This is a genomic window from Bartonella bovis 91-4, from assembly GCF_000384965.1.
Taxonomy (GTDB): Bacteria; Pseudomonadota; Alphaproteobacteria; order Rhizobiales; family Rhizobiaceae; genus Bartonella; species Bartonella bovis.
On sequence record NZ_CM001844.1, the window covers coordinates 1,195,042 to 1,243,865 of the forward strand.

Here is a 48,824-nt window from a genome sequence, read left to right on the forward strand (position 1 = left end):
TATTCTTTGTGCCACAGCAACATCCATTGAACAAATGATATTCTATCGAGTACTCCAAGGCTTTATTGGTGGAGGTATTATTCCCAGTGTTTTTGTCGCTTCTTATACAATTTTTCCTCCTTCTAAACGCCCAATTATTTCACCTATTGTTGGGCTAGTAGCAACACTAGCACCAACCATTGGCCCAACAGTGGGAGGTTATCTCAGTCATACCTTATCGTGGCATTGGCTTTTTCTTATTAATGTGCCTTTTGGAATTATCATCTCAATTATAGCTTGGAAATTAATTGATTTTGACAAAGCTGATCTATCTTTACTTTCTAAATTTGACTGGTGGGGCCTTATTTCTATGGCAGTCTTCTTAGGATCTTTAGAATATGTTTTAGAAGAAGGTGCACGTCATGATTGGTTTAATAATAATTTGATCTTTAATTTTTTTATTATTATGCTCTTATCTGCTGGCATATTTTTTTGGCGTGCCTTTACTGTAAAAGAACCAATTGTTGATCTCACTGCTTTTTCTAATCGCAATTTTTCGATCGCATCGATGTTTTCTTTTATGCTTGGAATAGGTCTTTATGGTCTTACCTATCTTTATCCCGTCTATTTAAGCCAAATCCGTCACTATGATGCCCTTATGATTGGAAAAGCAGTTTTTGTTTCGGGGCTAGTTATGTTTTTTACTGCTCCTCTTGCAGGATTCCTTTCTGCACGAATGGACGCACGTCTTATGATAGCTATAGGATTTGCAAGTTTTGCTTGGGGAACTTGGTTGACTACCTCCATTACAGACGATTGGGATTTTTGGGAACTCTTTTGGCCACAAATTTTTCGCGGCATTTCAGTTATGTTGTGCATGGTTCCTATTAATAATATTGCCTTTGGATCATTACCACCAGAACGGATGAAAAATGCCTCTGGCCTTTTTAATTTAACACGAAATCTTGGTGGTGCAGTGGGGCTTGCTATTATCAGCACTCTTATGACACAACGTACTAACCTTCATTACGGGCGAACAGCTGAAACTATCCAACATGGAAATATTCAAGCAACAGAAATGCTTTCAAATCTCACCATGCAATTTAGCTCTGCTACTTTTGATCCCCACAGTCTTTCTTTACTCCAACTTTTTAATATGGTTTTCACACAAGCACAAATCATGGCTTTTAGTGATATCTTTTTTATAATGACTATTCTTTTTAGTATCTTAACCTTTTTTACCATCTTCCTCAAAAAAACACCGCTATCTACTAATATCTCTCCAAACCACTAATTTACCTTGTAAAGATGAAAAGCACTTTGTGTTCTGATTATTAAGTAGCGTGGTCTTTATTCCTTTGTCATTTCAATCGTGTGCTTTATAAAAATACTATATTTATAAAAAGCTTAGATTATATAGGAGCGTAAAGGCTCAAAACCATTAAATGCAACAGATGCATAAGTCGCTGTATAAGCACCAGTTCCGTGAATTAACAATTCATCTCCAATGGTTAGAGATAAAGGAAGAAGATACGGTGTTTTTTCATACATGACATCTGCTGAATCGCACGTTGGACCCGCTAAAATACAAGGTTCCATTGCTTTGTCATCATGAATTGTTTCAATAGGATAGCGAATAGCCTCACCCATAGTTTCGGCAAGACCATTAAATTTTCCTACATCAAGATAAACCCAGCGAATATTATCACCATCTGCCTTTTTGGATATTAACACAACCTCTGTACGAATAACACCAGCATTGCCAACTATCGCACGCCCTGGTTCAATAATCGTCTCAGGAATACGATTACCAAAATATTTTTTTAATGAATCAAAAATCGCTATACCATAAACCTGAGCTGTAGGAACCTCTTTCAAATAACGTGTTGGAAAACCTCCCCCCATATTAACTAATTTCAACTGAATACCTTCTTTCTCCAAACGCTCAAAAACTAAAGCTACATCCGATAAAGCATGATCCCAAGCGTTTAAATGTGTCTGCTGAGATCCCACATGAAAAGACACACCATATGCCTGCAAACCTAATTGGTGTGCCCGGCGCAGCACATCAACCGCCATATCAGGAACACAACCAAACTTGCGCGATAATGGCCATTCTGCCCCTTCACCATTGGTAAGAATTCGGCAAAAAATGCGAGCTCCTGGTGCAGCACGAGCAATTTTTTCTACTTCTTCAACGCAATCAACCGCATAAAGCGAAATGCCAAGAGTATGTGCATAAGCAATATCACACTCTTTTTTAATAGTATTTCCAAAAGAAATACGCTCAGCTGTTGCTCCTGCCTCTAAAGCCATTTCAATTTCTGCTATAGAAGCAGCATCAAAAGATGATCCCAAAGAAGCAAGCAAGCTTAAAATTTCAGGTGCTGGATTTGCTTTAATCGCATAAAAAATACGCGATTGAGGAAGAGCTTTTTCAAAATTTAAATAATTCTCACGGACAACATCAAGGTCAACAATCAAGCATGGACCTTTTGGGCGATGTGTTGAAAGAAAATCGCGAATACGTTGCGTTGTCATTTGCAATTCTCCTTAAGGAAGACAAAAGCCTCCCTATTTTAAACCAAAGGACAAAATACACACAAACCACCATTTCTATCCCGATTATTCAAATAATCAGGATAAATCAGCATTGTATGCAATGAAGAAACAGCGCGAAAACCGCATTGTTCCACTTTGTCTGCCTTTTTGATTGGAGTTGCACAAAAACTTCCGCACTGAAGGCAATGAGGTGTGCCTCTATAGTTATCCCAGCATTTTTAAATAGCCGGAAGACACCAGAAAGGCCCGCACCGTCGTTGCTTCAAGATGTCCTCATTCTTTCGATTGGCCGTAAGAATGACTGGAGCGGTTAGTTCCAGGTACCGTACCGGTTAATCTCACCATTTGAGAACCAGTGGACACCCACAGGCACGTGCGACTTTGGGCAATGTCGCGTATAAGACTAATTTTTATTTATTTCAATCATTTTTTTAATCTTCAGGTAAAAAAATGAGTGATAAAAATGCACTTTATTCAAAAACGTAAACCAGCTTATATACCACTTTATTAAACGCACAAAAATAGGCTAACCAATGCCTATATTAAAAGTGCCCTTTCCTTTAAAATAAAAGAAAAAACAAAAATCTTAAATATTAAAACAGCAATCACTATTACTCTTGATGAGAATACATTGCACGTGATTTTGATAACTGGAACTGTCTATGACGTTCTCGAAAACGCTGCCTATCAGCTTCGCTGCGTGTATTATAGCAAGTATCACACGACACACCTTCTTCATAATGAGGTGACAACTTGCTTTCAGCATTAAGAGGATAGCGACAAGCACGGCACAATTCGCGTCCACACTCTTCAAGGCCGTGACTCACAGAAACTCGTTCATCAAAAACAAAGCATTCACCCCACCACAAACTTTTTTCTTTTGGTATTGTTTCTAAATAGCGTAAAATACCGCCTTTTAAGTGGTAAACTTGGTCATAACCAAGTCCACGTACATAAGCTGTTGACTTTTCACACCGTATACCACCTGTGCAAAACATGGCGATTTTCTTTTTCTTTTTTAAATCACCTTCATGCTTAGTTATCCATTCAGGAAATTCACGAAACGTTTTAATACGAGGATCAATTGCTCCTTGAAAACTACCCAATGCATATTCATAATCATTGCGTGTATCAATTAAAATCGTCTCTTTATCTTGTATCAGGCCATTCCAATCTTCAGGCTCTACATAAGTGCCGACAATTTCTAATGGATTAACACCCTCTACCCCCATTGTAACAATTTCTTTTTTCAATCGTACTTTCATACGATGAAAAGGCATTTTTGAGGCCCATGAATATTTAAGTTCTGGCTCTTTCAAAGCAGGCTGCTCAGTAATAAAACGGACCAGTGTCTCAATTGCAATACAAGAACCAGCAACTGTCCCATTAATACCCTCTTTTGCTAAAAGCAAGGTACCCTTTATGCCATTTGCCTGGCATAAATCCAGTAAAGGTTTCTGTAATTGATGATAATGTTTTAAATCTGCAAAACAATAAAGAGCAGCAACTTTAAAATTCTTTTCCATATTCTTGCAATAACCCGCGTTTCATTCAATTTCAAGACCTATTCATATTACTTTTACATATTTTACTCTTTATATATTGTGCTTAAATTAAACTATACTCATTATATTATTTTATTGGAGAAAAATTACCTTGTATCCAAAATAGAATGCTTTTCGCCTTTTATCCTTAAATAGGCTCATATTGTTGCCTATATAATTTGCAAAATTCTGTGTTCATAACACGTAGTAATATAATTGTTTTTCTACCCTACAAAAGCACGTTCCACAACATAAGTGGCCGGCGCATTATTTGCCCCCTCAATAAGCCCGAAAGATTCACACATTGCTGCACAATCCTTCAGCATTGCCATTGAACCACAAATCATTACACGATCTTCATCAGAATTAATTTTAGGTAAACCAGCCATTTCAAAAAAAGCACCATTCTTCATTACATTAGTAATGCGCCCCATATACTCTGAAGGTTCACGAGTAGTCATAGGATAAAATTTTAACTGCTGTGCATATTCACCAATCAGGGGATCTTGATATAAAGATGCAACAAGATCTTTTGCATACGTCAATTCATTTTTTTCACGTGTTGTTTGAACAAGCACAACTTGAGAAAATTTCTCATAAGTTTCAGGATCACGAATAAGACTTGCAAAAGGAGCAACACCTGTGCCTGTTGAAAGGAGATAAAGGCGTTTTCCAGGAATAAGAGCATCAAGAACCAATGTTCCTGTAGACTTTTTACGCATTAAAACCGTATCACCAATTTTGATTTTTTGAAGATGTTCGGTCAATGGTCCTCCTGGAACTTTGATAGAAAAAAATTCCAGCTGTTCATCCCAAAATGGACTGGCAATTGAATAAGCACGATAAATTGGCTTTTCTGCATTCGGTAAGCCAATCATAACAAATTCGCCTGAACGAAAGCGAAAAGTTTCTGGCCGGTTGAGACGAAATTTAAACAAATGAGCCGTATAATGGCAAACCTCCTGAACGGTAAGCGCAAATACATTATCAGGAATAGGAAAGTTTGATGCAACACTACTGATGTTTGATTGAACATTGGTGGTACATACACTCATAAAATCGTTCCTTATATCCTTATTGAATATTAAATCTCAAATTTTGCAAATGATATAATAGTTGCCAGCCATCTGCCAATATCTCTTTTAAAACTTCTAGAACTTAACCCAATCAAATAGAAACATCTGAAACAGATATCTAACATACCAGATAACTCTTATAGTAAATCATTTCAATTACATCATATCGCTAGCGTCAACACACCACCAACAACAAGCATAACTTGTTGCCAAAATTTATTTTGGAAATTGGCAACTTTAAACCTTAAAATAAAACTTTTCATTTCTTCTTTTAAAAGCAATTAAAATATTTTCCATAAACAATACATATACTTTATAATACTTGAGAATGCTTTCTGCTCTTTCTACAGGTTCATACAATTATAGGAAATATTTTTTGTTTTTCAAAATATGCATTTAAGCAAAAAATAGCTTGCTTGCATTAATTATTGACATAACCTCATAATACAAATTGAAAATAATATTTCTCTTGATCATATTAACGCCAAACATTTTATTTCAAAAGATTGTTTTTATTATATATAATCCGATATGACTTCAAAAATAAAAACAACAGTTGAATTTTTTGCCCGAGTTTATACAAGCAACAACTCAAAAAGACCTTGTGTTTATTATTGACACAGCTAAGATTTTACAATGAATACATCTATTGATTATGACACAAAAACATTGTTCCCTTATACAGCTGTCGCAATTATTGATATTAGTGCCATTGTTGCTAATTACACAGCTTTAGCTCAGCATGTTGCTCCTACAGAATGTTCAGCTGTCGTAAAAGCCAACGCTTACGGGATAGGTGTTGAAAAAGTTGCTCCCGCGCTTTATCAAGCTGGTTGTCGTACTTTCTTTGTTGCCCAAATTAAAGAAGCACTTCAATTAAAAGCCATTTTACCACCTAATGTTACCCTTGCCCTTCTCAGTGGGCTTCCACCTACTTCAGAAGAATTTGTAGCGCAAGCGGGTATTGTCCCTGTTCTTAATTCTTGGCATGAAATTGAAAATTGGCAAATGCTTTGTCAAGAAAAGAGCACAAGATTCCCAGCAATCGTTCAAATTGATACCAATATGAATCGGTTAGGTCTTGATCAAAAAGAATTACAACAACTTATTAAGCACCCTACCCTGTTCGAAATAGCAGATATAAAATATATTATAAGTCACCTTGCCAATGGAGATGATTGCACGCATTCATCTAATTACACACAACTAACCACCATAAAAAAAATACTTGCACAATTACCTGCGTGTAAAGTTTCGCTTGCTAATTCTGGAGGAATTTTCCTTGGTCCAGATTTTTATTTTGACCTTGTTCGTCCAGGTATTGCACTTTATGGCATTAATTCCCATGGAAAACATACAATACCTATCAAACCTGTTTTAAAACTTAAAGCTCAAGTTATTCAAAGTCGCTGTGTTGAAGAAGGTACACCAATAGGCTATGGAGGAAGCTTTATTACCCACCGACCAAGTATTCTTACAACCATTTCTATTGGCTATGCTGATGGATGGTTACGCAATCTTTCTAACAAAGGCTCTGTTTATTTCAAAGGATACAAACTTCCCATCGTTGGACGAATCTCTATGGATTCTATAATTGTTGATGCAACCAACATTGAACACGACAAACCTAAAAGAGGTGACTGGGTAGAACTCATTGGAGAGCATCAAAAAATTGAAGATATTTCTATAGATGCAAATACTGTTCCTCACGAAATTCTTTCTTCTCTTGGTGCTCGTTGTAAGCGCATTTATATTTAAGCCATCGAAAAGTTATCAATAAAATTAATTTATGAAAATATCATTTTAGAAAAAACAGTGCTACTAGTGTAACCCGAACATAGCTCCTTCAAGAGCTATAAGGATATACTTCCCCTTTATCTCTATAAAATCAAATTTAGCTAATTCATAAGAAAGCTAACCAGCTTTTCAGCATCAAAATACTTACTAAACGAATAGAGAGAACCTAATTTGTTGTTGAATTCTTCTTGCTCTTTTTTTATCCAATAGAATTAGCATTAAAATTTCAACTTAATTTATAAGAATTTTCAAATATTTATATCTTAAAAAGAAAAAAATAGCTAATTCATCAGTAATAACATAAGTGAAAAACTAATTTTGACAAAACAAAATTTGATAGCACTTACTGTTAATAAATAATTCTAGAAACCCACAAAATAAGTAGACTTCTATGATATTTAATACGCTACTACTGGCGGGCAAGAACAGATTAATGCTCGATCGCCAGCAACATTATCAATGCGTGAAACAGGTGGCCAGTATTTACTAGCTGGATCAACATGGTGATTAGGAAAAGCAGCCTCTTTCCGCGAATAAGCCCTCTTCCAATGATCATCCAAAGTATCTGCCAACGTATGCGGTGCATTTACTAGTGGATTATCTTCCTTTGGCCAAACCCCTTCACCAATTTTTTTAGCTTCTTCAGCAATAGATAATAAAGCATCACAAAAACGATCAATCTCTGCTTTTGGCTCTGATTCTGTTGGTTCAATCATCAAAGTTCCAGGAACTGGAAATGACATAGTCGGTGCGTGAAATCCATAGTCTATTAAACGCTTTGCAATATCATCGACACTAACCCCATATTCTTCTTTCAACAAACGTGTATCCACAATACATTCATGGGCAACACGCCCATGCTTGCCCCGATAAAGAATAGAATAAGTCTTTGAAAGACGTGCAGCAATATAATTGGCATTTAATATTGCCGTTTGCGTTGCATATTTTAAACCATCTGCTCCCATCATCCGAATATACATCCACGTAATAACAAGAATAGAAGCGCTTCCATAAGGAGCTGCAGAAACTGCATGTGTTGTCTTATGTTGTTCATGACCAGGCAAAAATGGTTTTAAATGCTCTTTTACACCAATCGGTCCAACACCCGGACCACCACCTCCATGAGGAATTGCAAATGTTTTATGAAGATTCATATGACAAACATCGGCTCCCATATCTGCCGGACGTGCAAGACCTACAAGCGCATTTAAATTAGCTCCATCAAAATAAACTTGTCCACCATTTTCATGAATAATAGCACAAATGTCCTTAATGCTTTCTTCATAAACGCCATGCGTTGAAGGATAAGTGATCATCAAAGCTGCCAAACAATCTTTATGCAATTGTGCTTTAGTTCTAAGATCATTAATATCGACATCGCCATCATTTAAACATTGAACCACAACAACTTTCATACCAGCCATATGGGCTGAAGCTGGATTGGTACCATGTGCAGATGCAGGAACAAGACAAACATTACGTTGGTGATCGCCACGAGATTGATGATATCGACGAATAGCCAAAAGCCCAGCATATTCACCCTGAGCACCAGAGTTTGGCTGAAAAGAAACTTGAGAAAACCCTGTAATTTCACACAACCACGCATTTAGCTGACTGATTATTTCTTGATAACCCTCTTCGTCTCCTTGAGGAGCAAAAGGGTGTATATTAGCGACTACAGACCAGCTTACAGGTATTAACTCAGCCGCTGCGTTAAGCTTCATTGTACAAGAACCAAGTGGAATCATCGCTCGATCCAGCGCTAAATCTTTATCTGATAAGCGGCGCAAAAAGCGCATCATATCTGTTTCTGAATGAATCGCACGAAAAAATGGTTGTGAAAGAAAAGTAGCATCACGCTCTTTACCCAAAAGCTTTGAATCAGATTGGTCTGCTAGTTGTGCGCCAAAAAGCTGTGCTAAAGTACAAGCATCTTCCTCTGTTGATAATTCATCAAAATTGATTGCAACCCTATCATTGTCAAGAACACGAATAAGATACCCATTCGTTTTTGCTTGAGCCGTAATTTCTTGAGCTTTTCCCTTAACAAAAATGCTGACACAATCAAAAAAGTGTTGATTTTCACAACGTATACCTGCTGCCTCTAAACCATTAACAAAACGGCATGTTAAGTGGTGAATCCTCTTAGCAATTGCTTGTAAACCTTGTGGTCCATGCCAAACAGCATAAGCCACAGCCATATTAGCCAATAAAGCCTGCGCTGTACATATATTTGATGTAGCTTTATCACGCCGAATATGTTGTTCACGAGTCTGCAATGCCAAGCGAAAAGCAGTACGGCCTTTTGTATCGACTGATTGACCAACAATACGCCCTGGAATCAAACGTGTTAAAGCAGAACTCACTGCAAGATAGCCCGCATGAGGACCACCAAACCCCATTGGAACACCATAACGTTGCATAGAGCCAACAACAATATCTGCACCCCACTTTGCTGGCGGCTCCATAATAGTAAGTGCCAAAGGATCAGCAACAACAATTACCAGCGCTCCTTTTGCTTTTGCTTCTTTAATGACCTCACTGTAATCATTAAAGCAACCTTTTGTGTCTGGCCATGACAAAACAATAGCTGCTGTATCTGCACAAATTTCACCATGCGTGTTGATGTGAATACCCTGTGTTTCAGCGCGTGTTTGAATGACATTCAAAGTCTGAGAATGTAATAAATTTTGAATCGAAATTTTTGTCTTTTTTTCACGTGCAAAGCGGAAAGCCACTGCATTAGCTTCAGCTAAGGCTGTTGCTTCATCCAAAAGCGAAGCAGCAGCAACAGGCAAACCTGTCAATTCGCTAACCAATGTTTGAAAATAAAATAATAACTCTAAGCGACCTTGGCTAATCTCTGCTTGATAAGGTGTATAAGCAGTATACCAAGCTGGATTTTCAAAAAGATTGCGTAAAATAACAGATGGCACACACGTTCCATAATAACCTTGACCAATGAAATTTTTGCGCAAACGATTGCGCCCCATCATCTTAAACAATTCTTCTAAAGCCTGCTTTTCACTTGCCGCTTGCGGTAAATCAAGCGGATGCTCTAAATGAATAGAGCGAGGTATAGCTTGAGAGATCAATGTTTCAACTGAATCAAGTTCTAAAATATTTAGCATTTCCTGTATTTCATCAGGTCGAATTCCGATATGCCGAGAAAAAAAACAACGTTCTTGCATAATACTTATCCAATCAACGCTTTATAAGCATTTTCGTCCAGCAACTCATCAAGTTGTGTTTCATCTTGTAGCGTCATTTTCCATAACCAACCTTCTTCTTCAGCTTTTTGATTTACCAGCGCAGGATCATCTGCCAATGCCTCATTAATTTCGATAACCTCACCATCGATAGGTGCATAAACATCTGAAGCTGCTTTAACCGATTCTACAACAGCAGCAGAATCTCCTTTGGAAAGCTGTGTTCCACTTTGTGGCAAATCAACAAAAACCAAATCACCTAACTGCTCTTGAGCATAATGCGTGATTCCAATAGTGGCTACTTTCCCTTCAATGCTGAGCCATTCATGATCTTGTGTAAAATAAATCTTAGACATAGAATATTACCCTTTAAAATAACGTTGCTTAATAAAAGGGAGCAAGTGAACAGACAATGTAATCTTTTTACCACGCAATTCAGTAAATACTTCTGTTCCTTCATCCTTCCAATCAACAGAGACATAGCCCATCGCTACTGGACCGTTAAAAGAAGGACCAAAACTCCCCGATGTTACTACTCCAATCTGATTACCTTTATCATCAAGAAGAACTGCACCAGCGCGTACAGGTTGACGAGTTTGCGGTTTTAGACCAACACGACAGCGTGATGGCCCCTTTTCATATGCTTCAAGAAAAGCTTTTGCTCCATAAAACTTGGCTTTTTCGCGAACATTTTTGGAAACAGCCCACGTCAATGCAGCTTCAATAGGATTGATGTCAGATGTAATATCGTTACCATGTAAACACAGCCCAGCTTCCAACCGAAGACTATCGCGTGCTGCAAGACCAATCCATTCAACACGGTGATCATTAAGCAATTTCTCCGCTAATTCGTGGGCTTGATCTTTTGGTAACGCAATTTCAAAACCATCTTCTCCTGTATAGCCAGAACGTGTTATGAACCAATCTTGCTGTGGTTCAAACCCTTGCATAAATAATAATTCATTACCAGGTAAACCTGTATCAACCATAACAGATGCGGCTTGTGGACCTTGAAGAGCAAGAAGTACTCTTTCCAGTGCAGTTACCTGACAACTAAAGTTAGTAGCACGTTTTTTAAGTTCAGCAAGATCAGCTTGTGCATTACCTGCGTTAACGACCAGTATAAAACGGTGACTTCCTAAACGAGTGAGAATAAGATCATCAAGAATACCAGCCTGTTCATTAAGTAAATAGTTATACCGTGATTGGCGTTCTTTTAAAAGTGCAGCATTTACAGGAAGAGCGTAGGATAAAAATTCAGCTGCTTGTGGCCCTTCAACAACAATCAATTTCATATGAGAAATATCAAAAAGGCCGGCATGAGCGCGAGTGTGGAGATGTTCTTTTAAAACTCCTAGAGGATAAGTTAAAGGCATCATCCAACCAGCAAAAGGACCAAATTTTGCCCCTGCTTTTTTGTGCACTTCATGCAAGGGAAGATTTTTCAAAGAAGGCATTTCAGGTTTTTGCGATAGTGTATTCATAATTTCTCCAAAGTCGCACCATCACTATGTGATATAGTAACTTCTATTCTTGTTTGCCGTAATTTTAAGGGATTTGCTAAAAATGTTTAAATTTCTGGCATTGGACTTAGCCGCTTTTTAAATAAGCTTTTTATGGCCCTTATAGTTTTTTAAAATTATAGACCATTTCCCCTTTTGGTAACAAATATGAAAATTTGAGTTTTGCTTTCTTACACACAAGAATGAAAGTAATAATAATGCTCTTTCTGACATATCTTTATATATATTCTATCTTTTTCACACTGTCATTAGCAAATTGATTAGTATTCCCTAAATTTTAAGTTTTTTGATATACATGAGCTGTTTTAAAGACTTTGAAATTATATAGATTCTTTTTTATAATTGCTTAGTTAAAATACAACACAAAGAAGTACGAGGACTATTAAAAAAAAACAATTAAAAACTTTGAAGAAACATTATACCGTTTAGCAATAATCCAATCATAATGATAAAGCTTAATAATATTAAATAGTGGGATTGAGATAAGTTACAAAGCTTTATCTAAAACTTAAGTGTTATAAATATTATCTATAAAGCAGTGTGCTTTTTTTATATCTTTTAAATTTTATAGTTGGAAGCGCCAGATATTACAAACCGTATCTAAATTCTTCTTACTTTAACTGAGCTTTTACTTATGAAACAAAAAGAGAATATATCATTGTTTAAATTAATGGATCTGAAAATATGAAAAAAGTGATTACTGATCCCAAAATGCTTGAATTGCTTGTTTGTCCAATTACGAGAGGGACACTTTCCTTAAACCGAAAAACACAAGAATTAATTTCACTTAAAGCGAAGTTGGCTTATCCTATTCGTGATGGTGTTCCTATTATGCTTGCTTCAGAAGCTCGTTCTCTACAATCAGATGAAAAATAAATACTTTTTTATTTCTTCTTGAAAAGTAATTTGCAGATCAATTTGACATCTGTAAAGATTTTTTCTTAATCAATTTTTATACGCTTTTTTATAAAAGAGCATTTTTGTAAAAGTAAGATTATATTTTTTCTCCATTACACATTATTATACAAAAATGTGAGAATTAAGTCTGGTGTTTATGATTGAAAATGAGCTAACTTTGTGCACTAAGTTAAAATAAAGCTTTTGATTGTTTTTTCTGACTACCAACATAAATAACTGGAAAATTCCAAACAGATGCAAAAAATCTTGAAAATAATCTATATATAGCTTCATATTTGAATAGTTAAATGAAAAAATTATTAGTATAATGAATAATACCGCTAACGTAAAGTCATTATTCAAAAGTCTTAAAGTACAACAATTGACAAAAAATAAGGAACTCAATAAATTGAGGTCTCGTCAAGAAGGGTATTTGTATAGTTTGATATATAACATTCAAGATTTTTTATTTTCAAAAATTAAAAAAAACAGCACATGATAAAGTGAAGCCGCTATAGTGTTATGATCACTATAAATATATACGTAGCTGATCAATTAAATCACTGTGTAGCACTGAATTGGGCTTAAAAACAACGCAAAGATTATTTTATGCCTCTTAACTTAACTTATCTTTTCCTAGTTACAATATGAAGAAAAAAGGTTGATGATGTGTTAGTTTTGTACAGTGGAAAAGAATAGGAGTGTAGAAAAATGAATTTTAAAGTTGCAGTTGTCGGTGCAACCGGGAACGTTGGTCGTGAAATGTTAACAATTTTGGAAGAACGAGGTTTTCCTGCAAGTCAAATAATTCCTTTAGCTTCACGCCGTTCATTAGGGCAAAGTGTTTCTTATGGCGATAAAACTTTAAAAGTAAAAGCACTTGATACGTATGATTTTTCTGATACAGATTTATGCCTTATGTCTGCTGGAGGAAATGTTTCTAAAGAATACGCCCCCAAAATTGGCGCAGCTGGTTGTGTGGTAATCGATAATTCGTCTACTTGGCGTTATAATCCTGATATTCCTTTAATTGTACCTGAAGTTAATGCACAAGCTATAGGTAGTTTTTCTAAACACAATATTATTGCTAATCCTAATTGTTCAACAATTCAACTTGTTGTAGCTTTAAAACCTCTCCATGATGCTGCAATTATCAAGCGCGTTGTTGTTTCCACCTATCAATCAGTTTCTGGAGCTGGTAAAGCGGGGATGGATGAATTGTTTGAGCAATCAAGAGCGGTTTTTGTTGCTGATCCAATTTCATCAAAAAAATTCACCAAACGTATTGCTTTTAATATCATTCCCCACATAGATGTGTTTATGGAAGATGGTTATACTAAAGAGGAATGGAAAGTAATGGTTGAGACAAAAAAGATTCTTGACCCAAGGATCAAATTAACAGCTACTGCTGTTCGAGTTCCTGTCTTTATCAGTCATGCTGAAGCTGTTAATATTGAGTTTGAAAAACCGTTGAGCGCTAATGAAGCGCGAACCATTTTACGTGATGCACCAAGTTGCCAACTTATCGATAAATGTGAAGATGGTGGTTATATCACACCTTATGAATGCACCGGTGAAAATGATGTTTTTATTAGTCGCGTTCGTGAAGATATTACTGTTGAAAATGGTTTAACTTTTTGGGTTGTTGCTGATAATTTGAGAAAAGGAGCAGCGCTGAACGCAATTCAAATTGCTGAATTGCTTGTCTCTGATGGCTTGATCAAACCTAAAGCAGCAGCTTAAATAAAAACAGTAATATAAAGCAAAAAAATTTCTGTATGCTGTAAAGTGGATTTAAAAAATAATTAGTAGAGTATTTTGATTAAATTTGAAATTGAAATGCTTGAAAACATATTTATTAGAATAACAAGTGTTTATGGCAAAAAATAACTTATCTTTTCAATAAAAATGATTGAATATTTTATTAAGCTTTTATACTCTTTCAATTTTCTTCCCAAAAATATTGAGTGTATTAGATTTTTCCTTTAAAGAATCTTGAAAAATAGAAGAAAGATAAACACATATGACATTGAATAAATTGTCTTGGTATATTGTAATAGGAATATCTCTTTTTCTTTCCACATTTTTTTTACATGTTCCTTTTGCTATGACAGCAGATAAGTCAAAAATTAAACTTAGTGTTATGGAAGGGGAAGAAGCAACTGTTTGGAAGGTTGCTATTGAGCAAGCTAAAAAAGCTGGTCTGGATGTTGAACTCGTTTATTTTTCTGATTACGCTTTGCCCAATGATGCTGTTAATGCGGGAGATATTGATGCAAATGCTTTTCAACATACACCTTATTTAAATAATCAAATTATGCAGCGTGGTTATAAACTTTCGATCGCTGGCTATACATTTATCGCCCCAATTGGTATTTATTCACGTAAAATTAAAGATATAAAAGACTTACGTGATGGAGCAAATGTTGGTATCCCTAACGATCCATCAAATGGTGGGAGAGCTTTGCTTCTTTTAAACTCTTTAGGTCTTATTAAGTTAAAAGATTCTCAGAATGTTCTTTCATCTCCGTTTGATATTATTGAAAATCCTAAAAATTTAAAGATTCGTGAGTTAGATGCTGGTATTCTAGGGCGAGCAATCAACGATTTTGATATTGCGATTGTAAATACAAATTGGGCTTTGGTTAGTGGATTAGACTTACAAAAAGATGTTATTGTGTGGGAAAAGGTAGAAAATAATCCTTACAATAATGTCATTGTTGTGCGCACTATTGATAAAGATGAGCCATGGGTTAAAAAATTAGTGGCTGCTTATAATAGCGAACCTGTACGTGCGAAACTTAAAGAGGTTTTTGGTACAGCTGTTCAAACATCTTGGTAATTACGAATGGAAACCTCTGCTCTTATTTCTTTAAAAAATGTTAGCCGCTATTTTTCTAGCGCTGCATCTACTCCAGCAATCGATAATTTATCTCTTGATATTCATACAGGTGAAATTCTTGGTATTATCGGGCGTAGTGGTGCAGGAAAATCTACACTTATGCGCTGTTTAAATGGGCTAGAACAGATTGATGAAGGGTGTATCTTTTTTGAAGGTGTTAATGTTTCAAATTTGTCAGAAACACAATGGGCACCTTATCGTCAACGTATTGGGATGATTTTTCAACATTTTAATCTTTTATCTTCACAAAAAGTTATTGATAATATTGCGTTACCTCTCAAATTAGCAGGTGTAAATAAAAAACAACGTTATCAGCGTACTTTTGAGCTTATTGAATTGGTTGGATTATCTGGAAAAGAGCATCATTATCCTGCAGAACTTTCAGGGGGGCAAAAACAGCGCGTTGGAATTGCACGTTCTTTAGCGGCTAATCCTAAAATATTATTATCAGATGAAGCAACTTCTGCGCTTGATCCTGAAACAACGCAGTCTATTTTGGAGCTTCTTGCTGATATCAATAACCGTCTTAATTTAACTATTGTACTTATTACTCATGAAATGGAAGTTGTTCGCGCTATTGCACATCGTGTTGTTGTTTTAAATCAAGGGCGTATTGTGGAGGAAGGATGTGTAAAAGACATTTTCACGTCACCGCAGGAAGATACAACTATTGCTATGTTGAAACTTGTAACGCCACAACTTCCTAAAGAATTGGCGCAAAAACTTAAACCAATGGGGCAAGAAGCCGTTATTGAAATTAACATTGCTGGTGAAATTGCTCAGCAACCTTTTTTAAGTCTTATTGAAGATGAAGTAGGGTTAAGAGCACGTATTTTGCATGGTGGCATTGATACAGTTCAGGGTGAGATTATAGGTCGTCTTTTTTTAGGCTTCCCAAGTCAAGATAAAGTGGCTTTGGAAAAAGCAGTCAGATGGTTGACGGAAAGAGGACGATATTGTGAGGTTTTAGGTTATGTTTAATGTTCTTTTTCGTGAACTCCCTGGTGCCATTTTTGATACATTATTTATGACCATTAGTGCTTCTTTTATGGCGCTTATTGTGGGCCTTCCGCTTGGTTTGTTGCTTTATGCAACTGCACATGGGAGTCTTTTTTCATCACGTCTTATCAACCGTCCTTTAAGTATTATTATTGATAGTGTGCGTGCTATTCCCTTTATAATTCTTGCTTTTTATCTTCTTCCTGTTACTCGTATTGTTGTAGGAAGCGGTGTGGGAATTTTTTCTGTAATTTTTGTTCTTACTATTTCGGCTATTCCTTTTTATGCTCGTATAGCAGAATTATCTTTTAAAACAGTTGAATATAGTTTGGTTGAAGCTGTTCGTTCTATGGGAGCTAGTCGTTTTCAAATTGTTAGATATGTACTTATTCCGGAAGCGCTTTCTAGTTTAATTACTGGTTTTACGGTTATGGTGATTTCTCTTATTAGTGCTACTTCACTTGCTGGATATCTTGGTGGTGGAGGTTTGGGTGATATGGCGATCCGTTATGGTTATCAGCGTTATAATACTTCCATTATGACAATAGTTATTGTTTTTTTGATTATTTTCAATATTTTTGTTCAATGGTTTGGTAATCGAATTTCGCAGAAATTTGATAAAACGAAGTATTAAGAAACTGAAAAGTTTATTTCTTTTTCTTCAATCATGGCAATAACAAGCCAATGTGCTACAAGAGCTGGGTTTTTTAATTTATCGATTTCTATTGTAGCTTTATAATGAAAAACAATTCTACCAGAGGGGCGAATTTTTGCATCATCTAAAATGAAACGGGCGCGTATTTGTGCGCCTGTTTTTACAGGACTTATGAAGCGTATTTTATCAAAACCATAATTAATTCCCATTGTTGCACCTTCTAATTTTGGCAGTGCTTCATAGGCTAGTGTAGATAATAGCGATAATGTTAGAAAACCATGAGCAATAGTACCACCGAAAGGTGTTTTTTTTGCTTTTTCTTCATCTACGTGGATCCATTGATGATCATCTGTTGCAGATGCAAATTGATTAATCATATCCTGTGTAACTATGCGCCATTGTGATAAACCAATTTCTTTTCCAATGAAATTTTTTATGTCTTGGATCGCTATTTTTCGTTGCATAATGTCATTCCTATTTTATTTGACAAAAGCTTTATATATTCTCCCTTGCTTTTATAAAACCCATTGATTAGAGCATCAATTATAAAAACAAATAAGTGTGTTCGTGAATAAATAATTTTTTCGGATGGAAAAAATAATGGCAAGTAATGTAAGATTGACAGGTTTAGCACATGATTTGAAACAGCGTGCAGAAAATAATCAACCCATTCGTATTGGACTTATTGGTTGTGGGGAAATGGGAACAGATTTGTTGTCAAGTGTTGCGCATATGGATGGTATAACAATTGCGGCTGTTTCTACTCGAACGCCGCTACGTGTTTTTAATGCTGCTGTTTTGGCATATGGTGAAGAAGGTCATGTATGCGAAGTTGAGAATGCTACAGCTTTAACTCAAGCTATTGAGAAAAAGATAATTGCTGTTACGGACGATTTAGATCTTATTTTGTGTCATGAACAAATTGATATTATTGTTGATGCGACAGGTCATCCGGAAACAGGTGCTAAAGTTGGTCTTAAAGCACTCGAGAATAATAAGCATCTTGTTATGATGAATGTTGAAGCAGATGTTACAGTTGGTGCTTATCTTAAATATGAAGCTGATAAACGAGGTTTAATTTATACGCTTGGTGCTGGTGACGAACCTTCTTCTTGTATGGAGCTTATCGAATTTGTTTCAGCTCTTGGGCATAAGATTGTTGCAGCTGGTAAAGGAAAAAATAATCCACTTATTTTTGATGCTATACCGGATTTGTATGAAGAAGAAGCTTTACGACGAAATATGAATGTCCGTATGTTAGTTGAATTTATTGATGGTTCTAAAACGATGGTTGAAATGGCAGCTATTGCTAATGCTACAGGCCTTCTTCCAGATTGCCCTGGGATGCACGGTCCACAAGCATCACTTGAAGATTTAAATAAAGTACTTATTCCAAAGGAAGATGGTGGTATTTTAGATAGGTATGGCGTTGTAGATTATTCAACAGGTCAAGGAGTATCGCCTGGTGTTTTTGTAATTGCCGAGATAACACATCCACGTCTACGTGAACGTATGAAAGATTTAAAGATCGGTGAAGGGCCATATTTTACCTTTTATCGCCCATATCACTTAACTTCAATGGAAGTTCCACTTACCTGTGCACGTGTAGTGCTTTATGGTAAAGCGGATATGACACCACTTAATTACCCAGTAGCAGAAGTTTGTGCTGTTGCAAAAAAAGATCTTCATCCTGGCGATCAATTAGATGCCATCGGTTTATACACTTACCGTGCTTGGACAATGAGCGCTTTAGAGGCACGTATACACAAAGCCATTCCCTGTGGCCTTTTAGAAAAGGCCACAGTTACATCAGAGATTAAAAAGAATGAAATTATCACACAATATAATACTAGCCTTTTTAAAGACCAATGTATTATACATCTTCGTACCCAACAAGATCTTTTATTAAATTCACAAGATAAATAAAATATTTTATTTTAAAGTAAAATCAATGTAATTTCAAGTATATTTTATACATTTATAATGTATTTTATAAGTCATTATTACATTTATTGTTCTGTTATAAAGATCTTTATTTCAAGTAATACTTATCTTTTCTTTTTCACTACTATCATTACATCTTTTTTAAAATAATTAAAGATCGTTATTCATAACACAAAAGTAAATTTTGTATGAATACTCTAGTTTATTTAAATTTAGCATATTTTGTTATTAAAATTATTGCAGTTAAACTAGAAATACTTTTAAAATTAAAGAACAATAAAATAACAAATAACTTTCTTTCATCTTATTATAATAAAGCATAAATAAGCTCAAGATTTAGGTATATTGAGTATCTAGTTACTTTCTAATCAAGAACAGCTACCACTGTCGCTATTACAGATTGGTAACTTTGCAAAACCAATCTGTTCCAAATTCCTGGACTGATTTATTCGGTGAACATGCTGATTTTAATTCACAACTAGCAAAAGCAACCCACGGTTCATAATGATCATCAGGAAAACCAGCTAACTGCAGTTGAGCGCCTGATGGTGCAAAATTTCCGTATAGTCTATCATTATAGTCTGGATTAGGAATGAATTCACCAACAATATTTCCATTTATTACTACTTACTCCCAACAAACACCACCTAATGCAGCTATTTCGAATTGTTCTGGAAATGGAGAATACTCTCTTAATGTAGCATTAACATCAATAAAATTAGGCGTTGTTCTTATATAATAAACATAACCATTATGATTCCAACGAATTGCAACGTCTTGAGAAGTCGTTGTTGATATATAACCACCACGAACGCCCTCTACATGTTCTCATAAATTTATATCGATTACATGCTTCCATAGATTTATGTCTGACGGGGGCGCAAAGGGTTGTGATCCATTTACACCCCTTAGATAAAATCCTTTAGCGTTTTTTACAGTTTCAGGATCCTTCTTATCCGCTCGATATACTAGATTATTAAGATCATTAGCTAAAACAGAAATGAAAATATAAATATTAAAAAAGAAAAAACAAGTTTTCTCATACTTTCCTCCCTCGTTATTATTATGATAACATTATAATTACAAATTTACAATATAAATAATATAAGTTATCATATTTTTCATTTTACTCTTATCTTTCCAAGAAAGTTGTATTCAATAATACAAACATTTGAAGTAAATTACTTCTTTATTCTATATAGGATTAAGTAATTTTATCATCCCCCCGTACTCTCAGATTTATTTTATCATAACAAACTTTCGTATAGAAACTTTTTTAAAAGAATGCACACATATTACACCTTATTTCCATCTCTTGACACAACATCAAAAGATCAATCAGAAACGATAACGTAACCCTCCTGAGAAAGTACTTCCCGAAAGACCAGCTTTAGTTAATTTTTGTTGATAAACCACATCGCCATGTACAGCTATCTGCGAGGACAATTGAGCTTGCACACCCACCCCTGCTTCCATAGAAGAACCAAACATACCCACCTGGAATGTATCTTTAAACTGCACAAACTGCTTTCCTCCAAAGCTACTCATAAGATGCAGCTTTCCATAGAAGGAAACTGAACTATCTTCTTCTATTGAAGCAAATTCTTGAGCAAGCTGCCCACCTAGCCGCGCTGTTAGTCGATTAGGAGATCCCATATTAATACTAAATCCGTCAATATCCCGAGCGGAATTAAACATCAAATATTGATAAACAAGCTGCATTTGTGGCTCAAAAATAAGACCTTCATACCCAGTCAAAAAAGTCTTACCACCTGTTAAAGATGCCCGCAATGGTCTGCTTGTTATTCTTGCTGTTTTGCCTCGTGCAAGCGTTTCAACATCTCCTCGAGATAAACCATACGATAAAAGACCATTGACATAAACCCCTGTATTATGTTGCAAACTAGCATAAGCTGTTAAAGACCAGTTATTAAAAGCACTTTTTTTACTTTTTTCAACATCTTGAGGTTGGAGCGATAATTTACCATAAGTTCCGATAACTCCAATAAATGCACTATTTTGTTCACTTTCCAACCTACTCAAAAGAGCAGCTACCTCTATCGCATGGTAACCAAACTTTCCGTTATAACCATACTCTGAAGAAGACAAATTAGAGGTGTAATTATGACTACCACCATAACCACGTATAGAAAAAGCCGGCTTTCCACTAAAAAATGGATCAAACGACGTCACCATTGTCCCTAACAGCTCGGTTTGATTGTTGACATCCATCAACCCAGCATAAAACAAAGCATTAGGCAAAAGCAGATAAGTTGGAACTTGTGGAACAATCGCTGGTTTAAGTGGCTTATCTATATGACGAGAATGAGTGTCAGGATCAATATATTTATTTTCAAGGCGGAAATCCCAAAAGTCCCCCTCCCCTTCAACCAATCTTTTTTGAGAATCTGCCGCTTTGTCGGAGTCAGGACCATAAGCAACAAGATGATATTGATAAGGAGAATTATTTAGCGTCACATAACCAGAATGCAATATGAAAGAATCCTTCTTTGCAGACCCAGAAACCTGTACCATCGATACACTTTGGTGAACATTATTTTCACGTACCTCCCCCTTTTCATTATCTGATACATCGCGTACGTGAATTTTAGTGACCCCAAAAACATTACCGTGAATTAATACACGATTAACTTTACGATCTTCAAATGAACCATCGCGATTTGTTTGAATATTAAGATGAAGTTCTGCATTACCATGAGCAAAATAAACACTATGAGGTCCGTTTCCAACGCGCAGCGTTTGATAATTTTCTGTAGTTGGTCTATCAAAAATGATAGCACTATCTTTAAGCATTATACTTGAAATAAATGAGGAGGAATTTTCTTGATTTTCTCCACCTGTTAAAAACCATTTAGCTTTATTAGTCAGATAAAGTAGAGCCTTAGATTTAGGAGCAACATATGAATTACCAAATAATGAGGATTTATCGGCCATAATTACTACAGAAGATTTATTTTCAGCCTTTAATAATAATTTACCAGAGATCTCTGAATCTTTTAAAGCAACAAGACTTTTAGCAGCATTCCCATGAATAACTATATTATTTGGAACCCTTAAGGCTGTATGCACTAAATTAACAAATCCTACTTTTAGTTTTTTGTTTATTTTTGGCATAGGAGGCAATTCTTCTAAACTACGTATAGATCTCCGCGATCCTTCAAAATGTGGTTCGGGTACTGATTTTTCATCCCCCCAAAGACTTATACCGTAAGAATTTTCACCATTTATTGTAATAGTTGAATTTTTAATATTTATTATTCCGCTATCTATATAGATTCCCTTATCAACATCTGTTAATTGGGATTGAAGAAGGGTTATTTTTGCATTATTTGTAATATGTAATCCCCTGCCCCACTCCCCACTTCCTCTAATTGTAGCTTCTTTTATTACAAGAGTTGCACCCTTACCATGAGCTTTAATGAGATCTGCATTATTACTACCTGTGTGTGTTATATTTACTTTATTTAATATAGCTTTTCCGAAAGTTAAATTAACCCCATAATCTTCTGTAAAGCTCACCGAAGAACTAATCATAGTCACTTGAGCATTTTGAACAGCAACTCCTGTGCTAACCTTTTTCACATTTGTACCAATCAACCAGGCCCGTCCCCCATTTGCTATTTTTATTCCTTGAGCTTTTCCTGTATCATTTCCGTTAATTATCACACCTACTGCTTTAAGTTTCGCACTTTTTCCCTCAACCATGATGAACTCTGTATTATTATTACTGGTGGAGTTCATTTGCACATTACTTAAAAGGACTCTTCCCCCCTTCATCTTCAGCCCATACTCTCCCCCAAAATTAATCACCCCATTTTTCATCCACAACGACCCGTCTTGAATGGTTATTGCCTCTTTTACACCTGTTATATGTGAGTAATCGAGCATCACATACCCACCATCAGTCACATGAACACCCTGTGTTTTATTATTTCCAATGACCATAACCTTTATAGCAGCAAAATTTGCACCTTTACCTTTGACTTTGATGAAGTTTGTAGCCTGAGCGTTTTTAGTTGCCTTGCTACCCTCATATTTCATAATCACCCCCTTTAACAAAGCATACCCCGTATGGAGACTAATACCGTGCTCTCCGTTAAACGTCATCCACCCTTTTTTCATAGAGAATTCCCCATTAATAACAGTTATACCGCTTTTCACCTTGCTAAAAATCGCATTTTCTAACACGACCCTTCCCCCATTAGTAACAGTTACCCCATTGCTCATCTTGTGAAAAATCGCATTTTCTAACACGACCATTCCCTTGTCAATTACCCTTATCCCGTGCGCCTTTTCATTTCCATTGATTCTGATGCCCCTACCTCTAATCTCTGCTAAATTTTTAGCATTTCCTGCACCATAGACCGTTAAGAAAGTACTGTCTGGATTATTCCCCGTATAATTCATAATAACACCATTTAACAAAGCATGGCCCTGATTAAGATAGACTGCGTACTCTCCCTTAAAATTGATCTCCCCCCCCTCCATATGGACAGTACCTTTTGTGATAGCCATTCCATTGTAGATGTTTGTATAATTTGGCTTAATCAACACCACCCGTCCGCCGTCAACTACCCTCATCCCCTGCCCATAACCATTTCCATCGATCGTGAGATGTGATGCAACAACCACAGCATTTTTTTGTACTTTACCCGTCTTTTCCATAGCATTTGTAGTGTCCTCTCCCACAATCCTAATGAATTCAGCTTCGTTGTTGTTACCCGTATAAGTCATTTTGACCGCTATTAAAGCAACCCCACCCTGGTTAAGATAAACACCGTACTCTCCCTTAAAATTGATCTCTCCTCCCTCCATACGGACACTTCCTTCTGTAATCGTCATCCCCTTATGAACACCTTTCAAGTTTGTACCAGTCAACCACACCCGTCCGCCGTTATTTACGCTTACCCCCTGCCCATTGTCTGTAGTGCTCGTGATAATTATATCCTCAGCGATAACTGTCCCACCCTTGACCTTAATGAATTCAGCTGTTTTGTTGCTACCCATATAAGTCATTCTGACATTCTTTAAAGCAGCATTTCCCCCTATGAGATAAACCCCGTAATATCCCTTAAACCCAATCTCCCCTCCCATCAAAATAGCATTCGCTCCATTCTTCACCCACACCCCTGTTTGCACCCCTGAAATATTCACATCCTTCATCACCATCTTCCCCTCACCCCCTACATTCACCCCCGTACCCTTATCATCTTGTCCTGTAATGCTAACACCATTTAACAAAGCATCTCCTCCTATGAGACTGACACCGTAACCTCCATTAAAAGCCACCGATCCCTTGTGCATTATCAACTTCCCACTTATCACCTCTACCCCCTTATCAACCTCTGAAATCTTCACCTCCTTCATCATCAACGTTCCCATCCCCGTTGCATACACCCCCGTACCCTCATCACCTTGTCCTGTAATACTGACATCATCTAACAAAGCCTGCCCCCTTGTGAGACTGACACCACGCTCTCCCATAAACCCAATCTCTCCTCCCTCCATATGAACAACCCCATCTTCGACACTCACCCCCTTATAGACATCCCTCAACTTTGTATCAATCAACCACACCGCTCCCTCACTCTTCACCTCTACCCCTGTTCCAACATTTGACATCTCCCCCCCTTTTATCGCCACTGTTCCCATGAGCGCCTTTACCGCCACCTCTGTCTCATGACCTTGCCCTGTAATTCTGACATCCTTTAAAGCAGCATTTCCCCTTATGAGACTGATACCATCCCCACCTTTAAACTCCACCGACCCTTTGTGCATCATCAGATTCCCACTTATCACCTCCACCCCCGTCCTAACCTCTGAAATCCGCACCTCCTTCATCATCACCGCTCCCACCCCATTCTGCATAATCACCCCTGTACCCTTATTACTAGGACCTGTAATTCTGACATTCTTTAAAGCAGCAATGCTCTTTGAAAGACCTATACCATAATCTCCCTTAAACCCAATCTCCCCTTTCTCCATACGGACAATCCCTTCTGTAATCGTCACCCCCTTATGAACATCTCTTATATTTGTCCCGAACAGATCAATCATTCCCCCATTAAGCTTGATACCCTCTTTTCCTGTTCCACTTCCCATGATATTGACCCCTCCTAAAAAAGCAAATCCACCCTGGTTAAGACTGATCCCATACTCTCCCTTAAACCCAATCTCCCCTCCAAACATACGGACAATACCTTCTGAAACAGTCATGCCTTTATCAACATTGATATAATTTGGCTTAATCAACACGACATGGCCTTTTTGTGTTACACTCATCCCCTGCCCATAACCATTTCCATCGATTTTGATACCCTCAGCGATAACTGTCCCATCCACAACCTTAATGAAGTCAGCTGTAGGACTGCTACCCGTATAAGTCATTCTGACATTTTTTAAAGCAGCCCCACCCTGGTTAAGACTAACCCCATACTCTCCCATAAACCCAATTGACCCTCCTTTCATCGCTAGTATCCCCCCCTTCGCCTCCACCCCCTCACTAACATCTGAAATCGTCACATCAGTCATCGTCACCGCTTTCGCCCCCGACGCATACACCCCCGTTCCCGTCGCCCCACCTCCCCTAATCGTCACCCCGTCTAAGGTAGCCATCGTCACCTCTCTCCCCACCTTCACCCCATAATTCCCCACCCCACTCGTAAACGTAATCTTCGCCCCACTCACCGTCAACATCCCACTTCCTGACATAGTTATCCCCGTCTGCACCTCTGTCATCTCCCCCCCACTTATCGTCAAATTCCCCCCCTTCGCCTCCACCCCCATCGCAACATCTGAAATCGTCACATCAGTCATCTCCAACGTCTTCCCATCCATAACCACCCCCGTTCCCGTCCCTCCACTCGCCCCCTTAATCGTCACATCCTTCAAAGTAGCACTCTCCACCCCACTCCCCACCTTTACCCCATAATTCTCCATCCCACTCCCCGTAAATGTAATCTCCGCCCCATTATTCACCGTCAACTTCCCACTTCCTGACATAGTTATCCCCGTCTGCACCTCTGTCATCTCCCCCCCACTTATCGTCAAATTCCCCCCCTTCACATCCACCCCCACCTTAACCTTTGAAATATTCACCATATTCAACGTCATCTCCCCCGTCCCCTCCTTTATCACCCCCTTCCCATTCCCACTCCCCGTAATCGTCACATTTGTCAAAGTAGCCATCGTCGCCCCATTCTGCACCCTCACCCCATAATTCCCATTCCCATCCTTAAACCCAATCTCCCCCCCCTTTATCGTCAACGTTCCCGCCGTTGCCTCTACCCCCATTTTAACCTCTGAAATCTGCACTCCACTTATCGTCAACGTCCCCGCCCCATTCATCAATACCGCCTTATCAACATTTGAAATCCGCACATCAGTCATCGTCATCGTCTTCGAACTCCCCATGCTCACCTCTACCCCCTTACTTCCCCCCTCACTCCTCGCCCCCTTAATCGTCACATCCTTCAAAGTAGCACTCTCCACCTCTCTCCCCACCTTCACCCCATAATTCCTGTCCCCATTGTTAAACGTAATCGTCGAGTTCCCACTTATCGTCAAATTCCCACCCGTTGCCTCCACCCCCATTGCAACATCTGAAATCTGCACATTATTCATCTTCATCTCCCCCGTCCCATTCATCAACACCGCCTTATCAACATTTGAAATCCGCACATCAGTCATCGTCATCGTCTTCGAACTCCCCATGCTCACCTCTACCCCCTTACTTCCCCCCTCACTCCTCGCCCCCTTAATCGTCACATCCTTCAAAGTAGCACTCTCCACCTCTCTCCCCACCTTCACCCCATAATTCCTGTCCCCATTGTTAAACGTAATCGTCGAGTTCCCACTTATCGTCAACTTCCCATTAGTCGCCTCCACCCCCTTATCAACATCTGAAATCGTCACATTATTCATCGTCATCGTCCCACCCGTCCCATCCATCCACACCCCCTTTCCACTCCCCTCTCCCTTAATCGTCGCCCCCGTGATATTAGCCGTCACCAATTCCCCCACCCTCACCCCATAACTCCCAACCCCATTCTTAAACGTAATCGTCGTCCCATCCATTTTCAAAATTCCCCATCCCCGTTGCATACACCCCACTCTCAACATTTGAAATCTTCCCCCCCATCATACTAGCACTCCCCGTCCCCTCCACATACACCCCCGTCCCCTGTCCACCCTTTCCCGTAATCGTCACATCCGTCAAATTAGCCATCTTCACCCCATTCTGCACATGCACCCCATAATTCCCGCTCCCACCCGTAAACGTCACCGTCCCCCCCATCATCTTCAACGTCCCCCCCGTCACATCCACCCCCACCTTAACCTTTGAAATATTCACATTGGTCATCGTCATCTCCCCCGTACTCCCCATAATCACCCCCTTACCCTCCCCCTTTCCACTCCCCTCTCCTGTAATCGTCACCTTTGTCAAATTAGCCGTCCCCGTCCCCATCACCTGCACCCCATAATTCCCCCTCCCACCCGTAAAATTAATCGATCCCTTTATCATATCCAACGTCCCAGCCTGCATATCCACCCCCTTCTTAACCCCCTCAATCCCCACACTAGTCAACTCCACCGTCCCCGTTCCCCCCATCATTTGCACCCCAAAATTCCCCCCACTCCCCATAATCTTCCCCTCCATCATCTTCACCGTCGCCCCACTTCCTGACATACTTATCCCCGTCCCCCCATCCTTAACCGTAATCGTCGACTCCCCATTTATCTTCACCGTCCCACTTTGCGCATTCACCCCCATTTTGAACCCCTCAATCTCCACCCCCATCAAAGTCATCGTTCCCGTCTCATTCTGCACCCTCACCCCCGTCCCCCCACTCCCCTTAATCTTCAACCTCATCACATCAGCATTTCCCGACCCCTCCATCTGTATCCCACTCCCACTTCCATTAACAGTCATCGTCCTCCCCACTCCCATCACAGTAGCCTTCCCCGCCCCATCCCCCGTAATTTGTATCCCCGCTCCACCAACACTATTAAAAGCCACATCCCCCATCATATTTACCATCCCCCCATCATTAATTTTCACCTTCATCCCCTCAATCCCCTTCACCCCATCCTTCAACAACGTCACCGCCCCCCCATTCTTCACCTGTACCCTCTCAAACCCCGTCAACTTCCCCTTCAACGTAACAGAAGACTCTGACCCATCAACCACTATTGCCTTCTGCATCCCCGTCGCCCCCCCAACATCAACATCCTCATCCAACGTCAGCTGTCCTTTATTAAGCACCTTAATCACCGGCTTTTGATCACTCCCCTTCCCCCCCGACCCCGTAACCGTTATCTTCTTTAATATCGTAATATTTGCCCCATCCTTCACCGTCACAGCAGCACCAGCAGCCTCACCAGGGCCCGTATCCATATTTATATTTATCTCCTTACCACCCCTAGTACTACTCAGTATCCTTGTCTCACCACTACTACACACAATCGGCTGATCATTATGCTGAATAGTTTTAACAACACCACCACCACTACTCCCACAATTCTGGTCTTTAGCATACGCCTTTGAAGTATGAGATGTTATAAGGGAAAGCCCAGCCATAAGAGCGGTTGAGACAACACATAAATAAACATGATGCTTAAAAACACAACGCATAACCATAACCCACATGTTCCCCTTTAACCTGTCAGGTTAAAAGAGACTAAACTATTCTAAAAAAAAGAAAACTAAAACTAAACCATACTAAAATGGCTTAAACCCCATAAAATCCTCCCAACTCTAACCCTTACCTAAAAACACCATACCCTAATATAAAACACTCTCAACACCCACAAAGCCAAAACACACATCTTCAAACAACAAACAAAACACACATAAAATCAAAACATCAAACAAAGCGCCTAGACCTTAAACCATGACCTAAACCCATAAACAAAAAAACTCTCTAAAACTAATAAATACGCTAAAATATACAAAATCTAAAACATATAAAAAACAAACACCTCTAAGCATTGAGAGAGTGTTTTCTGTTATACTTTTTTAGCAGAATATATTACCCTATTTAAAAATGATTCATTAGGTAATGTTGTATTTGTGTCTTGTGAGAAGGAATTTGGTGTTGTGATATTGTTTGAGTATGTTTTTTCTTTAGATGTTTTAATCATGAATTACCTCAGTTTTTTAAATATAAGAGTTGAAATAAAGTTACCTTTAAAAGTTATTTGTATCAAAAGGTGTATTTGATTTTGTGTGTATAGTTCATTTTGGGTTGTTGGTAAAGTGGTAATAAAGTTACAGTTTGGAATAAAAGTTTTGGTTGTGTTTTGTTTTTACTTGGTTTTGTAAGGGAGTTCGTTGATGATGGTGATGGTTTTTTTGTTTGGTGTGTTTGGGGTAGCAGTGAAAATGCGTGGATAATTGAATGATTGTGTTGAAAATGTAGGGATGTTTCTTGATTTTTTTTTACGTTTTGTGTAAAATTGTAAGGGGTATATAAATCAAAATGAATTTTTTATAAACAAAAAGGCATTATACAATTTGTGTTTCATTAACATTGTTTTTACATTAATGCAATACAAATTAAGATAAGAGAATAAAATTCTACAACCTGATTAAATTTAAATAGTATTCATCAGAGTCGCTTAAAAACGATTTTATTTTTGTAAAATATAGTAAAATGAATTTAATTATTTTTGACAAAAAGTAATTTTGTTCTTTTACGTCATAATGAAAATATAATTATTTCCGAATCGGATATTTAAAAGATGCTATATCTTAGAATATCTGAAGCTATTCTACAGTGTAAATCCTGTCTAAGCTTTATAACCTTTAATTTACACATAACGTGTTTTTTTGAATCATAATTTGTGAATTTTATTCAAAAATAAAATCTAAAAGCAGATATTTATTTTAAATTACGTTCTTACTTCAAAGAGGATTTTTATAATGGTATAATACTTAATCATGATTCCTAACGGAGAACAGTAGTGTAAATAATTTCCCAAATAACGCCAATATTAATCCATATGTTTTGTTATAATTCATAGACATAAGTGAATTCTAAAAAGAAAATTTCTATGTATAAAATTGATTACAATAGCTATCGCGCTATACAGAGCTTTAATCATCGAATTCGTTTTTTAGTTATGCACTACACTGCTGTTAATTTTGAAACGTCAATCGCACTTCTCACAGGCCCCTTAGTTAGTGCTCACTATCTTGTACCTGATCCTTCAGAGGAGACTTATCTTGAAGCCGGCTTTAAGGATATGCGTATTTTTAATTTAGTTGATGAAAATAAACGTGCATGGCATGCTGGTATAAGCTCATGGAGCGAACACAATAATCTAAATGATACATCCATTGGAATTGAAATCGTTAATCTAGCAACCACTGAAAATGAAGTATTCATATTTCCCCCTTATAACCAGATACAAATTGATGCAATTAAAGAACTTTCATTAAATATTCTTCAACGTTATCCAGATATCACGCCAACCAATGTCGTTGGCCACAGTGATATTGCCATCGGCAGAAAAAATGACCCAGGTGCATCTTTCCCATGGAAACAGCTTTATAAAGCAGGTATAGGAGCATGGTATGATGATGAATTAAAAAATTATTATCAAAAAGAATTTCATAATTGCATATGCTTTGAAAAAGCAAAAAAACAGGTTGTTGCTAAACTAAAACAGTATGGATACGATACCTCAGATGCAGAAACTGAATGTGGATACAAAAATCTAATCCGAGCATTTCAGCTTCATTTTCGCCAAGAAAACTACGATGGAATTCTAGATGCTGAGACAACAGCAATTATTTATGCTTTGGTAGACAAATACTTCCCACCAGAATAATTCAATTCATCTTCATCAAAAAAGTCGTCAAAGCAGCCAGCTTTTCGCACTCACAAAACCTATCTAAAGCTTTATTAACTAGAATTAAGCATTACAGTACGTTGTGATTGCTTGAATTTATTATCTGTAATTATAATCCAGCACTGTAAACAGAACTCCGCCTTAACTATTCAAAATAATTTATACTATAAGCAACTTTAATCCAACCTTCATTATTAAATTTTTTAACTTAGTATCATATAATGATACATAAAACGTAGATAAAGGTTATGTAGAAAATGGATAAAAAGAAGCTTTGACAGATTTAATTCTATTAATATTGCAAAATCGGTAATTAAATTATTTCTAAAATAAAGATGACTAAAAGTGTAAAATCTTTCAACAACAATTTATAAACGACTTTTTCAGAATTTTAATGCACATAATTTATTTATGTTGAATAGAGCAAATTGATTTAAGAAATCTTGCGCAGCCTTCCTTTTAAAAGCACCAGTTTTAAAATAATGAAAACAAATACTAAAACCAATATATCATTCACACTTACATAGACACTTTTAAAAGCTCTATCGCAAATAACTTACTATATTCAATTTCCTCGCAACAACTTTAACTTGTATTAAAATACCTTTGTTAAAAACTTTCAATCCTTTTAATCATCTTTCTAAGCACAACACTAATCTTGTTCAATTAATATTCTTGTAATTTAAAAGAGTACTATCCTTTCATTACACCTTTTACAAAAACAAAAGTCTCTCATAAACAAAACTCCAGAATTATTAATTTTACAACAAATTAGAATTTATATGCTACACCAACACGAAAATCATTTGTCTTATAATCAAGTTCTAATTTGTCTTTAGCAAATTTCTGCTTGCCAAAATCTGAATAACGATATTCCGCACGCAAAATAAGATTATTAGCCATTGCAAAATCAACACCACCACCAAAGGTATAGCCTACCATCATTTTTGTTTCATCTGACAAATTAAAGGAGCTTATTTCCTTACCTGCTACTTCAACTGACTGCGAAAAGATATCTTGAATCTGCGTATAAGCAACACCACCAGCAATATAAGGCATAATACGATCTGCAGCAAAACCTATACGTACTCGCGTAGTACCAGACCATTTTTGCTTTAAAGTATGACTATAAACTCCAACAGATCCTGCTATTTCGCTACCATAAGATGACTCACTAGCAGGAAGAGATGGTGGAGATGACGGAAACTCTCTTAAAGCTCTTTCTAACCTTTCTGAACGCTCTTCTCCCCCTGATCCAGAGTGATTACCAACATGATGCCCATTTACCTCCGACTGCACAGGAGTTCCATCTATTTCTACTTCTTGTAGAGGAGATCCATCCACTGCTGGTCGTTGAAGAGGAATCTCACCTACTTCGTGTCCTTGTAGATGCACAACTTCCATTTCTGGAATTTCGTGCTTCCTCTTATCAACAACTTTTGTACTTTTTTTATTAGACAAAACTATATCCGTATCAACACCTAAAATAAGCCTATTCCCGAGACTAACATTGGCTCCTGCATAAAAACCTCCTATAAAACCAGAAAGCTTGGGCAATGTATCTTTTCCAACCGGCGCCCATTGTCCAGTAGACCCTTGTTTAGCGTATAGACTTCGGTCACTCTTACTCGAAAAACTACCAATTTGGCTACCAAGATAAAAACCATTCCAAGAGAAAACAGGCGCAGCAATAACTGAACTTGCTTCAACAGATGTAACAATTGGTCTTGATTCTTGAGGAAATGTAATATCTGCTGCTTGTGTCATAGAAGTTGTAAACAGAGTGACAACAGACATGCCAATTAAACATTTTGTATTCATAAACACCTCCAGAGATAACTTGAAAAACACATAATGATATTAATCGCATATTTTTTCAAAAGAAACTACAATAAAAGTGGCGCACTCATAAAAAAAGTAAAGTCCGCAGAATTAAAAAAAAACAATTTGGCGTTTATTTTTAATTTATTTTGTGGTAATGATTCATTGTGCTGAGGGCTTAAAATCTTAGTTTCGTGCTCTTTCACACAGGAGTAATTTTTTTTATTCAAGCTTAAGAAGTAAGCTTTGAATAAAAAACAAATCTCTTAAAGGGGCTGGGATATTCAGAATCTGTCAGAATTGCCACAATCTTAAATAGAATCTATAGCTTTAATAGAATTTATAATTTTATTTTGACGTTTTCAAATTAAAGTTTTTTCACGCCTCAAAATGAAGTTCACAATTCCTAAAAAGATATCGTTTTGAGCTTATAGAAAAGTATATAGCTTTGTTTTAATGTGTCTCTAGTTTTTAAAAAACAATGGACTTGTTGATAATAAGATTTCCAAAAAATCAAACCAATGCATTTGTATTTTTTTATAGCAAGATCAAATCTAATTATATCTTATCAATGCAACTTCAAATAATTTGCATAGAGCGCAAATAATATATTTTGTGAACTATGATTTGTAGTTCACATATTAATTAATTCATTTACATATCAAAATTTAGTGCGTTCTCATTGGGATAACAAACAGATAAAATACACTAAACAAGACTGTTGACACCTTTTTGGTAGAACTAAACAAAGCAAAAAACAGACCCTAATGCAAACCATTCACATTAGAGAAGATCATTCTTGAGTATCCCTACCTAATTTAGGTAACATACAACAGAAAGGTTATTAAATATAATTGATAATGACAATTAAATATGTCAAAAGGTCGAAATCCGTGCGCAGACACACTTAGTTTCGGTGTATTAACAGCGATCATTGGCCACTAAACTATTAAAGATATTTTCTGCACCATACGATTGAGTAAAAAACTTAATCTAAGGTGAAGAAAAGAAATACTGGCTTTCACATCAAAGAAAAATACAGAGCAAATGAGAATAATTTAGACAAAATTATATAAACCATAAAAGGTAGACTGAGAATCATTCAATCAAGTAAAAATCTATATACTCCAACATATTAAAGATAAAAAACGGTGCCGCATGCCGGATTCGAACCAGCGACCCCATCATTACGAATGATGTGCTCTACCAACTGAGCTAATGCGGCATTAAACTTAATTTATTAATTATAAAAAATAGTTCGAGGGTAATAACCCAAAAGTATGTGCAAAAGCAAGTATACAAATCTTCTATAAAAATTCGTAAGACCTAGTTATTATTGGGATTGGAAAAAAAGATTTACAGGAATTAATAATAAAGCAGTACTTTTTGCTTTTCGTTAGTACAAAACACAAGAAAAACATTTTACTCAATTTACAATTACACCCACTTTAAGAGTGTATATTATACTTTTAAAGTGGCAAAATAATGTTAAAATATCTTTATTAAGCAAACGATATCTGTGTTAAAAAAGGAAAAAGCACTTTACAATGAATAAAATGGACTAATATCATAATTATTTGATAAAAGAGCATTTTAATACAACTAGTTATATTTTTATTATTATTTTCAAAGGCTACCTTTACAAAAGCGAGTCATTATCATTTCGGAATATATTATTGTAAAGAAGACCCACAGTACTTTTAAAAACACAAAGAAGCTTTAAAAAAATAACTTTATTAGGGTTATAGACATTTAAACCATTTCAGCATATTTGGTGCTCTTGCGTACAGATTTTTCGTTAAATAAGGATTGTGAATGAAAGTTATAAAAAGCTTTATATTTTCAAATTAATCAGAATAAGCATTCAGTGTTCTTAAAATAGATCCATAGTGATCATGAGATGGTGTGTATATTCAAAATAGAAGACTTTAATTTGTGGTTGTTAAAGAGGTAGATTCTAAAAACTTTCAATAGAGTAAAGTCTTTTAAAGAGTTATTATTTTACATTGCTAGATATAACGGATTTTAAAAGAAGCTTCTCATAATCCGCATCTATACTAAAACTTGATCTAACTGTGTTGTAATCCATATGATGCATCTACATAGTATGCTACTGTTAATTATTGATATTATAATAGTCAAATATGACAAAATTAATATCATTAATTCAAACAAATAATAGAGGAGCATATGCCGAGTTATATTTTAATAGAATATCCGTGTAACGCGCTAAAAAATAGTTACATTATAGACTATGTTTATAAAAGTTAAACATCACAAGAGTAATAAATAATAATGCTTGAAGAAAAAAATAATGAATTGAAGCGTAGTCTTCAAAGTCGCCACATTCAAATGATTGCTTTAGGGGGCGTGATTGGAACGGGCCTTTTTTATGGATCAACAGAAGCTATTCAATTAGCTGGCCCTTCAATTATTTTAGGCTATCTTATTGGAGGATTGATTGTCTATTTTATTATGCGAATGTTGGGGGAAATGTTAACAGAAGAGCCAACCTCAGGTGCTTTCAGTTTTTTTGCCTATAAATATTGGGGACACTTGGCTGGTTTTATCACAGGTTGGAATTATTGGTTTCTTTATATTGTTGTTAGCATGACTGAACTTATAGTGATTGGTTTGTATCTTGACCATTGGATCTTAATTGATCACTGGAAATCAGCTTTTATTGTTCTTGTACTTGTTACACTAGTTAATCTTATTGATGTTCGCCTTTATGGAGAATTTGAATTTGGTTTAGCTTTTATCAAAATAGCCGCTGTTGTTGGTATGATTGTTTTTGGAATTTTTCTTATTGTTACTGGAATAAATGGCTCTCAAGCAAGCATCCACCATCTTTGGGACCATGGTGGATTCTTCCCTTATGGGGCAATGGGAGTTGTACTAGCTACTACTATAGTCATGTTCTCTTTCGGGGGAATAGAGCTTATTGGTGTCGCTGCTGGAGAGGCAGAAAATCCCAAAAAAACAATTCCAACAGCCATTCGTAAAGTTATGTGGCGGATTATTATTTTCTATGTTGGTTCTATTAGCGTCATTATGATGATAATTCCATGGAATATGATTGGAAAAGGCAGTAGTCCTTTTGTTGCTATTTTTGAAACAATTGGCATTCCTGCAGCTGGCCATATTTTGAATTTAGTAGTGATTATAGCTGCCATCTCAGTTTACAATAGTAGTATGTATTCCAATGGCCGTATGCTTTATAGTTTAGCTACACAAAAAAACGCACCGCGTATTTTTAGTAAATTAAATACTGCTCGTGTTCCTTATATTGCTATTCTTTTTTCATCGGTTTGTACTGCAATAATAGTTGTTATTAACTTCTTTATACCAGAAAATATTTTTATCCATATCATGAGCATTACAACTGCAACAGCAGCCCTTACGTGGGCGATTATTATTATTATTCATATAAAATTTCGAAAAGCCCATAAAGACAAAAAAGATCCGTTTGTTTATGGATTTGGTTTGTATCCTTATGCAAATTATCTTTGTCTTTGCTTTCTTACAGTTTTATTTGGCATTATGTTTGCAAGCGGTTTTAGAGAAAATGGGTTAATGATTCAACTCTTTAACACGATGGGAATTAGACAAACCTTTATTGAATCATATATCCCTGCACACATGCCTGATATGAGTTTGGCGGTTGTTATCATTCCTATATGGTGTCTACTTTTACTGTTAGCGTATAAATTAAAGCGATAACTCTAGAAGAGGTAATATCAATTAATTGATTGGAATAAATTATTGGGGATAATAAAATTTGATAAAGTGACACAAATCTTTGGTGATTTATGTGTTTTAAAAAATATCACTGTACAGCTTACTGAAAGGCGAGTTGCAATTATTGGTGCGAATGGTTCTGGAAAAAGTACGTTTGTTCGCCTTATTAATGGTTTACAACTTCCATCAAGTGGTTTTGTAAGCGTTGATGGATTGGATACAAAGCGCGATGCAAAAGCAGTAAAAAGTAAAGTAGGATTTGTCTTTCAAAATCCTGATAATCAAATCGTATTACCATTGGTGCATGAGGATTTATCGTTTGGCCTTAAAAATTTGAAGTTAAGTAAAGAGGAAATTAGGCAACGTGTTAATGAGATCTTGCAACGTTATGATCTGCAGAATCTCAAAAATCATGCTGTGCATTTACTAAGTGGTGGTCAAAAACAATTAATCGCCATTTCAAGTGTGATAGTCATGAAACCTGACTATATTATTTTTGATGAACCAACAACTTTACTCGATTTACGTAATAAACGCAAAGTTGCACAAGTCATAGAAGAATTACCACAAACAGCAATTGTTGTATCGCATGATTTAGAATTTCTAAAAAAGTTTGATAGAGTATTAGTCTTCGATAAAGGGGAAATAATTATTGATGATACGCCTTTAGTTGCTATCAAAGAATATATGATGAAAATGTTATGATCAGTCTATACCTTCCCCGAGATACATTTATTCATAGACTTCGACCGGGAGTTAAGCTACTTTTTCTTACTGCATGTGGAACTATTATATCCATAGTTTCATCTATACCTATTTTATGCCTGTTTTTATTATTAGTAATTTTATTATATGGAATTGCTAAGATTCCTTTGAGCAATATAATAAGACAGCTTAAACTGGTAAGCATATTTTTAATCCTTATATTTATTTTTCAAGCTATTTTTAATAGTTGGCTGACGGGCTTTGAAATTATACTACATTTTATTATTCTTATTCCTTTAGCATCCCTTATTTCATTCACAACAAAAGTTTCTGATATGATGAATTCAATTGAAGCAGGACTTCAACCTTTCCGACGCTTTGGTATCAATCCATCAAAATTGAGTATAATTTTATCTATGGCAATCAGATTTATTCCAGTTGTTAATGAAAAATTCAATGAAGTACGTGAAGCACAAAAAGCACGTGGATTGGATACAAATATTATAGCTCTTGCAATACCTATAATTATACGAATAATAAGAATGGCTTCAGAAGTTGCTGAGGCACTAGAGGCTCGTTCTTATGACGGTAATATTGATGATACACTTTCTAAGGATGATGGAAACACTCATATTGAAAGAATAATTTGATGACTACAAAAGATCTAGCTTATACCGCTTTATTTGTTGCCCTTTATGCAATTTTAGGTCTTTTTCCTCCTATCTTTCTCCCTTTTTTTAACGGAGTTCCCATTACCGCTCAATCCATGGGGCCAATGTTAGCAGGATCTATACTTGGAGCAAAAAGAGGAGCTTTAGCATCAGCATTATTTCTCTTACTTGTTGCCATTGGCCTACCTTTGTTGGCTGGTGGACGTGGAGGCATTGGTAGCTTTTTAGGAGTGGGAGGTGGTTATTTGATTGGTTTTCCAATTGCTGCATTTTTTATTGGCTTCATGGTCCAATTGTTTTGGCTACGGTTAAATTTTATAACATTAGTAATCATAAATATCATAGGTGGTGTTGGGATTGTGCATCTTTTTGGAGTATTGTGGTTAGCCTACGTTGCTAAAATTTCTTGGTTGGTAGCTTTGACGAGCTCATTAAGTTTTATAATAGGCGATTTTTTAAAAGCCTTGATTGCATCTTTTATAGCAATTACAATTAAAAAATCTGTCCCTCTGATTCACTTAAAAGAAGAATAATTAATATTTATTTGCAAAACCACCCCCTTTAAGAGCTGCAAATATATCGAAGCTCTCTTTAAGCTACTCTGAAAGTATATTTTGGTTATTCTTCTCGCTCTACCTCTCCCTATATTTACGTTATCAATGGATTAAACCAACAAGACAGCTCTTCTTTGACACAACATCAAAAGATCAATCAGAAACGATAACGTAACCCTCCTGAGAAAGTACTTCCCGAAAGACCAGCTTTAGTTAATTTTTGCTGATAAACCACATCGCCATGTACAGCTATCTGCGAGGACAATTGAGCTTGCACACCCACCCCTGCTTCCATAGAAGAACCAAACATACCCACCTGGAATGTATCTTTAAACTGCACAAACTGCTTTCCTCCAAAGCTACTCATAAGATGCAGCTTTCCATAGAAGGAAACTAAACGCTCCCTTCCAATTCTAGTAAGAGTTTTAGTAAGCTGCCCACCCAGTCGCGTTGTTAATTGGCTAGGAGATCCTATTTTAATATCACCCCCCCCAATATCCCGAGCGGAATTAAACATCAAATATTGATAAACAAGCTGCATTTGTGGCTCAAAAATAAGACCTTCATACCCAGTCAAAAAAGTCTTACCACCTGTTAAAGATGCCCGCAATGGTCTGCTTGTTATTCTTGCTGTTTTGCCTCGTGCAAGCGTTTCAACATCTCCTCGAGATAAACCATACGATAAAAGACCATTGACATAAACCCCTGTATTATGTTGCAAACTAGCATAAGCTGTTAAAGACCAGTTATTAAAAGCACTTTTTTTACTTTTTTCAACATCTTGAGGTTGGAGCGATAATTTACCATAAGTTCCGATAACTCCAATAAATGCACTATTTTGTTCACTTTCCAACCTACTCAAAAGAGCAGCTACCTCTATCGCATGGTAACCAAACTTTCCGTTATAACCATACTCTGAAGAAGACAAATTAGAGGTGTAATTATGACTACCACCATAACCACGTATAGAAAAAGCCGGCTTTCCACTAAAAAATGGATCAAACGACGTCACCATTGTCCCTAACAGCTCGGTTTGATTGTTGACATCCATCAACCCAGCATAAAACAAAGCATTAGGCAAAAGCAGATAAGTTGGAACTTGTGGAACAACCGCTTTAACCCCAAACTTAATATATTTATTTTCAAGGCGGAAATCCCAAAAGTCCCCCTTCCCTTCAACCAATCTGCGCCGAGGATCCGCTTTTCCAAATTCAGAACCAGGACCATAAGCAATAAGGTGATATTGATAAGGGTGATTAGGCAGCGTCACATAATCAGAATGTAATATAAAAGAATCCTTCTTTGCTTTTCCAGAAACCTGTATGACTGATATACTTGGATCATTTTTACCAGTATTCCCTTGTTCCCTTAAATCATCTGATACCCCAAGCACATGAACTGTAGTACTTCCAGAAACATCACCATGAATCAAAATTTGATCAGATTTTTGATTACCTGATCGCCCCCCCCTTTCCAAAGATGCATTAACATAAATCTGTGCACCACCGCCCTGCGCATTGTAAGCCTCACCTGATCCTTCTCCAATGTGCAGAGTTTTATAATCATCAAAGGTTGGTCTTTCAAAAATAATAGAACTATCTTTGATCATCACATATGAAACAGATGACACCAGCTGCTCTTGAGTTTCACTTCTTGTTATAACCCATCTCGAACCGTTAGTTAAATAAAGTTCACCAGTATTTTCATTAAAAACGCGAGCACCACCAATCAGTAAAGAAGCATCAGCCATAACTGCTACAGAAGATCGATCTCTAGTTTCTAATAATAAATCACCAGAAATCTCTGATTTTGATAAGGCAATATAACCTTTAGTTCCAGAACTATAAATAGCCGCACTATTTGAAACACGAAGAACCGTCTTTTTCAAAGAAACAAGCCCTGCTGCAACCCCTCGCTTTCTTTCTGATCTATTTTCATAGAAATATATACCGTAAGACGTATCACCTTTCACCTTAATAGTTGAATTTTCAATGTTAATCTTATTAACACTAGGTTGAACAGACGATACCTCCCCACTCTTTGAAAGATTTATAGGTAACTCAACAGGTAAATTATCAAGCTGCATACCATGAGCACGAACAACATCAACACTACCATTCTTAAAGTCAATCCCTCCACCCAAACGTACGTGAAAAGCCATATTATTTTTTACACTATCTCTGTTATCACCGTGTCCAATAATTTCTACCCCATCTAAAACAGTAGTTCCTCCTGCCCACGCCCTAACACCTGTTCCATGTAAAAAATTAACCACCCCACTGTTCATCACACTTTTCGCCGAAAAGACAGTAAACAAACCAGTATTACTATCTGTAGTTTGTGGAGCCCCCTTTATAATAATATCCGTTCTTACCAAACTAATATTTGAACCTGCATTGGCTGCTACAGAAGCTACTTTTATTAAAGAATTTGCGAAAACTACCCCGTCACTTATTGCAATCATTCCACCCTGATCAACTTTAAGCTGTTGGAGTAAACTTGGATTTTTTTCGAGTAGTATTGGAACCACCGGTTCCCTAGAACCTGGCACTTGTGGCTTTATTCTAGATATAAAATGAACAAGACCTCCGGGATCTATATTAGTGATAATAATAGTCTCATCCTTTCCTGCAACAATTGATTTTGGTTGCGGAGGAATTTGATTATTTAGTTGTGCGTTAACGTCTATATTTTGAAAAAAACAAAGAACACTTACTGTAAAAACACATAAACACTTATATTCTTTAAGCATTATTTAATTATCCCGATAGAAATAATTTACAAAAATACTAAATAATTAAGAAAAGGTCTCGTAACATATTTTGAGATATTTTACAACATAATGTGCTTTATGTAGTATGTTTTATTTTAATTGTGTGTAAAAAAAGTCTCATTATAGGTTCTAATATTTAAATAGGTTCTAATATTTAAAGGAAAAGGATAAGATAGTGATTACAAAACATATAATACGAATAGCGTCTATTTTGACTGCAGTAATGAGTTTTGCAACTTTTTCTTGGGCAAACATAACCATTGAGCATGTCTCAGGTTCTACTTCTATTTCCAATTCTCCTCAAAAAGTTGTAGTGTTTGACCTTGCATCACTTGATAATATGAACCACCTTGGTGTTAATGTAGTTGTCGGTGTTCCTGAAGGTAAAAAGCCTGTATACCTGCAACATTTTGATGATACACGTTATGAAAAAATTGGTACTTTTTTTGAACCAAATTATGAAAAAATTGCTGCCTTTAGGCCTGATCTTATTATCATCTCTTCACGCACTCAGTCTAAATATAAAGATTTATCAAAAATTGCCCCAACTATTGACTTGACAGTAGGAAACGAAAACTCTCTAAAAGACATCGAGCGCAATATCACTATTCTTGGAAAAATTTTTAACAAAGAAAAAGAAGCTGAACAAGAAATTACGAAACTCAACGAAAAATTAGCAAAAGTTCGTAAAAATACCAAAGGAAAAGGTACAGGGCTAATACTTATGACTTCTGGTGGAAAAATAAGTGCTTTGGGCCCAAAGTCACGTTTTGATATTCTTCATTCCAGTTTTGGAATTGCTCCTGCAACAGACAAACTGATTGTGCAAAAGCATGGACAACTCATTTCCCCTGAATTTATTTTCGACACCAATCCTGATTGGTTATTGGTTATTGATCGTGATGCTGCAATCGGACGGGAAGGACAATCTGCAGCACAACTTCTCGATAACGAACTTATTCATCGTATAACAGCTTGGAAACAAAACCAGATCATCTATCTGGATTCTTGGAGCTGGTACAGAGCAAGTGGTGGTCTAACCGGATTATATGAAGCAACACAACAAATCAATGAAGCTTTTGCAAAAAGTAAATAACCTTTTATAAACATAAAATTTAAGAGCAGAGGTTATTTTAGCCTCTGCTATTTTAATTTTCTTAAAGAAAGTTTAGGATGAAAAGTCACTGGATAGCCATAATAGTTATTGCTTTACTTTCTGTCGTAAGTATTTTTGTTGGTTATTCCGATGTAACACCTTCTAACCTATTATCAGGAGATACAGATGCGTGGCTTCTTTTCTGGCAAACACGTATTCCCCGCACAGCTGCAGTGCTTTTAGCAGGCATGGCACTTGCACTCTCAGGTATGATTATGCAACTTCTTACGCGCAATCGTTTCGTTGAACCCTCAACAGCTGGAACTGTCGAATCTGCATCGCTTGGTATTCTATTTGTTATGATTTTTGTTCCCAATATGCCTATTCTTGGGAAAATGACTGTTGCCACAACCTTTGCTATGGCTGGCACCTTGCTCTTTATGTTTTTATTACGCCAAATTCCCTTAAAATCTACTTTCATTGTACCACTTACAGGAATTATGCTGGGATATGTTATTGGTTCCTTAACCAACGCTGTTGCCGATTATGAAATGCTACTTCCTTCTCTTCAGGCTTATTTGTTTGGTAGTTTCTCAATGATTCTTGACGGAAAATATGAACTGTTATGGCTATCTCTTCCGTTATGTATACTTGCCTATTTTACCGCTGACCGCTTTACAGTGGCTAGTTTTGGAGAAGATTTAACCAATAATCTTGGCCTTAATTACCGTGCTGTCATGTTATGGGGAATTTTTATTGTTGCACTAATTACTTCTGTGGTTGTATGTACAGTTGGTCGTATTCCCTTTGTTGGACTCATTGTTCCAAATCTCGTTTCAAGTTACAGAGGCGACAATATGCGCCATAGTGCTCCTTGGGTGGCGATTAGCGGTGCAGGAATGGTGTTAATTTGCGATCTTTTAGGGCGAATTATTCACCATTCTTTTGAAATTCCTATCAGCGTAATGATGGGCATTATTGGCAGTTTTATTTTCATTTTGCTTCTTTTATACTGGAGAAAACGTTTTGGGTAAAAAGAAAGCAACTCTTCTCGTATTAACAACACTTATTGTCGTAGCGTGTGTTGTAAGCAGCCTTTATATGACATGGAATGTAACCATTTATACGTGGACATTTCGTTTAACAAAATTAGTTTCTCTTTTTCTTATTGCTTATACAATAGCTGTTTCTACTGTTTTATTTCAAACAATTATTAACAATCGTCTTCTTACTCCTTCTATTATCGGATTTGATCAACTTTATATTTTAATTAAAACTATTACCCTTTATTACCTTGGATCCCTTTCTTTGCCTTTTTTAAATGAAGAAGGACAATTTCTTTTTGAATCTCTTATTTTAATTGTTTTCTCAATAAGTCTTTTTCATTTTCTATTTTCAGGAAACCTTAAAGGGTTTCATCTTACTCTTTTAATTGGTGTTGTTTTAGGCGGATTTTTTTTCAGCTTACGTATGTTTATGCAATTACAACTCAATCCAGATCAAATGATGAATTTAACGGACATTATGTTTGCAAATTTTAATAAATTAAATACATCATTAGTAAGTTTTTCTGCAATCATTGTCCTCATCATTAGCTTGGTTGGTTGGCGCTTACATTATTTGCTTGATGTTCTTGCTCTCGGGCATGAAGCTGCTCTTAATCTTGGAGTTGATTACCGCAAAAACGCTACAGTTATTCTCGTTTTTGTCTCTATTCTTGTATCCATTTCGACAGCACTTGTTGGGCCAGTTACATTTTTGGGATTGTTAATTGCCAACTTGTCTTACGAATTATCACCTCAGGCAAAACACAATGTTGTCGTGCCAATCGCAATATTATTAGCTATCATTTGTTTGGTTGGGGGACAATTTATCTTAGAGCAAATTTTTAATATGGGAGGACGCCTGAGTTTTATTATTGAATGTTGTGGTGGAATTGTTTTCTTAACTTTATTGATGAAGGGAAAAATCAAATGATTGAAATCAATCATCTTTCCAAAACTTATGGAGCCAGATTGGTTATTGATAATTTATGCCTTCATCTACCAAAGGGCGGAATTATTTCTCTTATTGGCCCCAATGGTTCGGGAAAATCAACTCTTTTAATGATGATAAGACGTCTTTTGCCAAGTGATAAAGGTACAATTAACATCGATGGTCTTGATATTTATAAAACGCCCCATGATGTTTTGGCTAAAAAACTCTCACTTCTGCGCCAAGATAATCCTTTATCGGTTCGCTTAACCGTGTACGATTTAGTAAGCTTTGGGCGTTATCCTTATTCAAAAGGTCGATATACCAATGAAGATAAACAATTCATTGATAGCGCTATCCGATATCTCGGTTTACAAAACCTAAAAACACGATTTTTAGATGAACTTTCTGGAGGGCAGCGTCAACGAGCTTTTATTGCGATGGTCATCTGTCAAGATACTCATTATGTACTATTAGACGAACCGTTGAATAATCTTGATATGAAACATTCTGCTTCTATAATGAAGCAATTACACCGTACTGCCTATGAACTAAAAAAAACCATTCTTCTTGTCATGCATGATATCAATTTTGCATCATCTTATTCAGATATGATTGTTGCACTCAAAGATGGTAAAACAGCTTATTGTGGCAAGCCAAAAGAAATTATGCGTCCAGAAATTCTCAAAGAAATTTACGATATGGATATTCAAGTAAAAACAATCAATAATGTGCCTATAGCTCTTTATTATCAATAATTTTAAGATTCTTCTTTTAAACTTGCACACACTTTAAAATCTGCTAGAAACAATAAAAGTTGCATATTGGGGAATAGTTTAATGGTAGAACAGCGGACTCTGACTCCGTTAATCTTGGTTCGAATCCAGGTTCCCCAGCCCTTTTGATTTAACAATTTTAATTTAATTTATGTATCTTCCTATCTTACTATTAAAGCTATAATTCCCTATTTCTAAAAACGGTCAAAAACATAAGTTCTTTATTAGATTCAAAGGGAAATTCTTAAATTCTTGATTTTATGAAAAAAATCTATTAAGCTGAAGAAGATTCTTTATGAAAAGATTATAATAATCTCACAAACATCACATCTATATATCTATGATATATTTAATAAATAATGAGGGAATACAAACTATGAAGCCAGAAATTATTGCTTCTATTATGCATCCTACAATGTTGGCTTCAACAATGATAGAGACAATGGAAGTTTCTAAAAATGGGTCGAAACCAATACAGAAAATTGTGAAACCTATTCCTATTATTGAACCTATGCCTCATTATCCCCTTTCTGCAAATATCTCTGATATGATAGCACATTATTAATGAGTGAGCTTATCCGTCAGAAAACAACAGAACTTGTTACAGAGATTGATCGCGTTTTCTCTTTAAGAAAAGTATAAAGAGAAAAAAGAACAATCAACTCAGCAAGATGCAATGATAGAGCAAGAATTCTATGAAGCAGTGAATGTAAAAAGAATAACTAACAATTAGGATAGAGTTGCAGTTGCAAAGATTACCACTCATAATATCAAAATAGAATTTGTCAATATTCTAGTTGAGGTGTTGATGTAATGTTTTTTCGTCAATCTCGATGAAATTTGTATTATTATTACTAGTATAGTTTATTTGCTCATTACTTAAAAGGATTCTTCTATTACTCATTTTCACCTTCATCCCTTCAAACCCCGTCAACTTCCCCTTCAACGTAACAGAAGACTCTGACCCATCAACCACTATTGCCTTCTGCATCCCCGTCGCCCCCTCAACATCAACATCCTCATCCAACGTCAGCTGTCCTTTATTAAGCACCTTAATCACCGGTAGACCACTCCCCCCCGACCCCGTAACCGTTATCTTCTTTATTATCGTAATATTCGTCCCCGGCCCCGTTATCTTTACAGCCTCACCAGGGCCCCTATCCATATCTATATTTATATCCCTACCACTACTAGTACTACTCAGTATCCTTGTCTCACCACTACTACACACAATCGGCTGATCACTACTAATAGTTTTAACACCACCACGACTACTCCCACAATTTTGATCGGCATACGCCTTTGAAGTATGAGACGTTATAAGGGAAAGCCCAGCCATAAGAGCGGTTGAGACAACACATAAATAAACATGATGCTTAAAAACACAACGCATAACCATAACCCACATGTTCCCCTTTAACCTGTCAGGTTAAACGAGACTAAACTATTCTAAAAAAAGAAAACTAAAACTAAACCATACTAAAATGGCTTAAACCCCATAAAATTCTCCCAACTCTAACCCTTACCTAAAAACATCATACCCTAATATAAAACACTCTTAACACCCACAAAGCCAAAACACACATCTTCAAACAACAAACAAAACACACATAAAATCAAAACATCAAACAAAGCGCCTAGACCTTAAACCATCACCTAAACCCATAAACAAAAAAAACTCTCTAAAACTAATAAATACGCTAAAATATACAAAATCTAAAACATATAAAAAACAAACACCTCTAAGCATTGAGAGAGTGTTTTCTGTTATACTTTTTTTAGCAGAATATATTGCCCTATTTAAAAATGATTCATTAGGTAATGTTGTATTTGTGTCTTGTAAAATAAACACCGTACTCTCCCTTAAAATTGATCTCCCCCCCTCCATATGGACAGCACCTTTTGTGATAGCCATTCCATTGTAGATGTTTGTATAATTTGGCTTAATCAACACCACCCTTCCGCCGTCAACTACCCTCATCCCCTGCCCATAACCATTTCCATCGATCGTGAGATGTGATGCAACAACCACAGCATTTTTGGGTGCAACTTCAATACCCTTCTTTTTAAGCTTGACCCTTTCCACAGCATTTGTAGTGTCCTCTCCCACAATCCTAATGAATTCAGCTTCGTTGTTGTTACCCGTATAAGTCATTTTGACCGCTATTAAAGCAACCCCACCCTGGTTAAGATAAACACCGTACTCTCCCTTAAAATTGATCTCTCCTCCCTCCATACGGACACTTCCTTCTGTAATCGTCATCCCCTTATGAACACCTTTCAAGTTTGTACCAGTCAACCACACCCGTCCGCCGTTATTTACGCTTACCCCCTGCCCATTGTCTGTAGTGCTCGTGATAATTATATCCTCAGCGATAACTGTCCCACCCCTGACCTTAATGAAGTCAGCTGTTTTGTTGTTACCCGTATAAGTCATTCTGACATTTTTTAAAGCAGCCCCACCCTTGTCAAGATAAACCCCGTAATATCCCTTAAACCCAATCTCCCCTCCCATCAAAATAGCATTCGCCCTATTTTTCACCCACACCCCCGTTATGACCCCTGAAATATTCACATCTTTCATCGTCATCTTCCCCTCACCCTCTACATTCACCCCCGTACCCTTATCATCTTGTCCTGTAATGCTGACACCATTTAACAAAGCATTTCCCCCTATAAGACTGACACCGTAATCTCCATTAAAAGCCACCGATCCTTTGTGCATCATCAGCTTCCCATTTATCACCCACACCCCCGTTTGCACCTTTGAAATATCCACCTCCTTCATCATCATCACTCCCACCCCATTCTGCATAATCACCCCCGTACCCTTATTACTAGGTCCTGTAATTCTGACATTCTTTAAAGCAACCCCACCCTGTTTAAGACTGATCCCATAATCCTTCTTAAACCCAATCTCCCCTCCAAACATACGGACAATCCCTTCTGTAATCGTCATCCCCTTATGAACATCTCTTATATTTGTCTTGAACAGATCAACCATTCCCCCACTAAGCTTGATACCTGTTTTTCCTGTTCCACTTCCCTTGATAGTGACCCCTCCTAAAAAAGCAAATCCACCCTGGTTAAGACTGACCCCATAATCCTTCGTAAACCCAATTTCTCCTCCAAACATACGGACAATCCCATTTTCGATACTCATCCCCTTATGAACATCTCTTATATTTGTCCCGAACAGATCAATCATTCCCCCATTAAGCTTGATACCCTCTTGTCCCTGATTGTTTCCCTCGATTTTGACCCCTATTAAAACAGCAGTGCTCTTTGAGAGACTGATCCCGTAATCTCCCATAAACCCAATTGACCCTCCTTTCATCGCTAGTATCCCCCCCTTCGCCTCCACCCCCATTGCTACATTTGAAATCCGCACCTCCTCCATCGTCACCGCTTTCGCCCCCGTCGCATACACCCCCGTCCCCTTCCCATTTCCACCTGTTCCCGTAATCTCCGCCCCCGTAATATTAGCCGTCACCCCATTCCCCACCCCTATCCCGTAATTCCTTGTCCCCCCACTCGTAAACGTAATCGTCGTCCTATCCCTCACCGTCAACGTCCCACTTCCTGACATAGTTATCCCCTTCTGCACCCCTGAAATCGTCACCCTCTCCATCGTCACCGCTTTAGCCTCCATCGCATACACCCCCATTTTAACCTCTGAAATATTCACCCCAGTCATATTCAACGTCCCCGCCTCCTTCATCCATACCCCCATCGCCCCCTCCCCACTC

The 48,824-nt window shown here is 36.8% G+C and carries 31 protein-coding genes, 2 tRNA genes and 1 pseudogene (1 of these 34 running past the window's edge); 19 read left to right on the forward strand and 15 right to left on the reverse strand.

What is annotated here, in order from left to right; translation table 11 throughout:
• A protein-coding gene (locus BBBE_RS05225) for a DHA2 family efflux MFS transporter permease subunit (protein WP_010701502.1) crosses the window boundary here: on the forward strand, positions 1 to 1,273 show its 3' portion. Its footprint begins 299 nt before the window's first position; the window shows 1,273 of its 1,572 coding nt (coding positions 300–1,572); the start codon falls outside the window, past its left edge; it ends in the stop codon at positions 1,271 to 1,273.
• Positions 1,274 to 1,386: 113 nt separating this feature from the next.
• On the opposite strand, the gene BBBE_RS05230 is transcribed toward BBBE_RS05225, so the two are convergent.
• The 3 genes from BBBE_RS05230 to BBBE_RS05240 form a co-directional block, all read right to left on the reverse strand.
• A complete protein-coding gene (locus BBBE_RS05230) occupies positions 1,387 to 2,520 on the reverse strand; it encodes a type III PLP-dependent enzyme (RefSeq protein WP_010701503.1) in 1,134 nt (377 codons plus the stop codon).
• Between the two features lie 632 nt (positions 2,521 to 3,152).
• A complete protein-coding gene (trhO, locus tag BBBE_RS05235; protein WP_010701504.1) occupies positions 3,153 to 4,067 on the reverse strand; it encodes an oxygen-dependent tRNA uridine(34) hydroxylase TrhO in 915 nt (304 codons plus the stop codon).
• Positions 4,068 to 4,309: 242 nt separating this feature from the next.
• Positions 4,310 to 5,140: a ferredoxin--NADP reductase gene (locus BBBE_RS05240; RefSeq protein ID WP_010701505.1), complete on the reverse strand. Its 831-nt coding sequence runs from the start codon at positions 5,138 to 5,140 to the stop codon at positions 4,310 to 4,312.
• A gap of 657 nt (positions 5,141 to 5,797) precedes the next feature.
• Here BBBE_RS05240 and alr point away from each other — a divergent pair.
• Positions 5,798 to 6,919 (forward strand): alanine racemase, encoded by a 1,122-nt coding sequence (gene alr, locus BBBE_RS05245; RefSeq protein WP_010701506.1) that lies wholly within the window; start codon positions 5,798 to 5,800, stop codon positions 6,917 to 6,919.
• A gap of 437 nt (positions 6,920 to 7,356) precedes the next feature.
• Here alr and gcvP read toward each other — a convergent pair whose 3' ends face one another.
• Genes gcvP through gcvT form a run of 3 tightly spaced genes read right to left on the reverse strand, consistent with a single transcriptional unit; the run spans position 7,357 to position 11,651 of the window.
• Complete coding sequence (gene gcvP, locus BBBE_RS05250) at positions 7,357 to 10,149, reverse strand: aminomethyl-transferring glycine dehydrogenase (protein ID WP_010701507.1); 2,793 nt, start codon at positions 10,147 to 10,149, stop codon at positions 7,357 to 7,359.
• 5 nt (positions 10,150 to 10,154) lie between these two features.
• On the reverse strand, positions 10,155 to 10,523 hold the full coding sequence (gene gcvH, locus BBBE_RS05255; RefSeq protein WP_010701508.1) for a glycine cleavage system protein GcvH: 369 nt from the start codon (positions 10,521 to 10,523) through the stop codon (positions 10,155 to 10,157).
• A 6-nt stretch (positions 10,524 to 10,529) separates the two neighbouring features.
• Positions 10,530 to 11,651, reverse strand: coding sequence for a glycine cleavage system aminomethyltransferase GcvT (gene gcvT, locus BBBE_RS05260; RefSeq protein ID WP_010701509.1), 1,122 nt, complete (start codon positions 11,649 to 11,651; stop codon positions 10,530 to 10,532).
• A 723-nt stretch (positions 11,652 to 12,374) separates the two neighbouring features.
• Here gcvT and BBBE_RS05265 point away from each other — a divergent pair.
• The 5 genes from BBBE_RS05265 to BBBE_RS05285 all read left to right on the forward strand — a co-directional run bounded on the left by BBBE_RS05265 (position 12,375) and on the right by BBBE_RS05285 (position 17,122).
• A complete protein-coding gene (locus BBBE_RS05265; RefSeq protein ID WP_010701510.1) occupies positions 12,375 to 12,566 on the forward strand; it encodes a Trm112 family protein in 192 nt (63 codons plus the stop codon).
• 732 nt (positions 12,567 to 13,298) lie between these two features.
• Positions 13,299 to 14,330 (forward strand): aspartate-semialdehyde dehydrogenase, encoded by a 1,032-nt coding sequence (locus BBBE_RS05270; RefSeq protein ID WP_010701511.1) that lies wholly within the window; start codon positions 13,299 to 13,301, stop codon positions 14,328 to 14,330.
• Positions 14,331 to 14,610: 280 nt separating this feature from the next.
• Positions 14,611 to 15,429 carry a MetQ/NlpA family ABC transporter substrate-binding protein gene (locus BBBE_RS05275; protein WP_010701512.1) on the forward strand — a complete coding sequence of 273 codons (819 nt, stop codon included), beginning with the start codon at positions 14,611 to 14,613 and terminating at the stop codon, positions 15,427 to 15,429.
• 6 nt (positions 15,430 to 15,435) lie between these two features.
• A complete protein-coding gene (locus tag BBBE_RS05280) occupies positions 15,436 to 16,470 on the forward strand; it encodes a methionine ABC transporter ATP-binding protein (protein ID WP_010701513.1) in 1,035 nt (344 codons plus the stop codon).
• Positions 16,463 to 17,122: a methionine ABC transporter permease gene (locus tag BBBE_RS05285; RefSeq protein WP_010701514.1), complete on the forward strand. Its 660-nt coding sequence runs from the start codon at positions 16,463 to 16,465 to the stop codon at positions 17,120 to 17,122. Before BBBE_RS05280 ends, BBBE_RS05285 begins: the two co-directional genes overlap by 8 nt.
• Here the strand turns inward: BBBE_RS05285 and BBBE_RS05290 are convergent.
• A complete protein-coding gene (locus tag BBBE_RS05290; RefSeq protein WP_010701515.1) occupies positions 17,119 to 17,607 on the reverse strand; it encodes a MaoC family dehydratase in 489 nt (162 codons plus the stop codon). The genes BBBE_RS05285 and BBBE_RS05290 overlap by 4 nt on opposite strands.
• Positions 17,608 to 17,743: 136 nt before the next feature.
• Between BBBE_RS05290 and BBBE_RS05295 the strand changes: the two genes are divergently transcribed.
• Positions 17,744 to 19,069: an NAD(P)H-dependent oxidoreductase gene (locus BBBE_RS05295; RefSeq protein WP_010701516.1), complete on the forward strand. Its 1,326-nt coding sequence runs from the start codon at positions 17,744 to 17,746 to the stop codon at positions 19,067 to 19,069.
• Between the two features lie 411 nt (positions 19,070 to 19,480).
• On the opposite strand, the pseudogene BBBE_RS07680 reads toward BBBE_RS05295, so the two are convergent.
• The 3 genes and pseudogenes from BBBE_RS07680 to BBBE_RS05305 form a co-directional block, all read right to left on the reverse strand.
• Positions 19,481 to 20,101, reverse strand: a pseudogene (locus tag BBBE_RS07680) (enterotoxin A family protein).
• A 324-nt stretch (positions 20,102 to 20,425) separates the two neighbouring features.
• Positions 20,426 to 27,211 carry an autotransporter outer membrane beta-barrel domain-containing protein gene (locus BBBE_RS07130; protein WP_010701517.1) on the reverse strand — a complete coding sequence of 2,262 codons (6,786 nt, stop codon included), beginning with the start codon at positions 27,209 to 27,211 and terminating at the stop codon, positions 20,426 to 20,428.
• Positions 27,159 to 28,748: a hypothetical protein gene (locus tag BBBE_RS05305; RefSeq protein ID WP_152023183.1), complete on the reverse strand. Its 1,590-nt coding sequence runs from the start codon at positions 28,746 to 28,748 to the stop codon at positions 27,159 to 27,161. The genes BBBE_RS07130 and BBBE_RS05305 overlap by 53 nt, the downstream gene beginning before the upstream one ends.
• A gap of 1,415 nt (positions 28,749 to 30,163) precedes the next feature.
• On the opposite strand from BBBE_RS05305, the gene BBBE_RS05310 reads away from it, so the two are divergent.
• A complete protein-coding gene (locus tag BBBE_RS05310) occupies positions 30,164 to 30,943 on the forward strand; it encodes an N-acetylmuramoyl-L-alanine amidase (protein WP_010701519.1) in 780 nt (259 codons plus the stop codon).
• A gap of 792 nt (positions 30,944 to 31,735) precedes the next feature.
• Here the strand turns inward: BBBE_RS05310 and BBBE_RS05315 are convergent.
• The gene (locus BBBE_RS05315; RefSeq protein WP_010701520.1) at positions 31,736 to 32,785 is read right to left on the reverse strand and encodes an outer membrane protein; all 1,050 of its coding nucleotides are present in this window, start codon (positions 32,783 to 32,785) and stop codon (positions 31,736 to 31,738) included.
• 1,152 nt (positions 32,786 to 33,937) lie between these two features.
• Positions 33,938 to 34,010 (reverse strand) — tRNA-Thr (locus BBBE_RS05320).
• A 1,070-nt stretch (positions 34,011 to 35,080) separates the two neighbouring features.
• Between BBBE_RS05320 and BBBE_RS05325 the strand changes: the two genes are divergently transcribed.
• From BBBE_RS05325 to BBBE_RS05340, 4 genes are read left to right on the forward strand one after another with little or no spacing between them, the layout of a single operon-like run.
• On the forward strand, positions 35,081 to 36,508 hold the full coding sequence (locus tag BBBE_RS05325) for an amino acid permease (RefSeq protein WP_010701521.1): 1,428 nt from the start codon (positions 35,081 to 35,083) through the stop codon (positions 36,506 to 36,508).
• Positions 36,509 to 36,550: 42 nt separating this feature from the next.
• Positions 36,551 to 37,231 carry an energy-coupling factor ABC transporter ATP-binding protein gene (locus tag BBBE_RS05330; RefSeq protein WP_010701522.1) on the forward strand — a complete coding sequence of 227 codons (681 nt, stop codon included), beginning with the start codon at positions 36,551 to 36,553 and terminating at the stop codon, positions 37,229 to 37,231.
• Entirely contained in the window at positions 37,228 to 37,881 is a 654-nt protein-coding gene (locus BBBE_RS05335; protein ID WP_010701523.1) for an energy-coupling factor transporter transmembrane component T family protein, read from the forward strand. The genes BBBE_RS05330 and BBBE_RS05335 overlap by 4 nt, the downstream gene beginning before the upstream one ends.
• Positions 37,881 to 38,435, forward strand: coding sequence for a biotin transporter BioY (locus BBBE_RS05340; protein ID WP_010701524.1), 555 nt, complete (start codon positions 37,881 to 37,883; stop codon positions 38,433 to 38,435). Before BBBE_RS05335 ends, BBBE_RS05340 begins: the two co-directional genes overlap by 1 nt.
• A gap of 178 nt (positions 38,436 to 38,613) precedes the next feature.
• Here BBBE_RS05340 and BBBE_RS05345 read toward each other — a convergent pair whose 3' ends face one another.
• Positions 38,614 to 41,208 (reverse strand): autotransporter outer membrane beta-barrel domain-containing protein, encoded by a 2,595-nt coding sequence (locus BBBE_RS05345; RefSeq protein ID WP_010701525.1) that lies wholly within the window; start codon positions 41,206 to 41,208, stop codon positions 38,614 to 38,616.
• A 244-nt stretch (positions 41,209 to 41,452) separates the two neighbouring features.
• Between BBBE_RS05345 and BBBE_RS05350 the strand changes: the two genes are divergently transcribed.
• From BBBE_RS05350 to BBBE_RS05375, 6 genes are all read left to right on the forward strand, one after another.
• The gene (locus BBBE_RS05350) at positions 41,453 to 42,325 is read left to right on the forward strand and encodes a siderophore ABC transporter substrate-binding protein (protein ID WP_420806249.1); all 873 of its coding nucleotides are present in this window, start codon (positions 41,453 to 41,455) and stop codon (positions 42,323 to 42,325) included.
• A 77-nt stretch (positions 42,326 to 42,402) separates the two neighbouring features.
• Entirely contained in the window at positions 42,403 to 43,359 is a 957-nt protein-coding gene (locus tag BBBE_RS05355; RefSeq protein WP_010701527.1) for an ABC transporter permease, read from the forward strand.
• A complete protein-coding gene (locus tag BBBE_RS05360) occupies positions 43,352 to 44,302 on the forward strand; it encodes an iron chelate uptake ABC transporter family permease subunit (RefSeq protein WP_010701528.1) in 951 nt (316 codons plus the stop codon). Before BBBE_RS05355 ends, BBBE_RS05360 begins: the two co-directional genes overlap by 8 nt.
• Positions 44,299 to 45,057 carry an iron ABC transporter ATP-binding protein gene (locus tag BBBE_RS05365; RefSeq protein ID WP_010701529.1) on the forward strand — a complete coding sequence of 253 codons (759 nt, stop codon included), beginning with the start codon at positions 44,299 to 44,301 and terminating at the stop codon, positions 45,055 to 45,057. Before BBBE_RS05360 ends, BBBE_RS05365 begins: the two co-directional genes overlap by 4 nt.
• 67 nt (positions 45,058 to 45,124) lie before the next feature.
• Positions 45,125 to 45,195: transfer RNA gene (locus BBBE_RS05370), tRNA-Gln, on the forward strand.
• Between the two features lie 256 nt (positions 45,196 to 45,451).
• Entirely contained in the window at positions 45,452 to 45,640 is a 189-nt protein-coding gene (locus BBBE_RS05375; protein WP_022708699.1) for a hypothetical protein, read from the forward strand.
• A gap of 228 nt (positions 45,641 to 45,868) precedes the next feature.
• Here the strand turns inward: BBBE_RS05375 and BBBE_RS05380 are convergent, their stop codons facing one another.
• Positions 45,869 to 46,474, reverse strand: a complete 606-nt coding sequence (locus BBBE_RS05380) for a hypothetical protein (protein WP_152023184.1) — start codon at positions 46,472 to 46,474, stop codon at positions 45,869 to 45,871.
• A 225-nt stretch (positions 46,475 to 46,699) separates the two neighbouring features.
• The coding region (locus BBBE_RS05385; RefSeq protein WP_192812758.1) for a hypothetical protein at positions 46,700 to 48,824 on the reverse strand (2,125 nt) is incomplete at its 5' end.

What these genes read in the sequence shown, in the direction of transcription:
- BBBE_RS05230 (WP_010701503.1), bottom strand. Translation starts at nt 2,520, where the DNA reads ATGACAACGCAACGTATTCGCGATTTTCTTTCAACACATCGCCCAAAA.
- trhO (WP_010701504.1), bottom strand. Translation starts at nt 4,067, where the DNA reads ATGGAAAAGAATTTTAAAGTTGCTGCTCTTTATTGTTTTGCAGATTTA.
- BBBE_RS05240 (WP_010701505.1), bottom strand. Translation starts at nt 5,140, where the DNA reads ATGAGTGTATGTACCACCAATGTTCAATCAAACATCAGTAGTGTTGCA.
- alr (WP_010701506.1), top strand. Translation starts at nt 5,798, where the DNA reads ATGAATACATCTATTGATTATGACACAAAAACATTGTTCCCTTATACA.
- gcvP (WP_010701507.1), bottom strand. Translation starts at nt 10,149, where the DNA reads ATGCAAGAACGTTGTTTTTTTTCTCGGCATATCGGAATTCGACCTGAT.
- gcvH (WP_010701508.1), bottom strand. Translation starts at nt 10,523, where the DNA reads ATGTCTAAGATTTATTTTACACAAGATCATGAATGGCTCAGCATTGAA.
- gcvT (WP_010701509.1), bottom strand. Translation starts at nt 11,651, where the DNA reads ATGAATACACTATCGCAAAAACCTGAAATGCCTTCTTTGAAAAATCTT.
- BBBE_RS05265 (WP_010701510.1), top strand. Translation starts at nt 12,375, where the DNA reads ATGAAAAAAGTGATTACTGATCCCAAAATGCTTGAATTGCTTGTTTGT.
- BBBE_RS05270 (WP_010701511.1), top strand. Translation starts at nt 13,299, where the DNA reads ATGAATTTTAAAGTTGCAGTTGTCGGTGCAACCGGGAACGTTGGTCGT.
- BBBE_RS05275 (WP_010701512.1), top strand. Translation starts at nt 14,611, where the DNA reads ATGACATTGAATAAATTGTCTTGGTATATTGTAATAGGAATATCTCTT.
- BBBE_RS05280 (WP_010701513.1), top strand. Translation starts at nt 15,436, where the DNA reads ATGGAAACCTCTGCTCTTATTTCTTTAAAAAATGTTAGCCGCTATTTT.
- BBBE_RS05285 (WP_010701514.1), top strand. Translation starts at nt 16,463, where the DNA reads ATGTTTAATGTTCTTTTTCGTGAACTCCCTGGTGCCATTTTTGATACA.
- BBBE_RS05290 (WP_010701515.1), bottom strand. Translation starts at nt 17,607, where the DNA reads ATGCAACGAAAAATAGCGATCCAAGACATAAAAAATTTCATTGGAAAA.
- BBBE_RS05295 (WP_010701516.1), top strand. Translation starts at nt 17,744, where the DNA reads ATGGCAAGTAATGTAAGATTGACAGGTTTAGCACATGATTTGAAACAG.
- BBBE_RS07130 (WP_010701517.1), bottom strand. Translation starts at nt 27,211, where the DNA reads ATGCAACGGGGATGGGGAATTTTGAAAATGGATGGGACGACGATTACG.
- BBBE_RS05305 (WP_152023183.1), bottom strand. Translation starts at nt 28,748, where the DNA reads ATGGTTATGCGTTGTGTTTTTAAGCATCATGTTTATTTATGTGTTGTC.
- BBBE_RS05310 (WP_010701519.1), top strand. Translation starts at nt 30,164, where the DNA reads ATGTATAAAATTGATTACAATAGCTATCGCGCTATACAGAGCTTTAAT.
- BBBE_RS05315 (WP_010701520.1), bottom strand. Translation starts at nt 32,785, where the DNA reads ATGAATACAAAATGTTTAATTGGCATGTCTGTTGTCACTCTGTTTACA.
- BBBE_RS05325 (WP_010701521.1), top strand. Translation starts at nt 35,081, where the DNA reads ATGCTTGAAGAAAAAAATAATGAATTGAAGCGTAGTCTTCAAAGTCGC.
- BBBE_RS05335 (WP_010701523.1), top strand. Translation starts at nt 37,228, where the DNA reads ATGATCAGTCTATACCTTCCCCGAGATACATTTATTCATAGACTTCGA.
- BBBE_RS05340 (WP_010701524.1), top strand. Translation starts at nt 37,881, where the DNA reads ATGACTACAAAAGATCTAGCTTATACCGCTTTATTTGTTGCCCTTTAT.
- BBBE_RS05345 (WP_010701525.1), bottom strand. Translation starts at nt 41,208, where the DNA reads ATGCTTAAAGAATATAAGTGTTTATGTGTTTTTACAGTAAGTGTTCTT.
- BBBE_RS05350 (WP_420806249.1), top strand. Translation starts at nt 41,453, where the DNA reads ATGAGTTTTGCAACTTTTTCTTGGGCAAACATAACCATTGAGCATGTC.
- BBBE_RS05355 (WP_010701527.1), top strand. Translation starts at nt 42,403, where the DNA reads ATGAAAAGTCACTGGATAGCCATAATAGTTATTGCTTTACTTTCTGTC.
- BBBE_RS05365 (WP_010701529.1), top strand. Translation starts at nt 44,299, where the DNA reads ATGATTGAAATCAATCATCTTTCCAAAACTTATGGAGCCAGATTGGTT.
- BBBE_RS05375 (WP_022708699.1), top strand. Translation starts at nt 45,452, where the DNA reads ATGAAGCCAGAAATTATTGCTTCTATTATGCATCCTACAATGTTGGCT.
- BBBE_RS05380 (WP_152023184.1), bottom strand. Translation starts at nt 46,474, where the DNA reads ATGGTTATGCGTTGTGTTTTTAAGCATCATGTTTATTTATGTGTTGTC.